The 57,671-nt window shown below is 43.0% G+C and carries 52 protein-coding genes, 19 tRNA genes, 1 pseudogene, 1 riboswitch and 1 other annotated feature (2 of these 74 running past the window's edge); of the genes and pseudogenes, 24 read left to right on the forward strand and 48 right to left on the reverse strand.

The window, feature by feature from the left end; genetic code table 11:
• Positions 1-4,315, reverse strand: the 5' portion of a protein-coding gene (gene gltB, locus ACIROD_RS23890; RefSeq protein WP_402945006.1) for a glutamate synthase large subunit. It extends 236 nt beyond the left edge of the window; only the first 4,315 of its 4,551 coding nucleotides appear in the window; it begins with the start codon at positions 4,313-4,315; its stop codon lies beyond the left edge, outside the window.
• A 133-nt stretch (positions 4,316-4,448) separates the two neighbouring features.
• Between gltB and gltC the strand changes: the two genes are divergently transcribed.
• From gltC to ACIROD_RS23905, 3 genes are all read left to right on the forward strand, one after another.
• Entirely contained in the window at positions 4,449-5,351 is a 903-nt protein-coding gene (gltC, locus tag ACIROD_RS23895) for a glutamate biosynthesis transcriptional regulator GltC (protein WP_076370054.1), read from the forward strand.
• Positions 5,352-5,485: 134 nt separating this feature from the next.
• Complete coding sequence (locus ACIROD_RS23900) at positions 5,486-5,980, forward strand: spore coat protein (protein ID WP_260359129.1); 495 nt, start codon at positions 5,486-5,488, stop codon at positions 5,978-5,980.
• A 129-nt stretch (positions 5,981-6,109) separates the two neighbouring features.
• Positions 6,110-6,709, forward strand: coding sequence for a hypothetical protein (locus ACIROD_RS23905; protein ID WP_402945010.1), 600 nt, complete (start codon positions 6,110-6,112; stop codon positions 6,707-6,709).
• Positions 6,710-7,256: 547 nt separating this feature from the next.
• On the opposite strand, the gene ACIROD_RS23910 is transcribed toward ACIROD_RS23905, so the two are convergent.
• The 7 genes from ACIROD_RS23910 to ACIROD_RS23940 all read right to left on the reverse strand — a co-directional run bounded on the left by ACIROD_RS23910 (position 7,257) and on the right by ACIROD_RS23940 (position 16,317).
• Positions 7,257-7,928, reverse strand: coding sequence for a hypothetical protein (locus ACIROD_RS23910; RefSeq protein WP_402945013.1), 672 nt, complete (start codon positions 7,926-7,928; stop codon positions 7,257-7,259).
• Positions 7,889-8,278: a DUF2705 family protein gene (locus ACIROD_RS23915; protein WP_402945017.1), complete on the reverse strand. Its 390-nt coding sequence runs from the start codon at positions 8,276-8,278 to the stop codon at positions 7,889-7,891. Before ACIROD_RS23915 ends, ACIROD_RS23910 begins: the two co-directional genes overlap by 40 nt.
• Positions 8,279-8,348: 70 nt before the next feature.
• Entirely contained in the window at positions 8,349-8,840 is a 492-nt protein-coding gene (locus ACIROD_RS23920; protein WP_402945020.1) for a DUF2712 domain-containing protein, read from the reverse strand.
• A 258-nt stretch (positions 8,841-9,098) separates the two neighbouring features.
• Positions 9,099-12,266 carry an Ig-like domain-containing protein gene (locus ACIROD_RS23925; RefSeq protein WP_402945023.1) on the reverse strand — a complete coding sequence of 1,056 codons (3,168 nt, stop codon included), beginning with the start codon at positions 12,264-12,266 and terminating at the stop codon, positions 9,099-9,101.
• 333 nt (positions 12,267-12,599) lie between these two features.
• Positions 12,600-15,014: a leucine--tRNA ligase gene (gene leuS / locus ACIROD_RS23930; RefSeq protein ID WP_101225555.1), complete on the reverse strand. Its 2,415-nt coding sequence runs from the start codon at positions 15,012-15,014 to the stop codon at positions 12,600-12,602.
• Positions 15,015-15,067: 53 nt separating this feature from the next.
• Positions 15,068-15,298 (reverse strand) — a binding site (T-box leader).
• A 153-nt stretch (positions 15,299-15,451) separates the two neighbouring features.
• Positions 15,452-15,715, reverse strand: coding sequence for a DUF2524 family protein (locus ACIROD_RS23935; protein WP_101225556.1), 264 nt, complete (start codon positions 15,713-15,715; stop codon positions 15,452-15,454).
• A gap of 95 nt (positions 15,716-15,810) precedes the next feature.
• The gene (locus tag ACIROD_RS23940; protein WP_170971542.1) at positions 15,811-16,317 is read right to left on the reverse strand and encodes an SMI1/KNR4 family protein; all 507 of its coding nucleotides are present in this window, start codon (positions 16,315-16,317) and stop codon (positions 15,811-15,813) included.
• A gap of 168 nt (positions 16,318-16,485) precedes the next feature.
• On the opposite strand from ACIROD_RS23940, the gene mnmL reads away from it, so the two are divergent.
• The 3 genes from mnmL to ACIROD_RS23955 all read left to right on the forward strand — a co-directional run bounded on the left by mnmL (position 16,486) and on the right by ACIROD_RS23955 (position 18,545).
• Complete coding sequence (gene mnmL / locus ACIROD_RS23945; protein WP_402945031.1) at positions 16,486-17,445, forward strand: tRNA modification radical SAM protein MnmL/YtqA; 960 nt, start codon at positions 16,486-16,488, stop codon at positions 17,443-17,445.
• Positions 17,442-18,014, forward strand: a complete 573-nt coding sequence (gene mnmM, locus ACIROD_RS23950) for a tRNA 5-(aminomethyl)-2-thiouridylate-methyltransferase MnmM (RefSeq protein ID WP_402945034.1) — start codon at positions 17,442-17,444, stop codon at positions 18,012-18,014. The genes mnmL and mnmM overlap by 4 nt, the downstream gene beginning before the upstream one ends.
• A 135-nt stretch (positions 18,015-18,149) precedes the next feature.
• Positions 18,150-18,545, forward strand: a complete 396-nt coding sequence (locus tag ACIROD_RS23955; RefSeq protein WP_101225560.1) for a hypothetical protein — start codon at positions 18,150-18,152, stop codon at positions 18,543-18,545.
• A 68-nt stretch (positions 18,546-18,613) separates the two neighbouring features.
• On the opposite strand, the gene ACIROD_RS23960 is transcribed toward ACIROD_RS23955, so the two are convergent.
• A complete protein-coding gene (locus ACIROD_RS23960; RefSeq protein ID WP_101225561.1) occupies positions 18,614-19,417 on the reverse strand; it encodes an alpha/beta hydrolase in 804 nt (267 codons plus the stop codon).
• Positions 19,418-19,627: 210 nt separating this feature from the next.
• Here ACIROD_RS23960 and ACIROD_RS23965 point away from each other — a divergent pair, with 210 nt between their 5' ends.
• Entirely contained in the window at positions 19,628-20,146 is a 519-nt protein-coding gene (locus ACIROD_RS23965; protein ID WP_063234974.1) for a gamma carbonic anhydrase, read from the forward strand.
• 510 nt (positions 20,147-20,656) lie between these two features.
• Here the strand turns inward: ACIROD_RS23965 and metK are convergent.
• Positions 20,657-21,850 (reverse strand): methionine adenosyltransferase, encoded by a 1,194-nt coding sequence (gene metK, locus ACIROD_RS23970; RefSeq protein ID WP_241594195.1) that lies wholly within the window; start codon positions 21,848-21,850, stop codon positions 20,657-20,659.
• Between the two features lie 163 nt (positions 21,851-22,013).
• A riboswitch (SAM riboswitch) is annotated at positions 22,014-22,175 on the reverse strand.
• 417 nt (positions 22,176-22,592) lie between these two features.
• On the opposite strand from metK, the gene pckA reads away from it, so the two are divergent.
• On the forward strand, positions 22,593-24,179 hold the full coding sequence (pckA, locus tag ACIROD_RS23975; RefSeq protein ID WP_101225563.1) for a phosphoenolpyruvate carboxykinase (ATP): 1,587 nt from the start codon (positions 22,593-22,595) through the stop codon (positions 24,177-24,179).
• Positions 24,180-25,423: 1,244 nt separating this feature from the next.
• Here pckA and ACIROD_RS23980 read toward each other — a convergent pair.
• Genes ACIROD_RS23980 through ACIROD_RS23990 form a run of 3 tightly spaced genes read right to left on the reverse strand, consistent with a single transcriptional unit; the run spans position 25,424 to position 29,312 of the window.
• Complete coding sequence (locus ACIROD_RS23980; RefSeq protein WP_101225564.1) at positions 25,424-26,725, reverse strand: nucleotide sugar dehydrogenase; 1,302 nt, start codon at positions 26,723-26,725, stop codon at positions 25,424-25,426.
• 41 nt (positions 26,726-26,766) lie between these two features.
• A complete protein-coding gene (locus ACIROD_RS23985; RefSeq protein ID WP_402945040.1) occupies positions 26,767-28,083 on the reverse strand; it encodes a glycosyltransferase in 1,317 nt (438 codons plus the stop codon).
• A 23-nt stretch (positions 28,084-28,106) separates the two neighbouring features.
• Positions 28,107-29,312 (reverse strand): glycosyltransferase family 4 protein, encoded by a 1,206-nt coding sequence (locus ACIROD_RS23990; RefSeq protein WP_363320614.1) that lies wholly within the window; start codon positions 29,310-29,312, stop codon positions 28,107-28,109.
• Between the two features lie 195 nt (positions 29,313-29,507).
• On the opposite strand from ACIROD_RS23990, the gene wecB reads away from it, so the two are divergent.
• The 3 genes and pseudogenes from wecB to ACIROD_RS24005 all read left to right on the forward strand — a co-directional run bounded on the left by wecB (position 29,508) and on the right by ACIROD_RS24005 (position 31,249).
• The gene (wecB, locus tag ACIROD_RS23995) at positions 29,508-30,644 is read left to right on the forward strand and encodes a non-hydrolyzing UDP-N-acetylglucosamine 2-epimerase (protein WP_232783029.1); all 1,137 of its coding nucleotides are present in this window, start codon (positions 29,508-29,510) and stop codon (positions 30,642-30,644) included.
• Between the two features lie 221 nt (positions 30,645-30,865).
• Positions 30,866-31,096: pseudogene (locus tag ACIROD_RS24000) on the forward strand (VOC family protein); the annotation flags it as partial.
• A gap of 63 nt (positions 31,097-31,159) precedes the next feature.
• Positions 31,160-31,249 (forward strand): VOC family protein, encoded by a 90-nt coding sequence (locus ACIROD_RS24005; RefSeq protein WP_402945045.1) that lies wholly within the window; start codon positions 31,160-31,162, stop codon positions 31,247-31,249.
• Positions 31,250-31,321: 72 nt separating this feature from the next.
• Here the strand turns inward: ACIROD_RS24005 and ACIROD_RS24010 are convergent, their stop codons facing one another.
• Complete coding sequence (locus ACIROD_RS24010; RefSeq protein WP_260359142.1) at positions 31,322-32,092, reverse strand: sulfite exporter TauE/SafE family protein; 771 nt, start codon at positions 32,090-32,092, stop codon at positions 31,322-31,324.
• A 39-nt stretch (positions 32,093-32,131) separates the two neighbouring features.
• Positions 32,132-32,587: a 2-thiouracil desulfurase family protein gene (locus tag ACIROD_RS24015; protein ID WP_402945101.1), complete on the reverse strand. Its 456-nt coding sequence runs from the start codon at positions 32,585-32,587 to the stop codon at positions 32,132-32,134.
• Positions 32,588-32,914: 327 nt separating this feature from the next.
• Here ACIROD_RS24015 and ACIROD_RS24020 point away from each other — a divergent pair, with 327 nt between their 5' ends.
• On the forward strand, positions 32,915-33,082 hold the full coding sequence (locus ACIROD_RS24020; protein ID WP_402945048.1) for a hypothetical protein: 168 nt from the start codon (positions 32,915-32,917) through the stop codon (positions 33,080-33,082).
• Between the two features lie 243 nt (positions 33,083-33,325).
• On the opposite strand, the gene ACIROD_RS24025 is transcribed toward ACIROD_RS24020, so the two are convergent.
• The gene (locus ACIROD_RS24025) at positions 33,326-33,568 is read right to left on the reverse strand and encodes a DUF2584 domain-containing protein (protein ID WP_101225571.1); all 243 of its coding nucleotides are present in this window, start codon (positions 33,566-33,568) and stop codon (positions 33,326-33,328) included.
• A 48-nt stretch (positions 33,569-33,616) separates the two neighbouring features.
• Positions 33,617-34,405 (reverse strand): alpha/beta hydrolase family protein, encoded by a 789-nt coding sequence (locus ACIROD_RS24030; protein ID WP_230178498.1) that lies wholly within the window; start codon positions 34,403-34,405, stop codon positions 33,617-33,619.
• A 180-nt stretch (positions 34,406-34,585) separates the two neighbouring features.
• On the opposite strand from ACIROD_RS24030, the gene ACIROD_RS24035 reads away from it, so the two are divergent.
• Genes ACIROD_RS24035 through ACIROD_RS24045 form a run of 3 tightly spaced genes read left to right on the forward strand, consistent with a single transcriptional unit; the run spans position 34,586 to position 37,121 of the window.
• Positions 34,586-35,542 (forward strand): ABC transporter substrate-binding protein, encoded by a 957-nt coding sequence (locus ACIROD_RS24035; protein WP_101225594.1) that lies wholly within the window; start codon positions 34,586-34,588, stop codon positions 35,540-35,542.
• A 27-nt stretch (positions 35,543-35,569) separates the two neighbouring features.
• Positions 35,570-36,340: an ABC transporter ATP-binding protein gene (locus tag ACIROD_RS24040; RefSeq protein ID WP_402945053.1), complete on the forward strand. Its 771-nt coding sequence runs from the start codon at positions 35,570-35,572 to the stop codon at positions 36,338-36,340.
• On the forward strand, positions 36,330-37,121 hold the full coding sequence (locus ACIROD_RS24045) for an ABC transporter permease (RefSeq protein WP_402945056.1): 792 nt from the start codon (positions 36,330-36,332) through the stop codon (positions 37,119-37,121). The genes ACIROD_RS24040 and ACIROD_RS24045 overlap by 11 nt, the downstream gene beginning before the upstream one ends.
• 140 nt (positions 37,122-37,261) lie before the next feature.
• On the opposite strand, the gene ytkD is transcribed toward ACIROD_RS24045, so the two are convergent.
• A complete protein-coding gene (ytkD, locus tag ACIROD_RS24050; protein ID WP_402945059.1) occupies positions 37,262-37,732 on the reverse strand; it encodes an RNA deprotection pyrophosphohydrolase in 471 nt (156 codons plus the stop codon).
• A 105-nt stretch (positions 37,733-37,837) separates the two neighbouring features.
• Positions 37,838-38,188: a hydrolase gene (locus ACIROD_RS24055; RefSeq protein ID WP_397315920.1), complete on the reverse strand. Its 351-nt coding sequence runs from the start codon at positions 38,186-38,188 to the stop codon at positions 37,838-37,840.
• Positions 38,189-38,414: 226 nt separating this feature from the next.
• Here ACIROD_RS24055 and ACIROD_RS24060 point away from each other — a divergent pair, with 226 nt between their 5' ends.
• Positions 38,415-38,681, forward strand: a complete 267-nt coding sequence (locus ACIROD_RS24060) for a DUF6154 family protein (RefSeq protein ID WP_370020242.1) — start codon at positions 38,415-38,417, stop codon at positions 38,679-38,681.
• 97 nt (positions 38,682-38,778) lie between these two features.
• Here ACIROD_RS24060 and ACIROD_RS24065 read toward each other — a convergent pair whose 3' ends face one another.
• On the reverse strand, positions 38,779-39,219 hold the full coding sequence (locus tag ACIROD_RS24065) for a Dps family protein (protein ID WP_048686502.1): 441 nt from the start codon (positions 39,217-39,219) through the stop codon (positions 38,779-38,781).
• Between the two features lie 124 nt (positions 39,220-39,343).
• Here ACIROD_RS24065 and ytzI point away from each other — a divergent pair, with 124 nt between their 5' ends.
• Complete coding sequence (gene ytzI / locus ACIROD_RS24070; protein ID WP_101225577.1) at positions 39,344-39,499, forward strand: YtzI protein; 156 nt, start codon at positions 39,344-39,346, stop codon at positions 39,497-39,499.
• Positions 39,500-39,535: 36 nt separating this feature from the next.
• Here the strand turns inward: ytzI and ACIROD_RS24075 are convergent, their stop codons facing one another.
• Positions 39,536-40,009 (reverse strand): S-ribosylhomocysteine lyase, encoded by a 474-nt coding sequence (locus ACIROD_RS24075; protein WP_034310515.1) that lies wholly within the window; start codon positions 40,007-40,009, stop codon positions 39,536-39,538.
• A gap of 191 nt (positions 40,010-40,200) precedes the next feature.
• On the opposite strand from ACIROD_RS24075, the gene yidD reads away from it, so the two are divergent.
• The 3 genes from yidD (at position 40,201) to ACIROD_RS24090 (ending at position 42,091) form a co-directional block, all read left to right on the forward strand.
• Positions 40,201-40,440 carry a membrane protein insertion efficiency factor YidD gene (gene yidD, locus ACIROD_RS24080; RefSeq protein ID WP_402945065.1) on the forward strand — a complete coding sequence of 80 codons (240 nt, stop codon included), beginning with the start codon at positions 40,201-40,203 and terminating at the stop codon, positions 40,438-40,440.
• Between the two features lie 121 nt (positions 40,441-40,561).
• A complete protein-coding gene (locus tag ACIROD_RS24085) occupies positions 40,562-41,500 on the forward strand; it encodes a metal ABC transporter solute-binding protein, Zn/Mn family (protein ID WP_402945068.1) in 939 nt (312 codons plus the stop codon).
• Between the two features lie 234 nt (positions 41,501-41,734).
• Entirely contained in the window at positions 41,735-42,091 is a 357-nt protein-coding gene (locus ACIROD_RS24090) for a hypothetical protein (protein WP_402945071.1), read from the forward strand.
• Positions 42,092-42,150: 59 nt separating this feature from the next.
• On the opposite strand, the gene ACIROD_RS24095 is transcribed toward ACIROD_RS24090, so the two are convergent.
• Entirely contained in the window at positions 42,151-43,215 is a 1,065-nt protein-coding gene (locus tag ACIROD_RS24095; RefSeq protein WP_101225580.1) for a DctP family TRAP transporter solute-binding subunit, read from the reverse strand.
• Positions 43,216-43,355: 140 nt separating this feature from the next.
• On the opposite strand from ACIROD_RS24095, the gene ACIROD_RS24100 reads away from it, so the two are divergent.
• Both ACIROD_RS24100 and ACIROD_RS24105 read left to right on the forward strand, forming a co-directional pair.
• Positions 43,356-44,966, forward strand: coding sequence for an ATP-binding protein (locus tag ACIROD_RS24100; protein WP_157831153.1), 1,611 nt, complete (start codon positions 43,356-43,358; stop codon positions 44,964-44,966).
• The gene (locus ACIROD_RS24105) at positions 44,959-45,654 is read left to right on the forward strand and encodes a response regulator (protein ID WP_101225581.1); all 696 of its coding nucleotides are present in this window, start codon (positions 44,959-44,961) and stop codon (positions 45,652-45,654) included. Before ACIROD_RS24100 ends, ACIROD_RS24105 begins: the two co-directional genes overlap by 8 nt.
• A gap of 48 nt (positions 45,655-45,702) precedes the next feature.
• Here ACIROD_RS24105 and ACIROD_RS24110 read toward each other — a convergent pair whose 3' ends face one another.
• The 7 genes from ACIROD_RS24110 to ACIROD_RS24140 form a co-directional block, all read right to left on the reverse strand.
• Positions 45,703-45,852 carry a hypothetical protein gene (locus tag ACIROD_RS24110; RefSeq protein WP_230178513.1) on the reverse strand — a complete coding sequence of 50 codons (150 nt, stop codon included), beginning with the start codon at positions 45,850-45,852 and terminating at the stop codon, positions 45,703-45,705.
• Positions 45,853-46,332: 480 nt separating this feature from the next.
• Positions 46,333-47,436 carry an o-succinylbenzoate synthase gene (gene menC, locus ACIROD_RS24115; RefSeq protein WP_402945076.1) on the reverse strand — a complete coding sequence of 368 codons (1,104 nt, stop codon included), beginning with the start codon at positions 47,434-47,436 and terminating at the stop codon, positions 46,333-46,335.
• Entirely contained in the window at positions 47,433-48,914 is a 1,482-nt protein-coding gene (locus ACIROD_RS24120) for an o-succinylbenzoate--CoA ligase (protein WP_402945079.1), read from the reverse strand. Before ACIROD_RS24120 ends, menC begins: the two co-directional genes overlap by 4 nt.
• An 86-nt stretch (positions 48,915-49,000) precedes the next feature.
• The gene (gene menB / locus ACIROD_RS24125) at positions 49,001-49,819 is read right to left on the reverse strand and encodes a 1,4-dihydroxy-2-naphthoyl-CoA synthase (protein ID WP_053347924.1); all 819 of its coding nucleotides are present in this window, start codon (positions 49,817-49,819) and stop codon (positions 49,001-49,003) included.
• 1 nt (position 49,820) lies between these two features.
• Positions 49,821-50,642 carry a 2-succinyl-6-hydroxy-2,4-cyclohexadiene-1-carboxylate synthase gene (menH, locus tag ACIROD_RS24130; RefSeq protein ID WP_402945084.1) on the reverse strand — a complete coding sequence of 274 codons (822 nt, stop codon included), beginning with the start codon at positions 50,640-50,642 and terminating at the stop codon, positions 49,821-49,823.
• A complete protein-coding gene (menD, locus tag ACIROD_RS24135; RefSeq protein ID WP_402945088.1) occupies positions 50,639-52,390 on the reverse strand; it encodes a 2-succinyl-5-enolpyruvyl-6-hydroxy-3-cyclohexene-1-carboxylic-acid synthase in 1,752 nt (583 codons plus the stop codon). Before menD ends, menH begins: the two co-directional genes overlap by 4 nt.
• Positions 52,383-53,792 (reverse strand): isochorismate synthase, encoded by a 1,410-nt coding sequence (locus ACIROD_RS24140; RefSeq protein WP_101225586.1) that lies wholly within the window; start codon positions 53,790-53,792, stop codon positions 52,383-52,385. The genes menD and ACIROD_RS24140 overlap by 8 nt, the downstream gene beginning before the upstream one ends.
• Positions 53,793-54,091: 299 nt before the next feature.
• Here ACIROD_RS24140 and ACIROD_RS24145 point away from each other — a divergent pair, with 299 nt between their 5' ends.
• On the forward strand, positions 54,092-55,012 hold the full coding sequence (locus ACIROD_RS24145) for a 1,4-dihydroxy-2-naphthoate polyprenyltransferase (RefSeq protein ID WP_101225587.1): 921 nt from the start codon (positions 54,092-54,094) through the stop codon (positions 55,010-55,012).
• 146 nt (positions 55,013-55,158) lie between these two features.
• Positions 55,159-55,908: a TraR/DksA C4-type zinc finger protein gene (locus ACIROD_RS24150; RefSeq protein WP_402945093.1), complete on the forward strand. Its 750-nt coding sequence runs from the start codon at positions 55,159-55,161 to the stop codon at positions 55,906-55,908.
• Positions 55,909-55,949: 41 nt separating this feature from the next.
• On the opposite strand, the gene ACIROD_RS24155 is transcribed toward ACIROD_RS24150, so the two are convergent.
• The 19 genes from ACIROD_RS24155 to ACIROD_RS24245 all read right to left on the reverse strand — a co-directional run.
• Positions 55,950-56,021 (reverse strand) — tRNA-Glu (locus ACIROD_RS24155).
• A gap of 3 nt (positions 56,022-56,024) precedes the next feature.
• Positions 56,025-56,115 (reverse strand) — tRNA-Ser (locus tag ACIROD_RS24160).
• A 1-nt stretch (position 56,116) separates the two neighbouring features.
• Positions 56,117-56,191, reverse strand: a tRNA-Asn gene (locus tag ACIROD_RS24165).
• A gap of 12 nt (positions 56,192-56,203) precedes the next feature.
• Positions 56,204-56,280: transfer RNA gene (locus ACIROD_RS24170), tRNA-Ile, on the reverse strand.
• 5 nt (positions 56,281-56,285) lie between these two features.
• A tRNA-Gly gene (locus ACIROD_RS24175) sits at positions 56,286-56,359 on the reverse strand.
• Between the two features lie 4 nt (positions 56,360-56,363).
• Positions 56,364-56,439 (reverse strand) — tRNA-His (locus ACIROD_RS24180).
• 16 nt (positions 56,440-56,455) lie between these two features.
• Positions 56,456-56,531 (reverse strand) — tRNA-Phe (locus tag ACIROD_RS24185).
• Positions 56,532-56,554: 23 nt separating this feature from the next.
• Positions 56,555-56,630: transfer RNA gene (locus tag ACIROD_RS24190), tRNA-Asp, on the reverse strand.
• Positions 56,631-56,636: 6 nt separating this feature from the next.
• A tRNA-Met gene (locus ACIROD_RS24195) sits at positions 56,637-56,710 on the reverse strand.
• 102 nt (positions 56,711-56,812) lie between these two features.
• A tRNA-Ser gene (locus ACIROD_RS24200) sits at positions 56,813-56,905 on the reverse strand.
• A 20-nt stretch (positions 56,906-56,925) separates the two neighbouring features.
• Positions 56,926-57,002, reverse strand: a tRNA-Ile gene (locus tag ACIROD_RS24205).
• Positions 57,003-57,012: 10 nt separating this feature from the next.
• Positions 57,013-57,089: transfer RNA gene (locus ACIROD_RS24210), tRNA-Met, on the reverse strand.
• 28 nt (positions 57,090-57,117) lie between these two features.
• Positions 57,118-57,193 (reverse strand) — tRNA-Ala (locus ACIROD_RS24215).
• Between the two features lie 17 nt (positions 57,194-57,210).
• Positions 57,211-57,287: transfer RNA gene (locus tag ACIROD_RS24220), tRNA-Pro, on the reverse strand.
• 9 nt (positions 57,288-57,296) lie between these two features.
• Positions 57,297-57,373, reverse strand: a tRNA-Arg gene (locus tag ACIROD_RS24225).
• 9 nt (positions 57,374-57,382) lie between these two features.
• Positions 57,383-57,471, reverse strand: a tRNA-Leu gene (locus ACIROD_RS24230).
• A 12-nt stretch (positions 57,472-57,483) separates the two neighbouring features.
• A tRNA-Gly gene (locus ACIROD_RS24235) sits at positions 57,484-57,558 on the reverse strand.
• Between the two features lie 8 nt (positions 57,559-57,566).
• Positions 57,567-57,648 (reverse strand) — tRNA-Leu (locus ACIROD_RS24240).
• Between the two features lie 8 nt (positions 57,649-57,656).
• Positions 57,657-57,671, reverse strand: a tRNA-Lys gene (locus tag ACIROD_RS24245) (it continues 61 nt past the right edge of the window).

Here is a 57,671-nt window from a genome sequence, read left to right on the forward strand (position 1 = left end):
TTTCTTTTACCTCGTTGGCATCATCCATATTATCAAGCGTCTCGAATTCTATCATTTCACCATTGCATAATGCCTTGAATTCTTCTGCATCATCAGCAAGTACATAAGCGATGCCGCCTGACATGCCTGCCGCAAAGTTTTTGCCGACGTCACCCAGGATGACCACGCGTCCGCCTGTCATATACTCACAGCCATGGTCTCCAATTCCTTCAACGACGACATTGACTCCACTGTTCCGTACGGCAAATCGTTCCCCTGCACGGCCATTAATGTAGGCCTCGCCGCTTGTTGCACCATATAAGGCGATATTTCCGGCAATTACATTGTCCCCGGCCTCGATCTGATTGCCAGAAGGTGCCGTGACAATGATCTTTCCGCCAGATAAGCCTTTTCCAACATAGTCATTGACATCACCTGTCAAATACATCGACATCCCTTTTGGAATGAACGCACCGAAGCTCTGGCCCGCCGATCCTGTAAAACGAAGTGTGATCGTATCTTCAGGCAACCCTTCCTCACCATAGCGTTTGGATACTTCACTGCCGACAATCGTTCCGACCACACGGTTCACGTTTGTAATCGGGAAGCTGACATCCACTTGGGTTTGATCAATTAAAGCAGGCTCCACAACAGGTAAAATCTCACGGATATCCAAGGATTCTTCTATTTTATGGTTTTGAGGAAGTTGATAAGTACGTATCCCCTCCGGTTGGAAAAGTAGTGTCGTCAAGTCCAGATGCTTCGCTTTCCAATGGTTTTGCGCCCGCTCGCTAACTTGTAAAACATCAGTGCGGCCGACCATTTCTTCCAATGTTCTAAAACCAAGCTCAGCCATCGTTTCCCGGACTTCCTCAGCGATGAAGCGCATGAAATTCACGACATGATCGGGATCTCCTGTGAATTTGCTGCGAAGCTCAGGGTTTTGAGTAGCTACCCCGACAGGACATGTATCCAAATGGCAAGCACGCATCATCACACAGCCAAGAACCACAAGCGGCGCTGTAGCAAAACCGAATTCTTCCGCTCCAAGGATAGCTGCCATGACCACATCGCGTCCCGTCATTAATTTTCCATCCGTTTCAAGGACTACACGGCTTCGCAGGCCATTCAGCATCAATGTTTGGTGTGCTTCGGCAAGGCCCAGCTCCCAAGGAAGACCAGTATGTTTGATACTCGTTTTTGGTGATGCGCCCGTACCGCCATCATACCCGCTGATAACGATGACATCTGCGGCTCCTTTGGCCACACCGGCTGCAATCGTGCCTACTCCTGCTTTTGACACAAGCTTGACGCTGATTCTGGCATCACGGTTCGCATTTTTCAAATCATGGATCAGTTGTGCCAGATCTTCAATTGAATAGATATCATGATGCGGAGGCGGTGAAATAAGGCCGACACCCGGTGTGGAACCACGGACCTCTGCGACCCAAGGGTATACTTTGTTTCCAGGCAGCTGGCCGCCTTCACCCGGCTTTGCACCTTGCGCCATTTTGATTTGAAGTTCATCGGCATTAACAAGGTAATGGCTTTTCACTCCAAAACGACCGGACGCAATTTGTTTAATTCCGCTGCGGCGGTCATCGCCGTTTTCATCCAGTTGGTAACGGCTAGGGTGCTCCCCGCCTTCACCGCTATTGCTTTTTCCGCCTAAACGGTTCATCGCAATCGCTAATGTTTCATGTGCTTCCTGACTCAATGAACCGAATGACATCGCGCCCGTTTTGAATCGGCTGACGATGGATTCCACGGATTCAACTTCATCTATAGAAATGCTTTGGCGTTTTTGGTCGAACGAGAATAAATTCCGTAAAAAACCGAGTCTCTCTTCATTTGCCAAGTTTGAATATTGCTTAAATAAATTATAATCGCCTTTCCGGCAGGCCCATTGCAGTGTATGGATCGTTTTCGGATTGAAAGCATGATGTTCCCCTGTTTTTCTCCATTGAAAATCACTTCCGCTTTCAAGTGTTTGGTCAAGGGAATCAGCTGCAGCTTTTCTATGACAAATCAACGCTTCATCTGCGATCGTTTCCAAATCGATCCCACTAAGCTGCGATGCAGTACCGCTGAAATAGCGTTCAATCACATCAGCACCGATTCCGACCGCTTCGAAAATTTGCGCTCCGCGATAACTTTGAATCGTTGAAATCCCCATTTTCGACATTACTTTTACGATGCCTTCCGTCAACGAGCGTACATATTTCCTCACCGTTTCTTCGTAGCTGATGGCCAAACTGCCTTCCAATACGGCCTGCTTATATGTTTCATAAGCAAGGTACGGGTAAATCGCATCCACTCCATACCCGATCAGGGACGCATAATGATGGACTTCCCTCGCTTCCCCGGATTCAACGATAATGCTCACTTTTGTACGGTTCCCATGACGGATCAGCTCCTGATGAAGGGCGCTCGCAGCCAGCAGGGAAGGTATCGCAGCCTTTTCCTTGCTCATATCCTTGTCAGATAAAATCAAAAGGCTTACTCCATCAGCGATTGCTTGTTCCGCTTCACGACAGATGCGATCAAGTTCACTCTCTAAATCTTCTGAAAATAAAGTGTGAATGACTTTGCTCCTGAATTCAGGATAGGCGTTTCCTTTCAACTGCTGCATTTGACCTGGCGTCAAAACAGGTGAATCCAATTGAATGCGGCGGCTGTTCGTTTCATCCGGTTTCAGCAAATCTCCTTCCGCACCGAGGAATGTCATCGTTGACGTGACGATCTGTTCACGAAGCGAATCGATTGGCGGGTTGGTTACCTGTGCAAAGGATTGCTTGAAATAGTTGAATAGCGATTGCGGGCGATCTGATAAGACCGCTAACGGAATGTCATTCCCCATGCTGCCCAGTGGATCTTTGCCTTCGTTAATGACCGGCAGTAAATATTTTTGGACATCTTCATACGTGTATCCAAACGCTTTTTGCCTGAATAACAAATCACTCAATGGCTCCCCTTCGAGCACAGGTTCTTCGTCACTTAATTGTACAAGCTGTTCGTCCAGCCATTGCTGGTATGGATTTTCCTGAGCCATTTCCGACTTGATCTCTTCATCGGAAACAATACGGCCTTCCTCTAAATCTATTAAAAGCATTCTGCCTGGGCTTAAACGATCTTTATATAATACATTCTCCGGCTCCACATCGATCACGCCGACTTCAGAGGAGAAAATGATGTAATCATCTTTTGTCACATAATACCTTGCAGGCCTTAAACCATTTCGATCCAGGATGGCACCGATTTGCTTGCCATTCGTAAAGGATATGGCCGTCGGCCCATCCCATGGCTCCATGAGCATGCTATGATATTCGTAAAATGCCTTCTTTTCCTTCGTCATATGCGGATTTTCCGTCCACGGTTCAGGGATCAGCATCATCGCCGCATGTGCCGGTTTACGCCCGGCAAGCACGAAGAATTCAAGTGCATTATCAAGAATCGAGGAATCACTGCCGTCTATATCAAGAATAGGCAGCACCTTTTGCAGGTCATCCCCGAATGCTTCCGAAACAAACTGCTGCTCACGAGCTTTCATCCAATTCACATTACCTCTAAGCGTATTGATTTCGCCATTATGGATCAGGTAACGGTTTGGATGTGCCCGTTCCCAACTAGGAAATGTATTCGTGCTGAAGCGGGAATGCACTAAAGCGAAAGCCGAAACGAAGGACTCCTGTTGAAGGTCAAGATAAAAAGCATCCACCTGCTCAGGCGTCAACAATCCTTTGTATACAATCGTAGCACTTGAAAGGCTGGCAAAATAAAAACGATTGCCGCGTTCACGAGCCCAGTTTTCAGCTTGTTTTCTGATAATGAACAATTTACGCTCAAAAGCTAAATCATCAGTCATCCCTTCGCTTGCCCCGATGAATACTTGGCGAATCGTCGGACATGTCTCCTTGCCGACCTCTCCGATTTTCGTTGCATCAACAGGAACCGTTCTCCAGCCTAATAGCGTTTGGCCTTCTTGTTCGATAAATGCATTCAAACGAGCTTCGATTTCATTCCGTTCATCATCATTGTTAGAGAAAAAGAGCATGCCTACACCATAGCGTCCTTTTGCCGGCAAATTCATTTCCGGGCATGCCAGCCTGAAATATTCATCAGGAATCTGTACCATTAATCCTGCGCCATCTCCTGTAAGCGGATCGCTGCCTTGTCCGCCGCGATGATCTAATTGGCACAGCATATTCAGTCCTTGTTTGACGATGTCATGTGTAGCAAGCCCTTTTAAATGAGCATATAAACCGATCCCACATGCATCATGTTCAAATTCAGGATGGTAGAGCCCTTGTGCTTTTGGTATTTGATTGTATGTCATATTAATCGCCCCCATCGTATTCTTACACCGTTATGTCACTTACATTTATTCTAGGTTTTCAAATCGATATAAACAATATATAATTCTAGTAGAATCCATCTCAATTTGAGATGAATGGCAGGAGGATGAATAAATGGAACTACGACAATTACGTTATTTTGTTGAAGTCGCCGAGAGAGAACACGTCTCAGAAGCCGCAGAGCACCTGCATATCGCACAATCTGCAATCAGCCGGCAAATATCCAGATTGGAAGATGAACTTGGCGTTCTGTTATTCGAGAAAATCGGCCGGAATATCCAATTGACTCCAATTGGTAAAATTTTCTTAATCCATGCCAAAACGGCGATACAGGCGATTGAATATGCTAAATATCAAATTGAGGAGTTTTTGGACCCTGAACACGGAAGCATTAAAATCGGGTTCCCGACCAGCCTTTCCACCCATTTACTGCCTACCGTCATTTCCGCTTTTAAAGATGAGCAGCCAAATATCGGCTTCCACTTAAGACAGGGATCTTATTCCTCTTTAAAGGAAGCTGTCAAAAATCGCGAAATCGGATTAGCCTTTCTTGGGCCGATTCCGACAAACGATCCAGATATTGAAGGTCATATCCTGTTCACGGAAAACATATCGGCTTTACTTCCCATCACTCACCCTTTGGCTGAAAGAAAGAGTCTACGCCTAAGTGATTTAAGAAATGATCCCTTCGTCTTGTTTCCCAAAGGATACATCTTTCACACTATTGCACTCGAGGCGTGCAAAGCAGCCGGTTTTGCACCGAATATCGCCTCGGAAGGTGAAGACATGGATTCCATAAAAGGGCTCGTTTCTGCCGGAATCGGAGTCAGTCTGCTCCCTGACAGTACTTTTTATGAAGTCATTCCAAGACTGACTGTCAAGATCCCGATCGATACACCCGAAGTCAAACGGACTGTCGGCATCATCACTCCTAAAAACAGGGACTTGGCTCCATCAGAAAAACTTTTTTACCAATTTGCCAAAAAGTTCTTCTCTGTTCTCGAGCAATATCAATAAAATATGGCCTTCTAAACGGTTAATGGTAATCGTAGATGGGACCAGTTCTTCCCATAAATATTTCAACTAGACAACTTGCCTATAGCCCACTGAACGAATAATGTATCAAGATTATTCGTTCAGGAGGAATTTAAATGCAACCCACCTATCCACATCTTGCTTGGCATGAAACACTCGAGCTTCATGAGTTGGTTGCCGCTCAGTCCAATGCCCTTATGAAATTTAAAAAAGCTTACCCAAAAATAAAAGACCCAATTCTAAAAACGATTTATAAGCAAACAATCGATACCCTTACCCAAAACATCATGGAGCTGCTGCAATTTTACCCGTTGACGCCTAAAACGGACAGGGATGACGATGTATCAAGGGATGACGCATCGGCCGCCGCTGCCGGGGAATTGCTGGGCTTTGCCAAATCATCTATCAAAAATTACGCAATGGCGATTACGGAAACAGCCACCCCTTCCCTTCGAAAGGTATTTAAGAAACATTTAAATGGAGCCATCGATACCCATGCCAAGATATTCAACTACCTTTATGAAAGAAACCTCTATCCTGCTTACGATTTGAACCAATTGCTTCAAAATGACGTCGATGTTGCCAATAAGGCTCTTTCCCAACCTTTCTAAATGCAAAAAAAGGCAAGCATACCGATCGCTCGCCTTTTTTGCCGCGTTCCGATTCCGTTTTTCAATATAATGTTATAATATATAAGAATTGGATTTAATTAGGTCCTCAGTATTCAAGAGGTGATAATCATGAAAAAGATCTATTTATCCATCATCCTATCCCTGCTCTCATTTTCTTTAGTTGCCTGTAAGGCCGATGAGCCAAAATCCGAGAATATCCTTTCAGTTCCTGAGCTGACAGCAAGGGAGAAAGCCATCCTGGAGAATTCAAGTGAACATTCCTTTCTTATCAATTTCAGTGTTGATGATACATACAAGGAGATGTCCGTCTGGGTCGAAAAATATGAATTTGGCAAACTTGTCGAACCTGAAATGGGACGCATGACAACGGGGATTGAAAAGAATGGGACAATCATCTTTACGACATCGAAAACGGATGATGATCAAAGACGATCGATGTTCAGCGTCAGCATCCAAAACGATGATGGTACGGATACGGTTACTTATCCTGAAACCATTGATGAAATGGATTCCAGCGTATGGGACAGTGCTGGCAAACTCAAAATAAACAGCATAAACAAGCTTGCATTGGCGAGTATATGTTACTCAAGCGGAAATGAAGGCATACGTTCACTTTCCACTGATTTTTATGGTGATATGGAAGGACATATGGACGAGTTGAAGGAATACGATGTTGTCTACCTCCTGAGAAGTGAATTCACTAAATGAGCTGACAAATGCAGGGGCAAGTTTGTTTTAGCACGATACTATTGCAAAAGTGGATCGTTAAACTCTATGACTTCGAGAAAATAAATGAGGCGTTTGAAGAATCAAAAAAGGGTTGTCATCTAATGGTTGATGATGAAAAAACCATTGGATGACTGATTTTGCTCATTTGAAAGATGAGTAAGTCCAAGTTATAGGATGGATGTAAATTTTTCTACATTTTAAAAAGGGGTTGAAGGAAGAGGTATTTGGGTGTAATCTTTAAAAATAATAAAACGGAAAGAAGATCATTAATTTGAAGAAAATCATCCTCCTCTTTGCAGCAGTAGTCATCGCGAGCTCTCTCGGACATCAAATAACCGGCGGATATAATGACCCTCGAAAATCCCGCCCTAGGTATATACATTTGAAATAAGGAATCCGCTTTTGAGCTTGATTCCTTATCATTTCGGTAGGCAATAAATATTAATATTTTAAGAAGCGATCATGGAATTTGAATCTAAGAAAACTTATCACTCAATTAAGCTGGTATTAAATCCCCTTAAATTACTCAGTCCTCATTATTTCTCACCAATATTAGATCACCTTCATTCGATATATAACCATCTTTTCCCGTTTTATCGATATATACGTTATAGCCCTTTTTCAGTTCGATCACGATTGGCTTTTTCACTTTTTCGTCGATATCCCATTGAATCGTTTGCAAGCTTTCGGTTTCCGTTTCATCTTTTATATCGACAAACACTCCAATTTTATCGCTTGTTCTTGATAGTACATAATTCCCCGCTGGGATCTCTGTACCGACCACATAATGACCAGGATCTTTCATGATGATTTTTTGATTTTTTTTCACGACTTTTTCAAATTCAGAAGGCTTGAATTCAATCTTCCCTTTAATCGAGAAATTTTCATTCATATATGAAGGCTCTGCATGCAGTACAGCATTTTTGTGCATTTTATTGCCAGCAACTACAGCTTCACTATCGAGAGCTTTAATATCATAATAACCCTGATCGATATCTCTCCCGACAATGATGTTTTGTGATTCCAACACCTTATAGGAAGCAGCATTATTTTCCGTATTTCTATTAGCGGCACTCATCGCTGATGGAACAATGTACACTTTATAGATAAGGAATCCGCTTATCAATACGAGTAAAGTTAACGCGGCTATGCTTTTATTTAGACAAAATATGCAATAATCATGTTTAATAGCAAGCAACCAACCACCACTAAAAAGGAAAATGACATATTTCCCAATAACATCGTTTTATAATAAGAGTATCGCCCTTTTTTGGTCGCTACGATATATCGGTAGCCTGTTTTATAGTCTTGAATATAGCTGTCGGCGCACATGATCAATAGAAAAATGGGCAAAAACCAGATTAGTAGTATTTGCATCATATGACCTAATGAACTTGCCGCTAAAAAAGTGGCTAGATGGGGCATGATCCATGACTCTAAAACATTGCCGATCAAAATAAAAATATCAATAATGACAATCGCCACAATACATAACACGATGAACTTTGCTTTTTTATTATTTGTTAATCGATAATAATAACTATTCATTTTGTCTCCCTTTATAAGGCCACCTTGAATCAACAATCATCCAAGGTGGCTTCACCATATTCATCATTTTTTATTTATTATATTCAGTGGTGTAATAAGTCTTATATTGTCCAGGTAGTATTCTCCCTGTCTCTTCATCCCAATATCCCTCTACAGTATAGGTACTAGAGCTATAATTATTATTCTCAGCCGTTAACCTAACATTAGCGGCATTGGCACCTGCATTGCCTTTAACATAATGGTTGCGCCCACTTTTTTCACCGCTGCTACCTGCTGTAACTTTCACTGCAGGAGATACGTTCGTGCCATCGCTTCTTTCCAACCAATATGTCGTATAAGTATTCGTACCTTCTTGTGAATGATACATTCTCACCTTCCATGTATTCCGTTCTGTAGTCGTTTGGCGATACTTTGTATGTGTATATTCGTTGCCTTGCTCTTTCTTAATCTTAAAGGAATATACCGAATTCTCATTCCCAGCTTCAACTGAAAGCGTTCCTAACCCGATTGAGCAAGCTAAAATAGTACCTAATGCTATTACTCTTTCCTTTCTTCTTTTCATCATATTTTCTCCTGAAATTTATTTTTGAACAGATTAATGATATATGAATGGCAAGTATGTGAAGTTTCATAATTAAAATGGGACATGCCACATCTGACATCATGAAATGAAAATGCAATGATAAATAATTTTCTAGCATCACGGCCCGGAAAAAGGCACGCTCATAGCAAAAACACCGCCGATGAGGAGCAGTATTTTGATTCGTTTTCACACAAAAAAAGGCCGTTTAACATGTAGTTAAACGGCCTTCCCCTGTTGCTATTTAGCTTTCTTTACGGTTACTTTTGCTGCTTTTCCTGTATTGCCCGCTTTGTCTTTTGCTGAGACGTATAATGCGGAGCCTGCTTTTTTCTTGCTGATTTTGATGGAGAAATTCCCCTTACTATCAGCTTTTGCCGTTCCGATGTTTTTATTGCTGTACTTCACGGTAACGGTTGAACCGATTTCCGCTTTACCAGTTACTTTTGTTGCCTTATCGTTTACTTCATTCACTTTCGGTGTACCTGGAGCGGTTTTATCTTTAACCGTTACTTTTGCTGCTTTTCCTGTATTGCCCGCTTTGTCTTTTGCTGAGACGTATAATGCGGAGCCTGCTTTTTTCTTGCTGATTTTAATGGAGAAGTTCCCCTTACTATCAGCTTTTGCCGTTCCGATGTTTTTATTGCTGTGCTTCACGGTAACGGTTGAACCGATTTCCGCTTTACCAGTTACTGAAGTAGCTTTATCGCTTACTTCATTCACTTTCGGTGCATCCGGGGCGGTTTTATCGAGAACCGTCACGGTTGCGGCCTTGCTTTCACGTTTTGCTAAGTCTGTAGCCGTGACTGAAAGTTTAGTGCCGGCCTTTTGCTTGCTGATTTTCACTTTGAAATTCCCTTTGCTGTCCGTGTTGCCTGAACCAATCACTTTTTTTGCACTATTTTTAATCGAGATTTTCATGTCCGCTTGCGCTTGACCCGTTACATACGTATCTTTGTCACTTAAAGCTTTGACAGTTGGCTTGTTAGGGGTTGCACCCTTATTCACGAATACTTTGATTGAAGATACTGCTAGTTTGGAAGAATCAGAGATATTCACAGTAAGCAGCTGTGCAGCTTTTTGGACTGGAATCGTAACGCTGAACGTTCCGTTGGCTGACGCCGTTCCTTTACCGAGCGTTTTGCTTCCGCTTTTCACTTCGATTATTGAACCTTTTTTAGCTGAACCAGTCAGTTTTGTTTGCGTATCCATCACAAGATTGACTTTAGCTTGTAAATCCACTGCACTAAGAGCACTGTAAGCATTCAGCCTTCCATATCCGGAGACTAAATCTTTCCCGACAGGAAGTTCTTCTTCCGGTATGATGATTTCTCCATCTTCTGGTTCATAGCCCTCATAAGGGTCTACATTATCTTCTTCTTCAAAAGCGACATATTCCGATGTCTCATGAAGGATTTCCCTTACTTCATTCACTTTCAACCCAGGGTTTCCGGATAATAATAAGGCCGTGGCTGCCGCAACATGGGGAGCTGCCATTGATGTACCATCCATGTAAGTAACATTCCCGTTAGGCACAAGGCTCGGAATGGCTGTTCCCGGAGCGACCATGTCCAACTTCGATCCATAATTGGAATAATCGGAAACTAAATCAAGGGCATTGGTTGCACCGACTGATATGGCATATTTTGATGATGCAGGATAAGAAAGACCTTCCATCCCATCATTACCGCTTGCTACGACAACCATTACATTCTTGGCAGCCGCATGTTTCAAGGCATATTCAATCGTCCTGCTATATTCTCCGCCCAAGCTAAGGTTTATGACCTTTGCACCATGATCCACGGCATATTTAATGCCTAGAGCAATTTTCTCATTGTCTCCATAACCTGAAGAGTCCAAGACCTTCACAGGCATGATTTTAGCTACTTGATTGATTCCTTGCATAGAATAACCGTTATCTGCTTTGGCAGCGATGATTCCGGATACATGTGTACCATGACCATTGTCATCGATTGCTTTTTCTTTCTTATCGATGAAATTCTTACCGGACTCCATTTCAACGACACTCTGTAGATCCGCCAGTGAATCATCGACACCTGTGTCGATAACCGCTACCAACGTATCTTTTAAATTACGTTTCTTAATAAGGTTCTGCAGTTTTTCGTTATCAATGTCCGCTCCCTTAATGCCTTCTTCCCCGCCGGCGTTATCTAAAGACCATTGATACGGAGATTGAATGTCGGCAGAAAGTGCTTTGTACGTTTTTACCGCTTCGATATATTCCACTTCTGGAAGTTTTTCGATACCGGATAGAGCTGCTGTGCTCATTTTAGCTTGGTTCTTTAACTCTACAACATACATATCATCATACAGAACCTCTTGTTGCTTAGGCGCCGATAATGTTCCATATCCTTTTCCGCTTATCTTGGATTGGACAGCGCTTAATGACTTCCCAGGTTTAAGTTTGACGATATATTTATTCTTTACATTTTTCGAAGCAGGAAGTTCGATTCCCGCTTTGCTTGCGATATCGACGATTCTCTCACCTGCAAGTTTATCAAGATTGATTTTCTTTGCAATGGCGTCCATATCCTTTTTCAATCCCGCCGGAGCGACGTCTGCCGATTTATTGAATAAGGCCTTAATCGCCTCTTGCTGCTTGTTGCTAATGACTGCCGTACTGCTTGCTCCATTTTCATTAAGATCCTCGATAAGGGGCTTAATCTCGACTAAGTGATTATAAACGGCTTCCCTTGCCGTTTTATTACCAGCCAGATGAAGGGCCAGGAATGGCGAAGCTTTATAGTATAAAGAGGAAAGGGTACGTCCCTCAGACGACTTCGTGAGAACTTCATCTCTAAACACGCGGAGTGTTTTCAACATGGATTCTCCAGTTTTCTTATCATTTACACTCACTTCAACCGGGCAAGATTCTAGCTCCTCTCCTTCGTCCCCGGCAGATGGCGGCAATGTCACTGAATGCGCATTGATGGAGTATTCAGCTACATTTTCCGCATCCGGAATGGGATTTCCCTCATCATCCGTATCGCCGAAATATTCAACTTTAACATAATATGTGCCTTCCCAAGCATATGGGAAATCGACTACAGCTTTTTCATCAGGATAAGAAGAGACAATATAATTGCTCTCATCTTTTTCTGCTTTTCCTTTATCTTGATATACGGAGATATTCAAGATTTTGTCCGAATTGACTTCGAACTCAATATGGGAGAACTTTTGTACTTCTTCTGTTGTGGGACTGATTTGGTACCATTGAACATCCGGTTTTTCAAACTTTCCGTCCAGAGTGTCCCCATTTTTAATGGCTTTTACATTTTCAATGGGTGTTGCAGCTGCTGCTTGAGAATTCAGCGGAACCATCAAGCTGAAAATCAGTGCAAAAATAAGTGCACACGCCGTAATTCGACTCACATTCTTAAATTTCACGGTTTTCCCTCCAATAATTGGTTAAAAAATAACAGTACTATACCAAACTATCACACTGTAAAATTTTATCAACCAATTTTTTCCCTTTTTTATGTCAAATGCTTAATTTATTTGGCCATAGAGCTGAAAAATGATTCGCATGAACCAATTAAGCAAGATATTTACGTTCCGATGTTCCTCTCATGACGATAGTAGCCTAATTGGTAGATTGATCGCTAATAGATTTAAATCGGTGAGTATCCTAACATGACCTAATTCCTATGGTCAGCCAATGCCACGAAAAAAAGCTGTCCCAGCAGAAAAATATGCGGGACAGCTTCCAATCATTTTTATTTAGTTTGCGACGATATTGACTAATTTGCCTGGTACGGCAATCACTTTACGAATGGTTTTCCCATCGATTTGTTCTTTGATGGAATCATCACCCATCGCGATTTCTTCCAGTTTTTCTCTCGTAGTGTCAGTCGGCACCATTAATTTCGCTTTAACTTTTCCGTTGATTTGGATGACGATTTCGACTTCGTTATCCACTAACTTAGCTTCATCGAACGCCGGCCATGTACCGTACGTGATGCTCTCGGAATGGCCCAGTTTAGACCAAAGCTCCTCGGCAATGTGAGGTGCAACTGGTGCAAGCAGCTTTACGAAGCCTTCGATATATACTTTAGGAAGCGAATCCGCTTTATAAGCATCATTAATGAATACCATCAATTGTGATATCGCCGTATTGAATTTCAATTCCTCATAGTTCTCGGTCACTTTTTTAACCGTTTGATGATAGACTTTTTCAAGCTTGCCCGTGTCATCCGTTTCGGTCATCTTATCTGTGATCGTACCGTCATCGTTGACTAATAAACGCCAGATACGGTCAAGGAATCGGCGGGAACCGTCCAATCCGTTTGTGGACCAGGCAATCGAAGCATCCAATGGCCCCATGAACATTTCGTACATGCGAAGTGTATCGGCACCATGGCTTTCAACGATATCATCCGGGTTCACAACATTCCCTTTTGATTTACTCATTTTTTCATTATTCTCGCCAAGGATCATTCCTTGGTTAAATAGGTTTTGGAATGGCTCCTTCGTTGGCACGACACCGATATCGTACAGGAATTTATGCCAGAAACGAGCGTAAAGCAAGTGAAGCACCGCATGCTCAGCGCCGCCAATATAAATGTCGACCGGCATCCATTCTTTTAATTTTTCAGGATCTGCAAGTGCTTCCTTGTTGTCCGGATCGATATAACGAAGGAAGTACCAGCTGCTGCCTGCCCACTGTGGCATCGTGTTTGTCTCACGGCGCCCTTTTCGTCCATTTTCATCCGTTACATTCACCCATTCCGATATGTTTGCAAGTGGTGATTCGCCTGTACCTGAAGGCTTGATGTCCGTAGCTTTCGGTAAAATCAATGGAAGATCTTCTTCCTTCACTGCAGACATCGTGCCGTCTTCCCAATGGATGATCGGAATTGGTTCACCCCAGTAACGCTGACGGCTGAATAACCAGTCGCGAAGACGGTATGTTATTTTCTTCGTACCGATTTCTTTTTCTTCCAGCCATTTGATCATCGTCGAAATGCCTTCTTCTTTATTCAATCCATCAAGGAATTCCGAATTCACATGAAGTCCATCGCCTGTATATGCTTCACTTGTCACATCTCCGCCAGCTACGACTTCCTTGATCGGCAAGTCGAACTTGACTGCAAATTCATAATCACGCTCATCATGGGCAGGAACCGCCATGATCGCACCCGTTCCATAGCTGATCAACACGTAATCGGCTATCCAGATCGGCATTTTTTCGCCGTTTACCGGGTTAATGGCATAAGCCCCCGTGAACACGCCTGATTTATCCTTGGCCAAGTCTGTTCTTTCTAAGTCGCTTTTATGTTTCACTTCATCTAAGTAAGCTTCAACTGCTGCCCTTTGGTCAGCCGTGGTAATTTTATCGACAAACGGATGTTCAGGTGCCAATACGGCATATGTTGCACCAAATAACGTATCCGGACGAGTCGTGAACACCGTGAATGTATCATCAAAGCCATCAATATTGAAAGTAACCTCCGCTCCCTCGGAACGGCCAATCCAGTTACGCTGCATATCCTTGATGTTTTCCGGCCAATCCACATCGTTCAGATCGTCAATCAAGCGGTCTGCATACGCAGTGATACGAAGCATCCACTGTTTCATCGGGCGACGCTCAACCGGATGGCCCCCACGCTCACTTTTCCCATCGATGACTTCTTCATTAGCCAATACCGTGCCAAGTGCCGGACACCAGTTAACTGCAACTTCATCAATATATGCAAGGCCCTTTTCATATAATTTCAAGAAAATCCATTGCGTCCATTTGTAATAGTCGGGATCTGTCGTGTTTATTTCGCGATCCCAGTCATAAGAAAAACCTAGGGCTTTGATTTGGCGGCGGAACGTGTTGATGTTGTGCTCCGTGAATTCGGCTGGATCATTTCCCGTATCGATCGCATATTGCTCTGCCGGAAGTCCAAAAGCGTCCCAGCCAATCGGATGCAATACATTATACCCCTGCGCCCGTTTCATCCGTGCCAGGATATCGCTTGCCGTATAACCTTCCGGGTGCCCCACATGAAGACCTGCCCCTGAAGGATATGGGAACATATCCAGCGCGTAGAATTTGCGTTTGCCGCTTTCTTCACCCGTTTTGAATGTCTTATTGCCTTCCCAATACTTTTGCCATTTCGTTTCTATGCTTCTATGGTCAAAACTCATATCATTTCCTCCTAATTTCCGTATAAAAAACAATAAAAAACCCCTCATCCCAAAATAGGGACGAGAGGATTATGTATATCTTCCCGCGGTACCACCCACATTGGCGATAGCTAAAATCCGCCCAGCTTAAAACATCCGTAACATGGATTAAAACGCCAGGCATTACTTATTAATTCACACCCGGGACTCCAAGGCGAGTTCGCGACCGTCCCAGGTTGACTTGCACCACCCGTCAACTCTCTTTACTGGTTTAAACCGCTACTATTCCTCATCATAGTCTTTATGAGAATATTGATTTTATTTCATTCTAGTCAATTTCACCGATAATTGCAATAGCCGTACATAAACATTATCGACAGGTTTTTCATTATATATGCGAATTCAGGAAAATTCGTGCAAAAAAGGGAGCTATTCATTCATAGCTCCCTTGCTTCCATTTAATGTCGCAGTAAAGTCATTTCATTCCTCAATTGATTCAACTGCTGCTTCATCCGCGAAAGCATTTCTCGTTGCTGGTCATTCGAACTGGCATACAATCGTTCCATGTCCGTCAAAGCCTCTTCGATATACCTTTGCGAATTTTGAAATTGTTCATCATCGTAATGCTCCTGCCGTGAAGCCTCGTTAAATTCAAACTCTGCAAAATGGAGAGCACCTTCACATTGCTCTAAAAAATGATCGACGGATTGTCTGGTTGCCATTTCAAACCCTCTCCTTCGCGTCTCATTTGGATGATTCGGAATCATCTTGTCTAGTTTGAGCAAATAACGGGTGGATTATCATTTTTTTTGAGCAATCAACCTTTATCCCAAAACTTCTCACCTTGATGGGAAATGAATTGCTCGATCCATTCGGCAAAACCCATGTGGAGTTTCTCGCCTTCTTCAAAATCATCGATATGGCCTTTTACCATTAAATAATCCTTATCGCCTTTAGCGACGGCTTCCCCATCAATGACGATATTATCTTGATAAATGCAGGCCACTTTATAGCATCCCTCATAGGAATTTTCATATGTGTAATTAATAATATCATCCAGGCTGTATAAATCATTTTCCCCGCCCGATTCCACATTATCGAACAGACGGCATCCATTGGTTATTTTTAAAAACTCCTTATAATCCTCGGGCAGAAGCAGTCCGGTTTTCTTTTCAAAGGAATGAATTTGTTCATCCGAAGCAGGTGAATTGAAGGTGCAAGTGGCTTTGTATATGAATCCATCTTCATTTACTTCGATCACCTGATTATTTTCGGCTAATTTCTTTTTCATTTGATTAATCGCTTCTTCAACTTGACCGGTCATGTCCATCAGCTCCCGATTGGATATAGTCATTCAAAGATATACTCGAAATAGCAGCAAAATGTTTAGCCCTCAAGTATACAGTATACGCTTATTTTTCAAAAAAAGACCTAGCTGCGAGAATGTTGTATAATATATGTTGCGATTTAATTTATTTAGGAGGTTGCTGATTTGAATCAGGCAAACCCGTTTATATATGCAACGGATAACAAACGATATCATACATGGAATTACCACCTGAGGGAACATTTTGGACATAAGGTTTTTAAAGTTGCCCTGGATGGCGGTTTTGACTGCCCGAACCGTGATGGCACCGTCGCGCATGGTGGCTGTACCTTCTGCAGTGCCTCTGGCTCTGGTGACTTTGCGGGCAGCAGGGTTGAACCCCTCGACGTTCAGTTTCAGAAGATCAGCGAACGGATGCATCATAAATGGAAAGATGGAAAATATATGGCCTATTTCCAAGCGTTCACGAATACGCATGCCCCAGTGGAAGAACTTCGCGATAAATATGAAAGTGTATTGACCCAGGAGGGTGTCGTCGGGCTCTCCATTGCGACACGTCCGGATTGCCTTCCAGATGATGTAGTCGAGTATTTAGCCGAATTGAACGAACGGACCTACCTTTGGGTGGAGTTGGGTCTCCAGACGGTCCATGAAAAGACCGCGACGATGATCAACCGTGCCCATGATTTCGATTGCTACAAAGAAGGCGTCGATAAACTGCGGAAACACGGCATCCGCATATGCTCCCATATCATCAATGGCCTTCCTCAGGAAGATTACGGCATGATGCTGGAAACAGCCCGGGAAGTTGCCAAACTCGATGTGCAGGGGATAAAGATCCATTTACTTCATTTATTAAAAGGGACACCGATGGTCAAACAATACGAAAAAGGCATGCTCGAGTTTCTTGACCGTGACGATTATGTCAACCTGGTATGCGACCAGCTGGAAATAATCCCTCCAGAAATGATCGTTCACCGCATTACGGGTGACGGTCCGATCGATTTGATGATCGGTCCAATGTGGAGCGTCAATAAATGGGATGTCTTGAATGCCATTGATGCCGAATTGAAACGCCGTAACAGCTGGCAGGGAAAAAATAATCATACGGAGGTACAATCATGAAGCTTGACCGAATTTTGCCATTCGCCAGGATTCTGCTGGAAAAAGCGGTCCATCCCGGGGATATAACCATTGATTGCACGATGGGCAACGGTTTTGATACGGTCTTTCTTGCAGGACTTACAGGTGAAAACGGGCATGTCTATAGTTTTGATATTCAAAAAGAAGCAATTCAAACCACAGCGGCGAAACTAATGGCCGAGAATTTACAAGAGTGCTGCACCCTCATTCACGATGGGCATCAACATTTGAGCAAATACATCAGGAAAGAGCATTCCGGAAAGGTCACGGGTGCCATATTCAACCTGGGTTACCTTCCTGGCGGTGACAAATCAATCATCACCCAAGCCGATACGACGATATCAGCCATTGAACAGCTATTTGAATTGCTGGCACCTGAAGGCATCATCATCCTCGTCATTTACCATGGTCATCCAGGGGGATCGGCAGAACGGGATGCATTGATGGATTATGTACAGAACTTCCCTCAACAGAAAGCCCATATCCTGAAATACGGGTTCATCAACCAATCAAACAATCCGCCATTCATTGTCGCGATTGAAAAAAGATGATGGCTTTTGACACCGTTCGAACGAACGGTGTTTTTTCAATCCCAACTCGCAGAAGCAGAATTACCAATCACAACATTTTGAATTTTGCGTCTATAATGATTATAATGATAGAAAATAGATAAGAGGGTGCAGAAAATGGAACATTTGCCTACTTCATTACTGACGGATATATTAACTGAAAAAATCAAAAGGGATTCAAGTGAACAATACGGGGAGTTTGTCAGCTCGCTTAACTCGTTGACAGAAAACCAAAAAACCATGGAGGACCTCAAACAATTCGATCACCATTTTGATAGGTTCCTGCCACAACTCGATTTAATGATTTCCACTCAAAACCATGAAGCGATCATGAATATGAAAGCGACGCTTTTGGACCTATTCGCCAATGACTTAACCTTCAAATCCATCTTTCTTCTATCCACCGCATTATCGAATAAAAAAGAACTTACACACTTGAACCAATTTATGTACCCGGTTACTTACTGGGCCCCGGTGATCAAGTCAAACGAATTGCTTAAAAACGCAGGCTGATTCAAATAAAAAAAACTGCCAAAGGTCTAACCTCGGCAGTTTTTTATTTATCCTGAAGTATGTACTGATCAAACGACATACCCTAATATTTTTAAACGGTTCTCAACAAAACTCAGCGCATATTGAAATACATCATCACGTTCTGGTTCATTGAAGATTTCATGATATAGCTTAGGCCATTCCTTATATTGCTTTTCACTGGCCAAGTTATAATTAAACCACTCACGAACCGCCTTCTTGTTCACGACTCGGTCATCTCCGCCCTGCATGACCAAAAGCGGCACATCCTGGAAATCAGGAATTTCTTCAAAAGCATCCTTCATAGCCTGTGCAAGCTCGCGATACCAGCGAACCGAAACCTTTGTGATATATAATGTATCGTTTCTATCGGATTCACGGATTTCCGCACTTCTCGTCGCCATTTCAGGTGTCAATCCAGATTCAACCCTGAACTTAGGCATCACGATATTCAAACCATGCGAGATGGTTGTCAGGAACTTCGGCGGCTTCGTCACGAGGCCCAAGCATGGAGAAGAAAGAATCACCCCTGCAATGTCCCATTCCTCTTCCTGAAGAAGGCGTATCGAAATCAAACCGCCCATGCTGTGTCCAAGTAAAAAGACCGGCAACGAATATTCGTAAGCCTCTTCTATCCAGCTTTTCACTTCGTCCAAATACTCATCAAAGGAATCGATATGTCCCCGGTAGGCGCGAGTTGTCATACCCTGCCCAGGAAGGTCGCCCATGACGACATGGTATCCAGCCGAAAGCCACATTTGTGTTACCCACTTATAACGTCCGTGATGTTCCATTGCCCCATGAATGATGACAATGACGCCCTTTGCGTCTCCTTCTGTCTCCCATTTCCACATTCGAAATCCCCCTTTCACTTTTAACTTGTTGTGTACGATCCATGATAGTTAAAATAATATATATAAATTATAACCATATTCGTGATTTTCGACAAAAAAGAAATCTAACAAGTTGTACATTGCTATTATAAATAGCCAAGTGTATTTGCATACGGTATATTAAAATAATACATAAAAACATTCACTTCGGAAAGGAAATGATTGAAAATGATTATTTATCCGTATAAAGGCAAAGAACCTGAAATCGCCGAAAGCGCTTATATTGCCGAGAATGCTGTCGTGACAGGTGATGTCAAAATTGGCGACGAAACATCAATTTGGTTCAATTCCGTCATTCGCGGTGATGTATCCCCAACCATCATCGGGAAAAAAGTCAGTATACAGGATAACAGCGTCCTGCACCAAAGCCCAAATAATCCATTGATCATCGAGGATGAAGTAACCATTGGCCATCAGGTCATTTTACATAGCTGTAAAATCCGTAAAGGAGCTCTGATCGGCATGGGATCGATTGTACTTGATGAAGCTGAAATCGGCGAAGGAGCCTTCATCGGTGCCGGTAGCCTCGTTCCACAAGGTAAAGTCATTCCACCGAACATGCTGGCATTCGGACGCCCAGCTAAAGTCATTCGCGAAATCAACGAAGAAGATCGCCAGGATATGGAACGCATCGTTCGCGAATATGCCGAAAAAGGACAATACTATAAAACCGCGGAACGCATAAAGTGAATTGACTGAAAGTTACGAGTATTGTACTCAAACTCACGAGTATTTGCTACAAATTCACGAGTATTTACTCCAAACTCACGAGTATTTACTCCAAACTCACGAGTATTTACTCCAAACTCACGAGTATTTGCTCCAAACTCACGAGTATATGCTTTAAACTCACGAGTATACGCTCTAAACTCTCGAGTATACGCTCTAAACTCTCGAGTATATGCTCTAAACTCTCGAGTATACGCTCTAAACTCTCGAGTATACGCTCTAAACTCTCGAGTATACGCTCTAAACTCTCGAGTATACGCTCTAAACTCTCGAGTACTTGCTACAAACTCTAGAGTAACGCTTCAACCTCACGATTTGATGACCCAAACAAACTTGTAAACGACTTTAACTCACGAGTTTTGCACGTATTTTATATTTCTTTGGGATTTCTTGAATTATTCCCGCTGACGGCAAAATTAATCCACAAAAAAAAGGTGTCCCGCAAATTGCGGGACACCTTTTTTATATGATTTACGCTTGTGCTTTTAATGTTTCTGCTTTGTCCGTGCGTTCCCATGGAAGATCGACATCTGTACGGCCAAAGTGTCCGTAAGCAGCTGTTTGTTTGTAGATCGGGCGACGAAGGTCAAGCATTTTGATGATGCCAGCTGGACGAAGGTCGAAGTTAGCACGAACTAGGTCAACAAGGACTTCTTCGCTAACTGTACCAGTTCCGAACGTATCAATTGAAATCGATACAGGCTCTGCCACACCGATTGCGTATGCCAATTGAACTTCCGCTTTGTCGGCAAGGCCGGCTGCCACGATGTTTTTCGCAACATAACGAGCAGCGTATGCAGCAGAACGGTCAACTTTAGTAGCATCCTTACCAGAGAATGCACCGCCGCCGTGACGAGCGTATCCGCCGTAAGTATCAACGATGATTTTACGTCCAGTAAGACCAGCATCCCCTTGAGGTCCGCCAATTACGAAACGGCCAGTCGGGTTGATGAAGTATTTAGTTTGAGCATCGATCAATTCAGCTGGAACGACCGCTTTGATCACATGTTCTTTTAGATCGGCTTGAATTTGTTCAAGCGTAATTTCAGCATCATGCTGTGTAGAGATAACGATCGTATCTACACGTACAGGACGGTTATTCTCATCATATTCCACAGTTACCTGTGTTTTACCATCAGGGCGTAAGTAAGCAAGAGTTTCATCTTTACGAACTTGAGCCAGGCGGAATGAAAGTTTATGCGCCAATGAAATCGGAAGCGGCATAAGCTCTTCTGTTTCATTACAAGCAAATCCGAACATAAGACCTTGGTCCCCTGCACCGATTGCATCGATTTCTTCCTCTGACATGTTTCCTTCACGAGCTTCCAATGCTTTATCGACTCCAGCTGCGATATCGGCAGACTGCTCATCAATGGAACTCAACACTGCACAAGTTTCAGCATCGAAACCGTATTTCGCACGTGTGTAGCCAATTCCTTTAATCGTATCACGAACGATACGCGGAATATCCACGTAAGCGGACGTTGTAATTTCACCAGCAACAAGTACAAGACCTGTTGTTACACTAGTTTCACACGCAACACGTGCATTTGCATCCTTAGCTAGGATAGCATCTAAAATGGAATCTGAAATCTGATCACAAATTTTGTCCGGATGGCCCTCTGTAACAGATTCAGAAGTAAATAGACGTTTCTTTGACATCATATTTCCTCCTTGGAAGTTAGTATGTTGTAGGCATAAGCCTGATTTTTACGGAACTCGTTTCCCTCATTAGTTTCAACTATAGACACAGAATTACTTATGAAAAACACAAAAACCTTCCCTGGCAAATGAGGAAAGGTTTAAAATTCTGTCTTCTATCCTTTCACTCTTATCGTTCAAGGGTTTTTACCTTGCTCAGGTTAGCACCATCACCACTATTCCTTGAAGATCTTCGCTTTATTTTCGGCGATCGATCTTGGAGTCAAGTTCAATATGGCAGGTTGCTGGGTTTCAAAGGGCCTGTCCCTCCACCAACTCGGGATAAGAGAATCCGTACAATTTAAGATATTATCGTATATGGTTGGAATTTGTCAATGCTTTTCTAAAAAGAACATTTCCGCCCAGTATGGCTTTCTTTTGAAAAAAGTGTTGATACAGCGTCTTAGAAGGGTTTACAATGCAAAATACGAATAGAAATGTTGGAAATTGCCATTAATAATAAGTATTAAGCATACGAAAAACCACTTCACCATTGGAAATATATTGCTTACTTACTTCCTATTAAAATAAAATTGACTTCATTAAAGTATATGTGATAATCCTGACTCGGTTCCTGCCGGAATAAAATGATTAACGCGGCCAGCTGAAAATAATCACAAATTAGAAGAAATAGTATAGACTATTTAAATGAATGTGTTATACTAATTGTAATCTAAAAACTTAAACAAAGGAAGGTACCTCATATATGAATTCTGTAGATGTTTCTAATGAGTTACACCAGTTATTAACAGGAAACAATGTGCAAACTCAACTTTCAGTTCCTCAATTGGTCGAAAAAGTATTAAGCAGAAATGAAGGCGTTTTAACATCAACCGGCGCAGTAAAAGCTGAAACTGGCAAATATACTGGTCGTTCACCTAAAGATAAATTTATCGTGGAAGAAGCATCTGTTAAAGATAAAATCGATTGGGGTTCAGTGAACCAGCCAATTTCCGAAGATGTGTTCAATAAACTATATAATAAAGTAGTTGACTACCTAAAAGCAAAAGAAGAGATTTTTGTTTTTAAAGGTTTCGCTGGTGCAGACGAATCATCTCGTCTCCCAATCCGTGTTGTTAATGAATATGCTTGGCATAACCTTTTCGCCCATACTTTGTTCATCCGTCCAAATGAAGAGGAACTAAGAGGTCACGAAGCTGAATTCACAATCCTTTCTGCACCTAACTTCAAAGCAGACCCAGAAGTGGACGGAACCACTTCCGAAACTTTCATCATCGTTTCATTTGAACGCCGTACCATCCTGATCGGCGGAACGGAATATGCAGGAGAAATGAAAAAATCGATCTTCTCGATCATGAACTACTTACTTCCAGAGGCTGGAATCCTTCCAATGCATTGCTCTGCTAACGTAGGACGTGAAGGGGACGTCGCTTTATTCTTCGGTCTGTCCGGTACAGGCAAAACAACTTTATCAGCAGACACTAGCCGTAAACTGATTGGCGATGACGAGCACGGCTGGTCTTCTAATGGCGTATTCAACATCGAAGGCGGCTGCTATGCGAAAACGATCAATCTTTCACGTGAAAAAGAACCACAAATTTTCGATGCAATCCGTTTCGGTGCCGTATTGGAAAATGTTGTTGTTGATCCGGATACACGTGAAGCGAACTATGATGACAGTTCATTGACTGAAAACACTCGTGCTGCTTACCAAATGCAAGCGATCGATAACATCGTGAATCCAAGTATTGCAGGACATCCAAATACAATCATTTTCTTAACAGCTGATGCTTCAGGCGTTCTGCCTCCAATCAGCAAGCTTTCCAAAGAACAGGCAATGTTCCACTTCCTAAGCGGATACACTAGTAAATTGGCTGGTACTGAAAGAGGCGTAACTTCACCGGAAGCTACATTCTCCACTTGCTTCGGATCTCCATTCTTACCTCTTCCAGCTCAACGCTATGCTGAAATGCTTGGTGATAAAATTGACGAGCACAATGCAAAGGTATACCTTGTCAACACTGGATGGACTGGCGGAGCATACGGAACTGGAAGCCGTATGAAACTTGCTTACACTCGTGCAATGGTACAAGCGGCACTTGAAGGTGAATTAGCGAACATCGAAACGATCAAAGATGATATCTTCGGCTTGGATATCCCGCTTCATGTTCCTGGTGTTCCTGATGAAGTGCTTCAGCCAATCAAGACTTGGGCAGATCCTGCCGCTTATAAAGAAGCAGCAACGGACCTTGCCGCACAATTCCGTGCTAACTTCAAGAAATTCGGCAGCGTTCCAAGTGAAATCGAAGAACTTGGCGGACCGACAGCTTAATAAATTGTACACAAAAGGACCAAGCTCTTGCTTGGTCCTTTCAGTTTGTCGACAAGAAATGTCTCATCCCGAACCATGATTTCAAAACATTTCTTCGCTATCCTTCATTCATTGTTTACTTTTTGAATGGAATCCTCAGAAATTTGCTACACTCCTGCCACTCGCTCTCCAAAACCCCGCTAGATACATCAGCGAGGAGTCTTGGCAGACAGTCGGCGGAAATGAAGCGGATATAATTCGTGGACCTAAAAAAATAAATGCTTCGGAGTCCGAATAGTTAGGTGTAGATCGAATAAATTCGTGGACGGTCGATTTTAGTGCCCTGTAGGTCGATTTTCTGCGATGAACGGTCGATTTTAGTGCCCTGTAGGTCGATTTTCTGCGACAACGGTCGAATATAGTACCCTGTAGGTCGATTTTCTGCGACAACGGTCGAATTTAGTGCCGTGTAGGCCGATTTTCTGCGACAACGGTCGAATAATGTGCACTGTAGGTCGATTTTCTGCGTAACGGTCAAATTTAGTGCCGTGTAGGTCGATTTTCTGCGACAACGGTCGAATAATGTGCCCTGTAGGTCGATTTTCTGCGACAACGGTCGAATAATGTGCACTGTAGGTCGATTTTTTGCGGTGAACGGTCGAATAATGTGCCGTGTAGGTCGATTTTCTGCGACAACGGTCGAATAATGTGCACTGTAGGTCGATTTTCTGCGACAACGGTCGAATACAATGCCGTGTAGGTCGATTTTCTGCGACAACGGTCGAATAATGTGCCGTGTAGGTCGATTTTCTGCGACAACGGTCGAATTTAGTGCCGTGTAGGTCGATTTTCTGCGGTGAACTGTCGAATAATGTGCCCTGTAGGTCGATTTACTGCGACAACGGTCGAATTTAGTGCCCTGTAGGTCGATTTTCTGCGATGAACTGTCGAATATAGTGCCCTGTACGTCCAATAACGGCGTCATAGGCCAATAAGTACGGTTTAGGCCGAATAATGGCGGCAACGGCCTAATATATGGCTAGCCAAGCCCCCTCCAGATTGTTTGGCGGGGGCTTGGCGGAAAGGGAGCGGATTTAAACTGAAACGTTTCCACAGTTTCTGAAAGGACCAAGCTCTCGCTTGGTCCTTTTCTTCATTGATTTTTTGTCCTCCGTTCTTCCTGCCAGATGATGCTATTCAAAAAGGGCACTGTCATAGTCAGCGCCCCTTAATCCTTATTACAATATCGATATTTGTCCAAGTTTTTAGATGATCGCTTTATTCCTGGCTTTTTTCATGGACATCGTTTTGTATTGATATATATTGCCCAGATTGGCCACCGGGACATCTGTTTTAGTTGCATCAATGCAATTGCGTGTATCCAAAATCAATTTATTTCTCATGAGATTTGATAAATTATCATAATCCATTTGTTTAAATTCATCATGGTCGGTCAGGACAAGTATCAAGTCGGCATCGTTTACAGCGTCTTCCACTGATACGACTGGCATCTTTCCAGATTGGACATGAGGGTCATGCAAGGATACATCCATGTTTTCCATCCCCATCAAGATATTGACGACATCAATGGCGGGACTTTCACGAATATCATCTACATTTCCTTTGTATGCAAGACCGAAAACAGCTACTTTTGGCTTCCGGATCCCCTCTAGCATCATCCTTACGGAATTAACGATATAATAAGGCATCGATACGTTGGTATCGCGGGCCAATTTAATGATTCTCGCTTGCTCTGGTGCCTTTGCAACGACGAAATACGGATCGACCGCTAAACAATGGCCGCCAACTCCTGGTCCTGGTTGGTGAATATTTACACGAGGGTGTTTGTTTGCCATCGATATGACATCCAAAACATTGATATCCAGCTCGAAACAGATTTTCGTCAGCTCATTCGCAAGGGCGATATTGACATCCCTGAAGGTGTTTTCCATTAGTTTGGACATTTCAGCCGTTTTCGCATCCGTCTGAATGATTTCTCCTTGAACGAAGGTTTTATAAACAAGACTTCCTTTATATGAGCATGTTTCCGTGATGCCCCCGACGATACGGTTATTATGAACCAACTCTTCAAGAATCCTTCCAGGTAAAACACGCTCCGGACAATGAACTAGGAAAATGTCTTTTCCGATTGTAAGGCCCGACCTCTCGATCATCGGTCTAATATGATCATCCATGCTTCTTGGCGCAATCGTCGATTCAATAATGATGACATTCCCTTTTTTGATAAAAGGAAGAATGTTTGAGGTTGCATCCATGACATGAGTTAAATCACATGATTGATGCATGTCCTTTTTATTTGGAGTAGGAACTGCGATAATGAAAACATCCGCTTGTTCCGGGCTTAACGCAGCTCGGAACTTATTGGAATTAAGCACTTCTTGCAATACCTCCTCCAATCCAGGTTCTTCGATATGAAGCCTGCCGCTATTCAAATTGGAAATAATCTCAGGATGGATATCCACGCCGACAACATCGACACCGTGTTTCGCAAACATTAAAGAAGTCGGAAGTCCTATATAACCAAGTCCTATTGTACAAAGTTTCATATAAACCACTCCTATCTATTTTTCTGCTACACTCAAATTTGTTAGGCTGTTTGATAGATTTCGATAAAGATTTCCTTCTCTTGTTTCCAATTGTATTTCTGCCGCGCCTTCAGGCAGTTATTGCTCATTTCCGCCCTTTTTTCAGGATGTTTCAATAAGTAATTGACGCCTTCGGCAATTGATTTTGGATCATGTGAATCGACACATACACCGATTTTTTCCGTATCGACAACCTTTTGTATTTCAGGAAAGCTGCAGGCAACCACAGGCACACCGCTCATCATGTATTCAAACAATTTATTTGAAGAAGCGGAGTAGTGATTAAAGCAGACATTATTTAATATCTGAAAACCTAAATACGCATTTTTTGTATAATGGAGCAGCTCGTCGACCGGAACCTTCGGTAAGAACTTCACACGATGCTCCAGATTCATGTCGCTTACTTTTTTCACTAAATCATCCTTGATTCTTCCATCTCCGATAAAAACTACCGTACCGCCATCAATCATCGGTACAGCATCAACCAATTGCTCTAACCCTCTTCCCATTTGAACGCCGCCTTGGTATAGCAAAATCGGTTCATTCTCTGGCAAATCGAGCAGCTCATGCAAATTCACGGCCGTACTTTCCTCCGGATTGGTTGGAATCGGGTAGTTATGGACCACCTTGGGATACAGACCATATAAGTCTTCGTTATACTTAGCTCTCGTATGGTTTTCGGCAATCATTTCATCCACGAACATTAATAGGAATTTCTCCATCATCCCGTAAATTCGGCTATTATATCCCGTTCTGCTCGTTTGTACTTCATGCGAGTCATAAATCAGCTTTTTCCTTCTCAACCATTTACTGCTGATCGCTCCCTGCATGAGCGTATTCAAGTCATTTGAATGATAAAAATCATATTTCCTTTTCCGGCCATGATAGATCATTTGACCAAAAATGTAGCTCCTCGTTAATAGTGTCGGCAGCTTCGTTTTAGTGATCATCAGGGTGCCCATCGCAAGGAGTGCAAATGAGCCGAACAGTATTGCCGATCCCAACCAGCCGTTGATCAAGTTCAAGTTCCACAACGTATTCCAGACCAATAAGGCCAATAGAACGATTTCAAACTTCTTTTTCTTCAATTTGCCTACGATCCTGAGAATCCTATGAAGCGCATCCCAGCGATTATTCACCCTAGTGACAGTGAAACCATTTTCGTGTTTCTCCTTTTTGGGCAAACCCTCGATTTTCCAGTTATGAATGGCAATTAAATCGACTTCATAACCCGCTTCAGTAAGTGCTGTGCATTCTCTTAGAACCCTCGCATCGTTTGTAAAGTGATTCCACACGAACATACATACATTCTTCGCCATGTTGTCCTCCACTTCCGAATTTTTCAGCCTGACGCTTCCATCACATTGATGAGACCTTTAATATTTTTAGACCATTGAAAATGTTGTTTAGCATACCGATGACCGTTTTCCCCCAGTTCTTCACGAAGGGCTGGATCTGAGGCCATGGTCAAGATATGCTGACAGATTTCATCAACATTTCTGCTCTCTGCCACCAACCCGCATTTCGCCTCTGATAGCATCTTCTTGGCTCTGCCGTCCACATCACCGACAATGGGTATTCCGACACACATATAATCGATGATTTTACCAGGCAGCACCTTATTGAAGACTTCTTTTTCAACCAAGCTCACATAGGCAATATGGGACGTTGAAACTTCATGAAGAGTCACTCTTCGATTCATCGCATTAATCATCTTAATATTTGTCAGCCCTCTAGAGCTTATCTCCTTCTCCACTTCGGATATCCGATATCCATATCCAATCATCGAGAACTCGATTTGTTTATGTTCCCTTAGCTTTTCAGCTACGGCTATCAGCTTTTTCAAGTCCTGGGCCAGTCCGATATTCCCCGCATAAACGACCTTGATTACCTTTTCCGATACAGGTGTAAGCAAGTTCTTTAACGTCAGCTCATCCGCAGTAAGCGAATTGGGGATGTATTGGATGGCCTCTTCCTTGACTCCCTTTGCAACGATATAATCCCTGAAACCAGGACTATTGATGATAATGAAATCTGAAAGCCGATATAGCTTCCTTTCCAGGAAGAAAGCGATTTTCAAAACCCACTTATTATTAAATACTCCCACTCCTATCAACGATTCCGGCCATAAATCCCTGACATCGGTAATGAGTTTCGCCTTCATCTTTTTCTTGGCGATCAACGCCGCCAGTGTCGGGAAGATTGGCGGAGTCGTGGCAAACACGTAATCATATTTTTTTTCGAGACGGATGATTGTATAAATGAAAAGCCACATCGCTTCAAGATAATGAAGCAACCGCTTCCCCATATTGCTTGTATACCTCTTCACTTTGTCCGGTTTAATCCTGATGACATCTTCTTCAATGCTTTCTTCATCCCAAAACTTTGTATCTTGATATAAACTTTGATTAGGATAACTCGGCTTCAATGTGATGACCGTTACCTCAAATCCGTTTCTTTTCAAATGGAGATATATATTTTTCATTCTATTTCCCGCACTTCCGATTTCCGGATAAAAGTTTTGCACGATCATCAGGACACTTTTCATATTCGCCTATCACCTCTATTCTGCTTTGCTTACTTCCTGCTTTATATTGTAAATGCCAGATATTAACTGGAGGTTAAAGAAATATAAAGTCCCTATTAATATTGTAAAAATTCTGTTAATTATTGTTTCATTTTTATATTTCCCATGAACTTCCCGTTATAATGGGGGAGACATTCAGAAGGGGAGGAAATGAGCATGCCTAAACAACGTATTAAGGTCATGACCGTATTTGGTACAAGACCAGAGGCTATCAAAATGGCACCAGTCGTTTTGGAACTGAAAAAGCATCCAGAAGAAATAGAAACCATCGTGGTGGTCACCGCCCAGCATAGGGAAATGCTCGACCAAGTCTTGCAATGTTTTAAAATAAAGCCAGATCACGATTTGGATATGATGAAGGATAGACAAACATTAGAAGAGATTACAACTCGAGGGCTTGAAAAATTAAGTTCTCTCATGAAAGATATAAAACCGGATATCGTCCTCGTACACGGCGATACAACAACAACTTTCATCGCAAGCTTGGCCGCTTTCTATAATAAGATACAAATTGGTCACGTTGAAGCTGGTCTCCGGACTGGTAATAAGTATTCTCCATATCCTGAAGAAATGAATAGGCAGCTGACAGGTGTCCTAGCTGATTTGCACTTTGCGCCAACAAATCAGGCGGCAGAGAATCTAATTTTGGAAAATAAAAAGAGTGATTGTATTCATATTACTGGAAATACGGCAATCGATGCGTTGAAAACAACAGTACGGAAAGATTATGAACATCCGATTCTATCAGGTTTGAATGGGGATCGCATGTTATTGATGACAGCGCACAGACGAGAAAATATCGGAAAACCAATGGAAGAAATATTCCGTTCCGTCAAACGGCTGCTTGAAGATCACAAGGATATCCAAGTTGTTTTCCCGCTTCATAAAAACCCAGTAGTCCGTGAAATTGCTTACCGGATTTTTGGTGAAACACAAAGACTTCACTTAATAGAGCCGCTTGAGGTGCTTGATTTTCATAATTTTGCGGCGCATGCCCATCTAATATTGACAGATTCCGGAGGTGTGCAAGAAGAAGCTCCCTCACTTGGTGTTCCTGTCCTTGTGTTACGCGATACAACAGAACGTCCGGAAGGAATCGATGCTGGTACCCTTTTATTGGCTGGAATTGAGGAAGAACGAATTTATGAATTAGCCACAAACTTACTTACAAATGAAGAAACCTATAAAAAAATGGCGACAGCCTCCAACCCATATGGAGATGGATTCGCTTCACAACGCATAGTTGAAATCCTATTGAAACATTGCGGAATGAAGTCCCCCCTTCCATTATGAAAGAAAAATATAGTAATGAAAAAATCCTGTCACGTAAGCGGCAGGATTTTTTCATTACAAGGTGGATTCGCTCCAGATTAAGGTGGGGAAATGAACATGACTCACAATCGAAAATGCAGCTAAGCCCCCTTGAATATAAAGGAGGATAAGATCTCCCTGTCGAATTGATAGTCATGACATGAAACAGGAGGATTAGTATGAAAAATTAAGTTACCCCCTATTTAATCTTCAATGGACAAGCAAAAGACGCATTAGCCTTTTATGCAGAAGTATTTCAAGCAGAGATTACCGATATGCAAACCTACGGTGAAGCTGATTTCCCAACACCTGAAGAAGCGAATGAACTTGTTCTGCATGCAAAAATCAAAAAAGGCGATATGTTGATCATGGTATCCGATACTTTTCCAGGCAATCCCTTTGATGCCGGGAATAATGTAGCATTGGTCCTCTAATGTGAAAGCGACTCGGAAATCCAGCATTTATATGAGGTTATGTGTGAACAAGGATTATCCTTAATGGAACTGCAAGATACCTTTTGGGGAGCTAAGTATGGTAAGGTCAAGGATAAATTCGGCATTCACTGGGACTTGAATTTCACAAAATGAATGTAAAAATGGCCGAAAATACGATTTGTATCCCCGGCCATTTTTAATAGAATCATTCACGGAAACGATGCATCAAAACACATGAAAATAATTAAGGACATTTTTTCCAATCAATAAAATCGTGACGCAAATAAATAATATACGTACATAGGAAGCACCTTTTTTAATTGCGAAGTTCGTTCCTACCAGTGCTCCTGCGACCATTGCAAGACCCATCGGAATTCCATAGGCAAAATTAACGGTCCCCATAGATAAGAAAATGATAAGTGCGGCAATATTGCTTCCAAAATTCAATATTCTTGCATTCCCGGCAGCCTGGACAAAATCAAACCCAATGATCAAAAGTGAAAATAATAAAAAGGAACCTGTGCCTGGTCCTAGAAAACCATCATAAAAACCAATCGCAAATATTATGACTATTAAAAGAATCATTTTCTTCCTTGTCAGCCCTTTATACTTTGCATCTTTACCCCAATCCTTTTTTACTAACGTATAAATCGCAACAACGATCAATAAAATCAAAATGAGGGGCTTCAGTATCTCTGCGGAAACGAAATGTACAACGTATGCTCCTAACGCCGCTCCAATCACAGTAATCGGAAACAGCTTGATAACGAATTTGAAATCCACTTTTCCAGCCCGAATGAATGAAATCGTACTCGTTAAAGATCCCATGGTACCCGCCAGCTTGTTAGTGGCAAGTGCCGCTGAAGGCGAAATCCCTGTGAACAATAAAGCCGGAATGGAAATTAAACCGCCCCCGCCCACGACGGAATCGATGAATGCGGCAATAAAACCCGCAAGTACTAAAAATAACAAAGTATAGAGATTGATATCCTCCATGTATTCCCCTTCTTTCAAAAAGCACTATCTAAAATGCCATTACTCTTTTTCATTTAACCCTTCCTCTGAAATGACAGTGAATCCATGCCGCCTAAGCAAAGCCGCGGTCACTCCATTCCCGACCTTCTTCTCCCCCTTGAATTCCCCATTATAAATCGTGGCACTCCCACAGGATGGACTATTTTCTTTTAAAACGACTAACGTTGCCCCTACCTCCTGGGCTTTCAATAACGTAAGATTCGCTCCCTTTATGTACAATTCCGTTACATCCCGGCCCGACTTTTCGATGATCTTCGCTTTTCCATCAAGGACATCGCCACCTTCACCGCCGACTATCTCAGCAGGCTCCCTCGGTGTCGAAAAACCGCCAAGCAACTCAGGACAAACCGCTATAGCCTTTTTCTCCATCATTAATTCCATAATTCCATCATCCAGGCTATGTGTACCATTGTATCTTACCTCATGCCCCGCCAAACAAGCACTCACCAATATCATCAAATCACCCCACCTCATGCGCTTTCCACCATTTTACCACGTAGGTTGGATTATTGGTGCAGAGGTCGAATTATGAGCGGTTACGGTCGAATCTATTGGTGCGTGGGTCGATTTATATGCGGTTACGGTCGATTTTGTTGGTGCGTGGGTCGATTTATGAGTGTGTACGGTCGAATCTATTGGTGCGTGGGTCGATTTATATGCGGTTACGGTCGAATCTATTGGTGCGTGGGTCGATTTATATGCGGTTACGGTCGAATCTATTGGTGCGTGGGTCGATTTATGGGCGTGCACGGGCGAATTGTTGGTGCGTGGGTCGATTTATGAGTGTATACGGTCGAATCTATTGGTGTGTGGGTCGAATTATATGCGGTTACGGTCGAATCTATTGGTGCGTGGGTCGATTTATTTGCGGTTACGGTCGAATCTATTGGTGCGTGGGTCGATTTATATGCGGTTACGGTCGAATCTATTGGTGCGTGGGTCGATTTATAAGCGTTTACGGTCGATTTTATTGGTGCGTGGGTCGATTTATATGCGGTTACGGTTGAATTGTTGGTGCGTGGGTCGATTTATGGGCGGTTACGGTTGAATTGTTGGTGCGTGAATGGAATTTTGTGCGTGTATGGTCGAATTGTTGGTGTGCAGCCTGAATTTTTCGCACATCTGGTCGAATTCTGCCACACAATCAAAAAAAGCGCTTGCAGCGAAGACGATTCCCGGCAAGCGCTTGTCTATTTAGTTAGTTGAGTTCAGTGATAGTAGTTGGTACGTAATGATGGTCTTTTCACTGGTCCATTCAATTTTTTGGATAACGGCTGTTCCGCTTGAGTCGGATTGAATGGTTTTACGGACATCGATTGGAATATCGATAGGGTATAACCTGTATCCAGCTTTCGACAGCCGAAAAATGTTTTCTTCTTCACGGGTTTCGTTCCCTTTTGTCACAATCATTGTATTTAGCTCCATAGGCATGCCCATGTGTATCTCCTCCTTGCCAATATACTTAGTATATACTTCATTCTATCATTATTCGGTTTTACTTTTCATCCAAGATGTTAAATCTTCGACTACTTTTCTGTTCACGGCCGGTGGGAAGTAATGTGTGAATTGAGGGAAATACCAGCTTTCGACCTCTTTGTCATGCATTTTCAATCTTTTTTCCAACCGGTACGCGTGTTCTATGGCGACATTGTCATCTTTTTCACCATGAATGATCAGTACGGGTACATTCAAATCTTCAATCACAAACAATGGCGTACGGTATTCATATTGATCGGGGCATTTTTTAGGTGTACCGCCGATGACCCGCTTCATCATCCGACGCATATCGACACGTTCGACATATGTTAAAAACATATCCGACACTCCACCCCATGTGACGATCGACGCTGCATTCCTACAGTATATCCCCGTCCAAAGCGCCATGATGCCCCCACGGGAAAATCCAAGGATATGAATGTGATCCTTATTCACTCGGGGATGCTGTTCAAGAAGATTGAATCCTGATATCGCATCGAATCGATCTTCGCCTCCAAAATCCTCATCTCCCTCTCCGCCTTGATTCCCACGGTAAAAAGGGGCAAAAACGATGAAACCTTCTACGGCATACTGCACGATCCTAGCGGGCCTCACCTTGCCGACATTTTTAATACCGCCGCGTAAATATAAGAAGGCATCATGTATTTCGCCATCAACAGGTTCAGCCAGCAACCCCTTTACCTTCAGGCCTTGTGATATGTACGTAACTGAATAAAGATGGATTCGTGGATGCGGTGATGGAAACCGCCGTTTTGAAATAATTGTTCCGTTCTCCAATTTCCACTCTCCTTTCTCATTAATCTTATTGTAAAACATCCGCTTGTTTTTATCCCCTGCGAGGCATTCACATTTTTTTCTTCAGTTCATACGATAATGTAGGCAAAATACCTATATATCAAGGAGGAAGGAATTTTGAAAAAATGGTGTAAAGCTGGTGTCGTATTTTTACTTCTGTGCATGCTGGTGGTCCCGCTTGGAGCATGCGGCAACAAGGAACAGGAAACAACGAAGGTCAGGGTTGCCGAAGTAACCCGCTCCCTTTTCTATACACCTCAATATGTAGCGATTGAAAAAGGATTTTTTAAAGATGAGGGTCTCAGCATTGATTTGAAAACGACGGCAGGCGGCGACAAGACGATGACCACGCTTCTGTCCGATGGGGCGGATATTGCTCTCGTTGGCTCTGAAACATCGATTTACGTTCAGGCACAAGGTTCGAACGACCCCGTCATCAATTTCGCTCAATTAACACAGACGGATGGAACGTTTCTTGTTTCACGTGAAAAAATTGACAACTTCAATTGGGATATGCTGAAAAACTCTACATTCCTAGGCCAGCGAAAAGGCGGGATGCCGCAAATGGCCGGCGAGTTCGTATTGAAAAAACATAACATAGACCCGAAAAAAGATTTGAACCTCATCCAGAACATTGATTTTGCGAACGTCGCAACTGCCTTCGCTTCAGGAACCGGCGATTTTGTTCAACTGTTCGAACCAACGGCCAGTGTTTTTGAAAAAGAAGGAAAAGGCTATATCGTCGCGTCTTTCGGCACAGAGTCCGGTCATCTTCCCTATACAGTTTATATGGCTAAGGAAAGCTATTTGAAAGAAGACAAAGAGACTGTCGAAAAATTCACGAGGGCATTGAAGAAAGCACAGGATTGGGTTCAGGAAAATGATGCTGCCGAAATTGCCGATGTCATTCAGCCGTATTTTGAAGATACCAATATCGAGACGATGGAAACAGTTATCAACCGCTACAAAGAACAAGGATCCTTTGCCACCGACCCCATTCTTGATGAAGAAGAATGGAACAATCTGCAAAACATCATGGATGAAGCAGGCGAGCTGCCTTCACGCATAAGCCATGAAGAGCTGGTCAATACAGATTTTGCTGAAGAAGTTACAAAATAGCATAGCTAAAGGTAAGGAGGATGTCAGATGAGCTTTTTAAAAATCCAAGACATTCACCATACTTATTTTTCAAATCAGACGGCAGCGACCGCACTAGCGGACATTTCCCTCGACATTGAAAAAGGTGAATTCGTCTCTTTTCTAGGTCCGAGCGGCTGCGGAAAAACCACCCTGCTTTCCATCATCGCCGGGCTATTTCCGCCCACTGCAGGAAAGATCCTGCTCGAAAACAAACCGCTGAAAGCCAACAGTGACCTTTCAATCGGCTATATGCTGCAGCAGGATTATCTCTTTCCATGGAAGACAATTGAAGAAAATATATTATTAGGATTGAAACTGATTAAAAAGGATGAAGGCATTGAGAGAATAAAAACGCTGAAACTTTTAAGTGACGTTGGATTGGGAGGCACCGGAAAATTATATCCGCGCGAACTCTCTGGAGGAATGAGGCAAAGGGCTGCACTGGCACGGACACTGGCGGTCGACCCAAAAATCCTTTTGCTTGATGAACCGTTTTCGGCTCTTGATTACCAAACGAAGTTGAAGCTGGAAGACCTTGTTTTTGAAACTCTTAAATCCTTCGGAAAGACAGCTGTGCTCGTCACCCATGATATCGGTGAAGCCATAGCAATGAGTGACCGCATCTATCTGTTTTCTGCGAACCCGGGAAGCGTGCACAAAACCTTCAAGGTGCCCGATGAACTGCGGGAACTCTCACCTTTCAATGCACGCAACCATCCACAGTATCCGACGCTATTCCAAACGATCTGGAAGGAGCTTGAGAGCCTTGAATATTGAACAGCTTCATAACCAATATAAAACCTCATTAAAAAAAGAAAACAGGCTCATTCGCTTTTATCAGACCCTGATTTTCATCGTTTTTTTCAGCAGTTGGGAACTTTTATCCAGAATGGAAGTGATCGACCCGCTAATCTTCAGCTCCCCAACTAAAGTGTGGCATCTTTTCATACAGAAATTGGGTGATGGAACACTTCTATCCCATTCCGGAGTGACCCTATTCGAGACAGTTCTCGGCTTTATCATAGGGACACTGCTTGGAACGATCCTGGCATCCCTGCTATGGTGGTCGCCAAGATTATCCAAAACTCTTGACCCCTATCTCGTCATTTTAAATGCCATGCCGAAAGTGGCACTCGGCCCCATCATCATCGTAGCATTCGGCCCTGGCTTTCCATCCATCATCTCGATGGGGGCAATCATCTCCATCATCATCACCACCATCGTCGTCTACACCGCATTTCGCGAAGTGGACCCGAACTACCTGAAGGTGCTCCAAACTTTTGGCGCCACAAGAACACAAGCTTTTCGGGAAGCCATATTACCCGCCTCCTTCCCAACGATCATCTCAACATTGAAAGTGAATGTCGGCCTCTCCTGGGTCGGCGTCATCGTAGGGGAATTCCTTGTTTCAGCCAAAGGACTCGGCTACCTAATCATTTATGGCTTTCAAGTCTTCAACTTCACCCTCGTAATGCTTTCCTTAATGATCATTGCCGTATTTGCCACAATCATGTATCAACTAGTAGAACTGCTCGAGAGAAAATTAATCAAAGACTAACCAAACTGCCGATAAACCTCGGCAGTTTTTCATTCATGCTTGAGGTGAAAAATGAATTTAGTTCAGTTTCGGATGTTTTACTCGTGAGTTTCGGCGATTTACTCGTGAATTCCTCTAGTTTACTCGTGAATTCCGGCGATTCAATCGTTTCTCAGCAAATTGCCTTCACCCAATCTTGATAGGCTCAACGGTACAATTTCATCTTTCATGATGAAGCTAAACTCCTCACCGAGTACATCCGGCAATGCTTCCAAAAAGACCGGGCCGTCCGTTTCGAGGTAATTTTGTTTCTTTTCTAACCCACGCAATACAGCATAGTATATCGATTTAACAAATGGCTTGACTGGATGATGTACCTTATATTGTCCCAAAAATTGCAGCTGGCCCACCAAGCCTCCTGTTTCTTCATACACTTCACGTATGGCTGTTTCTTCAATCGATTCCCCTGCTTCCCGTTTACCTCCAGGGAACTCCAATCCCCGTTCTCTGTGTTTGGTCAATACCCACCTGCCCTTATATCTGCTGAGTACAAAAACATGCCAAGATTCTCCAAAGACAGGATTCTCGGAGAATTCGACTTTATATCCGTTCATATCAAGAAAACGTTTCATTTTTCCCCTTCTCTCCGTATAAGAAATAATGCTATGCTCCTTCATTCATTATATGGGTAAAAAAAACTACTATCCAGCAAGAACCCATCAAAAAACGATGGCCCCTCAATATTCGAGGCCATCGTCTGTTGGTTTTGCCTGTAAAATCCCCATGCTTTCTATATGCCTTCTTCCTTCTTCAGTACCCAGGGCATAAATCATCTCATAAATTTTTTGGAGTGTTATATCCTGTTTATCATTTTCACGGTCAAAATGATATTGAAGGTATGGGACATGTGCCCGGTAAAAATTTTCTTCCCCTACTGAATAGTTATAATCAAATAATTCACGTAATTTTATGATTTCATTATCTGTCGCCTCGATCTCGAAATTCCATGGAGAACTTTCCTTATCTTGTGTTATCTGCCCATTTGGAAGCCAAATGTAATATTTTTTCCTGTTTTCAGACACATCCATCCACCCTTTCCATATATCCTACGCTTATTTTTCACGTATTTCCCCACTTCATACAATGGAAAATTTTGTTTACAGAAGAACAAAGATGTTAAATAATAGATTAAAGTATCTTTCAAAGGGTAAAACATATAATAAGCCCAAGCATCCCTTAAGATTTTTATATGCACCCAGAGTTTTTTTTGATAACCTACATATAAAGAGATAACGGATTTCTAATAAATGTGAGGTGAAAGTTTTGAAGTTAATTGAAGAATTATACAATATGTACCGTGATAAGATGACTGGTGATGAAGAAGATATTGATATGCTTACTTTTGCGGTTCTGGAACAGCTTGACCGCAAGGAAATTTTCGAATTGCTTCAAGAGATGGATGATCAAGAACTGACCAATTTGATGGGCCTTTACATTATTGAAACGTTAAAAGGGAAGTTCGCTCAAAATAGTATGAGCGACACGAAACCTACACATTTTCCGCCTAGGAATATTCATTAAATACATACCATGTCAGGTGTCCCTCTTTTGATGGATGCCTTTTTTATTGTTTTAACCAAAAAAAAAAGACCTACCGAAGCAGGGCTTTTCCTAAATCTTAATGTCCTAAATACGCACGCAGCATCCAAGCATGTTTGTTTAAGCTTTTCTTCATGCCTGTCAGCATATCAGCCGTAACCGGATCTTCTTGTTCAGCAACTTCGATGATTTCCAGGAACTCTTCGGAGAGCTTCTCAAAATCACTGATGACGCTTTGAACCATATCTTCTGTATTTTCATTTCCTGTCGCTTCTTCGATCGTCGTTAATTCCATGTACTCTTTAAGGGTAGCAACCGGCTTTTCACCAATGGCCAATAGTCTTTCGGCCAATTCGTCATAGTTGGATGTCACTTCTTTGTATAATTCTTCCAGTTTTTGGTGAAGTTCAAAGAAGTGCGGTCCATTCACGAACCAGTGGTAATTATGAATTTTCGTATAAAGAACACTGAAGTTTGCAATTTCCTTATTCACTAAAGTTCCTAATTTTTTCTGAGCCATAAATATCTACCTCCGTAAGTTGGTTATACCTATATAATTCCCTCTATTCTAAAATTGAAACATTATCTGACTCGGTTCTTATGCTAAAATGAATCTAAATTGTGAACGTTAGGAGCTGTAAAGTATGATTACGGTTTTAGTTATCTCCATTATTGTGATTCTGATTGTATTGGCATTATCGGTCTTAACAATCGGAAAAGGTTATAGCTACAAGCATACAGTGGATCCGGTCGAACCTTTGCCAGAGGATGAGGGAAAAAAAGAAGAACCCGAAAAATGAAAAAAGTTCCTGTCACAAAGGACAGGAACTTTTTTATTAACCGAAAACTTTATGAAGATCTTCTTTATCTTGTGCAAGCCAGAAATTCATTAATTTCTTAGCTCCTTCAAGATCATGCAATTTTGCTTGGCCGCATTGTTTTTCGTTTGCAGCAGGAATTTCAGTAATTGTAACAGCATCCTTGAAAGTATCTTCAAGAACATCGATGATTTCCGTCACTGTCGGCTCGCCGCTGACCACAAGGTAATATCCTGTTTGACATCCCATTGGCGAAATGTCGATGATATCAAAGTGATCGAAGCGCTCGGAATGCTTACGGATATTGAATGCAAGCAAGTGTTCCAGAGTATGGATCGTATCCGGCTTCATCGCTTGTTTATTTGGCTGACAAAAACGGATATCAAATTTATTAACAACACCGTCTGTTCCTACCTTATGGACACCGCAATGTCTAACATATGGGGCTTTAACAGCGTTATGATCTAATTCAAAGCTTTCAACTGAAGGCATTTAATTCACTCCTTAATTGTATGTCATCTCTATTTTACCTTGAATAACAATATATTTCATCCTTTAAAATTAATTCTCATTATATCAATCGGATTACCAATATGCTTATTCCTTTTTTACCCTTATTGGAAATTTAGAAAATATGCTATAATTGAGGGTAGTCAATTTACTCGAAAAGAGATGAAAGCATCGTGTTGAAAAAAATATTAATGGGAATCATCCGTTTTTACCAAGTTGCTCTTTCTCCATTAAAACCGCCCACCTGTCGTTTTTATCCAACTTGTTCCCATTATGGTTTGGAAGCGATCAATCGTTTCGGACCTATAAAAGGAAGCTGGTTATCATTCATCCGGATTCTTAAATGTCATCCGTTTCATCCAGGCGGCATTGACCTTGTTCCCGAAAAAAAAGAAAAAAGTGAGGACCAATAGAAAAAACCCTTGCTTTCTTTTGCAATCTTTTGTATCATACAGAAGTCAAATCGTAATCATTTCGTTTTTACCACATAAAATTCAAATCGTAATCAATACGAATTATAAAGGAGCATTTCATATGAAAATTCGAGCATTGCTCTCGCTTTTCCTTGTTACTGCGGTATTTCTGTCAGCCTGCGGCAACTCGAAGGGAGAATCGAGTAAAGAAGAAACCAAGGATGCCTTGGATATTTATACGACGGTTTACCCTTTACAATACTTCACTGAGGCCATTGGCGGGGAGTACGTAAACGTCGAAACGGTTTATCCTCCCGGAACGGATGAACATTCATTCGAACCCTCTCAAAAGGATATTGTGAAAATGGCTGAATCAGACCTGTTTTTCTATATTGGCTATAATCTTGAAGGCTTTGTAACCAAGGCTGAACCTATTCTAAGCAAAGAAGGCGTCAGCACAATTGCGGTGGGGGAAACGGTTCACCTTGATGAAGATGAAGACGAACATGCTCATGAAGAAGACGGTCATGACCATGGGGGCGTTAATCCGCATTTGTGGTTAGATCCCATCTATTCCATTGACATGGCTAAAACCATCAAGGACGAATTAACGAAAAAAATGCCGGAACAGGAAGAATATTTCAACAGCCAATTCAATGAGCTTTCCGAAAAGCTTGAAGCACTTGATGAAAAATTCTCGACGACGATCGAGTCAGGCCGTACCAATAAGATCATCGTTTCCCATTCTGCATATGGTTATTGGGAGGAACGCTACGGATTAGAACAAATTGGCGTGACAGGACTTACGTCTTCAAACGAACCTTCTCAAAAGGAACTGGGAAAAATCGTAACCATGGCTGAAGAAGAAGACTTGAACTACGTCATTTTTGAGCAGAATATCAGTTCTAAACTAACCGAAATCATCCAAAAGGAAATGGGAGCGAAATCACTTGAGCTCCATAATCTTTCAGTGTTGACGGATAAAGATATTGAAGCCGGCGAAGATTACTTTAGTTTAATGGAAAAGAACATCAAGACACTGCAAACTGCATTGCAATAGACGAGAAAGAAGCGGATTCCATTGGATCCGCTTCTTTTTGTACATCGGTACTATAAAGAGTTCTTTTCTCTTTGTCAGCTTTCGGCAAAAACACCTGCCCTTATTTGAGTTGGAGTTTCGGTTCTTGACAAAGTAAATTGATTGCTGATAGCCTCCTGTTCTTAAGCAACCTATGATAAGCTTTAATTATTACAATTTATGAAACAATCAAATTTAAGCTTAGAGAGGGAGAATATGAAAAAGATCATAATTGGAAGTTTAATGTTTCTACTCCTATCGATGCTAGTTGCTTGCACAGATGAAAAAGATGATTTCGCTAGAATTCATCCAAATCTTTTGCCTAGTGAGGGTCATAAGTATTCGCTCCAAGCCGTTGGAAAAGAAATTACATTTGATTTACTAGAAGAGAGTAATATAACCAATGTGGGCCCAATTACGAATGAAGTATCTTACAAGTCATTGAATGAGCAATATCCAAAACTTGAATTAAAGAAAGAACCTGCATTCATCGTGTTTGATGAAAATGGTTTGGTTTTAAAAACATATGATTATGAAGAGATGATGGATTTTTTACAAAATCAAGACGAGTAATTCTATCGGGAACTATAAAGAAGAAGGGAACCCCTTTCTATGGGATTCCCTTACGTTAGTTATTCCTTTAAATGCTTCTCACGGATCTTTTCCATTTTCGTCATCAATTCGGTTCCAATCGTTGATTCGAAATCCGGATAAATGACAGTCATCTCATTCATCCATTCTTTCTTTTCTTCATCTGACAGTGTATAGATGTCTATATTCGATTTTTGCTGGATTTCCCGAAGCTGTTCCTGATTCAATTCATTTGATTTGATCCATAGCCATTTCGTTGTATCATCCATCGCCCTTTGGATTTGCTGCTGAATATCCAAAGGGAGCTTGTTCCAAAACGGCTTGTTTATCATGACGACATACCCTAAATAACCGTGGTCACTGATCGTTAAATAATTTTGCACCTCATATATTTTCTTGGAATAAATATTCGAAATCGTATTTTCCTGGCTGTCCGTTTCTTTAATTTCAAGGCTTTTATATGTTTCATTAAACTGCAGCTCAGCAGTTGTAGCCCCAAAATGCTTGAATTGAGTTTCCAGGACTGCACTTGGCATGATTCTAAAATTCTTTCCTGCAAAATCACTTGGATGCCGTATCGGTTTACTGCTTGTGATCTGTTTATAGTTATTCGACCAAAATGCGAGCCCCTCGATATCGATGGTATTCAGCTGCTTTAGCAGCTCTTCCCCCACTTCCCCATTCAACGCTTCCTGCAAGGCAGCGTCCGTTGGAAAAACGTAAGGGAGGTCCAATAGCATCCACTTCTTTGATATGCTCGTAATTTTAGATGTAGTCGGTGCAATCATCTGCACCTTGTTTTCTTGTAATGCTTCGATTTCTTCATGATCACTATATAATGATTGATTAGGATAAACTTCAATTTTGACACGATGATCGGTATATTCATCGACAAGTTGGGCAAATCGGTTCGCAGCAAGACCTTTAGGTGTATTTTCGGCAACGACATGACTGAACTTGATCACGATTTGATCCTTCATCCCGACCTGCTCCTCATCCTTCGGCAAATTGAAACCGAAGCTTGTAAAGAACGATTGAAACGATATATACACGGCTATCAACAGCCCCAAGCCAATTAATAAGAAGTACCCCCATAACGCACGCATTCCGACAACTCCTCACCGCTCACTTCACATTATCACTATTCTATCACAGCTTTTTGCTGTCGTAATACAATGCGCGAAAAATAGCGAAAAGTGATAGAAATTCTGTTACTATAAAGTATAGAAGTAATGGAGGAAAAACAATGGATAAATCCTTTCATATGCCCATTCAAATTAAAATCACCCTGCTATCATTCGTAATCGTCGCTTTTTCGATACTAATAGGCGGGATTTTTATATTCGGAAATATCGTTTCGGTCAGGGAAGATGAAATTGGCAAACGATCCATGATAACTGCCCATACCATTGCCGAACTCCCTGAAGTACAAAAATTGGTCCGAGAGCCCAAAGGATGGACACAGCTCAATCCGATTATTGAAAACTTAAGGAAAATCCATCAAGCAGATTATATAGTTGTGCTCAACAATCAGCATATACGTTATTCCCATCCGGTGTACAGCCAATTGGGGACCCCTTCGGAAAGCAGTGATGAAAGTGCTGCGTTCGCTGAGCACGAGTATCTTTCAAAGGCGGCTGGCGAACTTGGCATTTCCGTCCGCGCCTTTGTGCCGATCCTTGATAAAGATAGAGAACAAATCGGCGTCGTACTGGTTGGGAATATCTTGCCTACCATACCGGAATTAATCAAGGACTTGAAAGGCGAAATCGCGATTATCCTGGTCCTTACACTTCTATTCGGGGTATGCGGCTCATGGCTCATGGCAAAAAGGATAAAAAAAGAGACCTTCCAACTTGAACCCCATGAAATTTCACGGATGTTGGTTGAAAGGACAGCTGCTTTTAATGCCATGCATGAAGGGGTCATCGCCATAGATAATAATCAGACCATCACGATTTTCAATGAAAAGGCTAAGCAAATTTTCAATATCAATGGTGCGGTCATAGGCAAGAATATCAATGATATTATACACGATACCCGTCTCCCGGAAGTGCTTGACCGGACATCTCCCATCTTTAATCAGGAGATCTCCGTTCAAAACAGGAATATTGTAAGCAACCGGGTACCGATAAAGATTGCGGAAAAAACGATTGGTGCCGTGGCCATTTTCCAGGATCGCACCGATGTGACGAAGCTAGCTGAAGAGTTGACTAGTGTCAAAGCATTCGTTGAGGCTCTGCGCGTTCAAAACCATGAACATATGAACAAACTTCATACGATAGCAGGATTGATCCAGCTAGGCAATCTTGACGAAGCGTTGCATTACATTTTTCAGATTACGGAAGAACAAGAGGAATTGACCAGGTTTTTAACGAAGCACATTCACGATGATAATTTAGTGGGGCTGATATTAAGTAAGATCTCCTTGGGTAGGGAACTCGGAATCAAGCTCATCATGGACCAGCACACGAAATTGGACCGCTTCCCCGCTGATTTGGATCATCACGATTTTGTTTTGATAATCGGAAACCTGATCGAAAACTCATTCGCAGCGTTAAAGCATTGTTCAGAGGAAACAAAACAGGTTTATCTATCCATCTACCAGGATGAACTTCATTGTCAAATCGTGCTTGAGGATAACGGACCCGGCATTCCCAAGGACATTCATAAAGATATATTCGAGTATGGTTTTACAACAAAAGGTGCGGAAGGATCAGGAATTGGTCTTTATCTAATAGACCAAATTGTAAAAAAAGCGAACGGCGAAATGAAATTCACGACACGCCCTGACGAAGGAACAAGCTTTTTTCTTTCTTTTCCGATGCACGATATAGAGGAGAACCAAAATGACTAACAAAATTCGTGTACTTTTAATTGAAGATGACCCAATGGTCCAAGAGGTCAACAAACAGTTCATCGAGCGCCTGCCTGCCTTTAAAGTCGTTGATACAGCTTCAAATGGGCTTGAAGGTCTGGAAAAAATCAGGCAGTCTAAACCCGACCTTGTCATTTTGGACATCTTCATGCCATCTTTAAACGGGGTTGATACACTTTATCAAATCAGAAAAGAGCAAATGGATGTGGATGTCATCATCATTTCAGCGGCAAATGATCAGAAAACAATCAGAAAAATGATACAGAACGGGGCATTTGACTATTTAATCAAGCCATTTAAATTTGATAGGCTAAAACATACGCTGGAGCAATATTTTGCTTTTCGGATGGAGGTTGAACCTGACCATCAAATTTCTCAAAATCAACTCGACCGAATCCTCTTTCAAAATAAAAAACATTCTGTAGCGAGTCCGAAATATGATGTTCCCAAAGGATTGAATGGAGCGACTCTTGAGCAAGTGACGAAGTTCATTAAGACCCAGCCTGGGTCACTATCTGCAGAAGAAGTGGCTGATGGGATTGGAATCGCCAGAGTTACAGCAAGGCGCTATCTTGAATACTTGCATGGCGAAGAAGTCCTTCAGCTTGACGTACAATATGGCAGCATAGGCCGTCCAGTCAATAGATACCGGCTTCAAAAACCTTAAAAACGCATGGGGACCGGCTTGAAATGGTTCCTTTTTTACTTTTATTCTTTACGCACCTGTCTTCCGGTCATATAGGCCCCATTTTCTCTTCAAAAGAAACAGTTCGCACTCTTCCAAAGATGTCACTTCTTTTATGACATAGTCAGGCATGCCCCTTCTTAGTAGAATCTCCGCAATAAGGTACGGTTTTTTCTTCATACACTCTCCCCTCCCTTTCCCTTGGTTGCTATTCTTTTAATTTCATTATACAAAATAATCCAGTAAAGAAAAAATAGACAAAGCCCCATTTTCCAAAAAAATATGATCTATCCGGCCAATTTATCTGATTTTTCTAAAATCTGGACAATAAAAAAAGTTCCTGGTTGATTTCAGTCATTCGTTCCCTTTCCGCAGACTGACTGTCTGCCAAGCCTCATCGAATCAAGCATCCAGCGTGATCTTGGCTAGCCAGTTATTCGACAGAAGTGTCGCAAATTTCTTCAATTTAGTAAGAGTTTTAACAGGAAAAGCAATGAATTGATTTGTTAGTATCCTATTAAAATCATTTCCCAAAAGGGTGGGGTTTCCGTCCAAGGAAATTTTAATTGGGTGAGTTATATAGACAGGGGGAGTGAGAGGAGTTAAAGGATTATCAATATTTGGTCAAAAGAGGTGGGCAATGCACCTCCTTTGATGTTTTCACTTGTACAACTTACTATATGTAGTCAATTCCTTTAGCCGCTTTTCATTGATGGCAAAACCGATTCCAGCTTTATCGGGAACTTGGATCATGCCATTTTCGACAAGTACTTCAGGATATATTATATCTTCATCCCAATAACGGGATGAAGATGATATATCCCCGGGAATCGTGAATCCTTTTAATGTGGCAAGTGCAATATTATGTGCACGTGAAATGCCAAATTCAATCATACCGCCGCACCAAACTGGCACATCATTTCCCAGGCATAAATCATGGATTCTTACAGCTTCCATCCAGCCGCCGACTTTAGCCATCTTAATGTTGATCACTCCACAGCTCTGGAGCGTCAGCGCACTTTTGGCATCATGAAATGAATTTATGCTTTCATCAAGGCAAATGGGTGTCTGCAGCTGTTTCTGCAAAAATGAATGTTCGACAATGTCGTCATGTCCCAGCGGCTGTTCAATCATCATCAGCTTAAACGCATCAAGCTTCTGAAGGTGTGTGATGTCATCAAGAGTGTACGCTGAATTGGCATCTGCCATGAGCGGGATATGAGGATAGGCCCGACGGATTTCCGCTAAAAACTCCAGATCATTTTGAGGATTGATTTTTATTTTATAACGCTGGTAACCAGATCCGGAAAAATCCTCGATCTGGCGCATCGCATCTTCAATATCATTGGATGCAACGACTACACCAGCGGCCACTTCACTTCGTTCGCCGCCAAACAGCCGTCCGAGGTAGACTCCTTTCTGCTTCGCATATAAATCGAGGATTGCCTGCTCTAAAGCTGACTTCGCCATCGCATTCCGCCGGATTCCGCTCCATAAGTTCGGCAGCTCATCAGGATGCTTGATCTGACTGGCCAATGTCAACGGAATTAAGAAGCCATCCAATATATGAAAGCATGTTTTGATCGTTTCCTCGGTATACCAAGGACTTGTAAAAGGGACAGCTTCACCGTATCCAATCAACCCATCCTTATCCATGGCTTCTACAATTATCACTTCCCGATCGCTTACCGTTTCGAGATGCGTCTTGAATGGCCGTTTTAAAGGGGCCTTAATGAGCTTTAGGGAAATGGAGGATAACTTCATTTCCCTTCCCCCATTTCCTTCTTCAGTTCCCGTCTCAGAAGCTTGCTTGCGCCATTACGGGGAAGCTCCTTACAAAGAATCACGTTCCTGGGAATCTTATAGGATGCTAAATATCCCCTGCAATATTCCAGCAGTTCGCTCTCATCAAGCTCTGCACCTTTATGCAAGACGACAAAAGCAAGCGGGACCTGCCCCCACTTTTCATCGTCAGTCCCTGTCACTCCCGCTTCGAAAACATTAGGATGCATACTGAGGACGTTTTCAATCTCGGCCGGATAGACATTTTCACCGCCGGAGATGATTAAATCCGAACGTCGGTCAAGCACATATAAAAAGCCTTCCTCATCAAGATAACCAAGATCCCCGGTATAAAGCCATCCATCGGTAATCGCCTGCTGTGTAGCGTCCATTCGATTAAAATAACCTTTCGTGACATTCGGACCTGAAACCACGATTTCACCCACTACACCCGGTTCACACATAGTGCCGTCTTTCTCTATCCGTAACTGCGAAGGAAACAAAGGCTTCCCAGCTGATCCGATTTTTGACATGCTGTACTCCGGTGCCAGCGTCACAATCTGTGAAGACGTTTCGGTCATCCCATATGATTGATAGACGGGAATCCCTTTCTCCTTACAGGCTTCAAGTAAATGGACGGGTGCAGGGCCGCCGCCCAACAGGAAACAACGAAAGGTTTTTGGATAGCTTGTTCCATTCAATTCCTGAACCATCCTATTCAGCATCGCCGTCACGACCGATACGATCGTCACGCCATTTTCCTGAATGCTCCGGTTCGCCTCCCGTTCATTGAATCGTTCCGCCAAAACGACTTTCATGCCATAAATCACATTTTTCATCAGAATGGATAAACCGCTAATATGAAAGATCGGAACCGCACAATACCAAGAATCCTCCTCATGCAATCCAAGGTTCAGAACCGACCCTACTGCACTCCACCAATGGTTACCGAATGTTTGGATCACACCCTTTGGATTTCCTGTAGTACCTGATGTATACATGATTGTAGCGGTATCCTCAAGGTAAAACTCTTGAAGTATTTCCGCCGTGCCTTCATTCGGCAATTCCTCCATTAAATGAAGGTTCAATTCCGGGAGAACCTCACTAATATCAGAAAGTTTGTCGGAGAAGGCACCCTCTGAAACCAAATAGGCAGTCCCACTATCCTCGATCTGCCAGGACAGCTCTTTTGCCGTTAACTTATTATTCAGCATCACAATCTTCACACCGAGATAAAATAGTGCATGTATAACGACAACACCATCAATATGGTTACGGAGCAAAACCGCGCATGAATCACCGGAGCCCAGACCAATGCTTGCCAGCTTACCAGCCATCTTCTCCGATAATGTATGCAGTTCAAGAAAGCTATACGTATGACCTTCAAACTCAATTGCCGGGCGCCCAGGTGAAAGATGCGCCCGATTTTTCAGCCAGTTCGGCAACTTTTCTTCTGCCATTGCTGCTTACCCTCTTCCATTTTGATATAGAAAACAGCCCGGCGATTTTCCGCCAAGCTGTCAGTCTCATCGATTCACGCGTTTCATTAAGGGAAACGAGGGAATTGTCCAAAGTCCGGATTGCGTTTTTCTTTGAATGCATCGCGGCCTTCTTTTGCTTCTTCTGTTGTATAGTATAAAAGTGTAGCGTCACCAGCCAATTGTTGAAGACCTGCAAGGCCATCAGTATCAGCGTTCATTGCCGCTTTCAAGAAACGAAGTGCCGTTGGGCTCTTCTCAAGCATTTCCTCACACCATTTAACCGTTTCCGCTTCTAATTGGTCTAAAGGTACGACCGTGTTGACCAATCCCATATCCAATGCTTCCTGTGCATTGTATTGACGGCATAGGTACCAGATTTCACGTGCCTTTTTATGACCGACGATACGTGCAAGGTAGCCAGAACCATAACCAGCATCAAAGCTTCCAACATTCGGTCCAGTTTGTCCGAAGACTGCATTGTCAGCAGCAATCGTTAAGTCACAAACCACATTCAAGACATTACCGCCGCCAATTGCATAACCTGCGACCATGGCTACGACTGGTTTTGGAATAACACGGATCAAGCGTTGTAAATCAAGAACGTTTAGACGTGGAATATTATCTTCACCAACATATCCGCCATTCCCACGTACTTTTTGGTCTCCGCCTGAACAGAATGCTTTGCCGCCTACACCCGTCAAAATAATGACACCGATGCTGGAATCATCACGCGCCCTTGCGAATGCATCAATCATTTCAGCAGTCGTTTTTGGTGTGAATGCATTATGTACATGTGGTCGATTGATGGACACTTTCGCAATCCCGTTATATTTTTCATACAAAATCTCATCATACTCACGTATCGTTTCCCATTGAATCGTCATCTTAATTCCTCCTTTTATTTCGCTTTAAAAACTCACTTATTATTTTACCAAACTTTTCTCCAACTTCCACATGAATCGCATGTCCCGCATCATTTATTATTTTCCATTCGGCGCGCTTCAGCTTTTTTTTCATCGAGTCCGCTACTCGACAAAACTTATGGTCGAGTTCACCGGTTATAAGGAGCACCGGGAAATCAAGGGTTTGCAGTTGTTCCCAGTATGAAGCCTGATTGCCGGTCCCCATACCAAGAAGGCTATTGGAAAGGCCGGCAGGGTCATTTGCCAACCGCTGCTCCCGAATGGCTGACCTGGTTTTGGCCGACAACCGTTTTTGACTTTCAAACAGAGGGATGTTTTCCCATTGATTCACAAACGCTTCCATGCCATTTTCAAGAATCCTTTCGGCAAGCTTCCGATCATTTTCCCTTCGGATTTCACGTTCCCCTTCTGTTAAAAGGCCCGGTGAAGCGCTCTCCAATATCAATGTATCAACATACTCAGGAAACAAACAGGCAAAACCCAACCCGAGCCTTCCGCCCATCGAGTAACCAAGGATATGGGCTTTCGGGAAATGCAATACATCCAAAATATACTTAATATCCTCAGCGACACGCTCCATTTCATACCTTCGATGATCGGCTGGTGACGCAGACATACCATGTCCGATGATATCGACCATGATTAACGTATACCTGTCACTCAGTAGCGGAATGAGGAATTTCCATGTATCCCGATTTCCTGTAAATCCATGTAAAAGTACAAGAGGATCTCCATTTCCCGTTATTTCAACAGCATAATTGACATCCTTGCTGACAATATTCATGATATTTCCCCGTCTAACACCATTTTTATTTCCTGGGAAACAAAGCTCCACAAATTTCGATGCTTTTGTAGATTGGACTCTCTTTCTGTCGGAACTTCAATGATTTTGAGTCCTTGGATTTCGAATGACTCTGTAAATACATTCTCTAGCTCATCCCAATTTTGGACCTTGTTGTATTTACCGCCATAAAGCTCGGCAGTATGGGAAAAATCAAGCCCATGAGGCGTACCGAATAGCGTTTCGAAATGTTCCCTCTCATTCGCCTGCGGCAAGAAGGAGAAAATGCCGCCGCCATCATTATTAACCAGCAATATCGTGATATTTTGTTTTTGAAGTTTTGCCGCAAGCAAGCCATTCATATCATGGAAAAAGCTTAAATCCCCGATTGCCAGCACTGTATTTTTTGATACCGTGCTTACGCCAAGCGCAGTGGAAACGACACCATCGATACCATTCGCCCCACGATTTGCAATGGTTTTGATTCCTTTACCATTATTCAAAAAGAAAGTATCCAAATCGCGTATGGGCATACTATTCCCGACAAATAACGTCGATTCCAACGGCATCATATCAGCAAGCAGGGCGAAAAGCTTGCCTTCGCTTAACTCCGCTTCATCTCTGACGGAGGCTAAGGCCTCCTTCGTCGCTCCGTTGACGGTTTGCCATAACCGAAGCCATTCATCATCAGGAGAGGGAGTAATGCTTTCAGCAATTCGCAAACAAAAATCTTTCTCTTCGCTGTAAATCATATTCGTTGCCAATCCGGCTGGTTCGCGCCAGCCTGATCCGCCATCGACGACCAAAGTGATTGCCTGTTTTTGTTTTTTCATGAATAACAATAACGGTTTAGAAACAGGCATTGCCCCGAATCGCAAGATCACTTCCGGCCTGAAAGCCGCTTTTGCCGTTTCATCGCGTAGAAACGTATCATAAGAATCAATAATTACGGCTTTGTCATGACTTCCGCTCCTTAACTGTGAAAGGGGATCAGCCAGTACCGGAAAAGCAAGTTTTTCCGCTAATGCGACGATGGCTTCCTTCATCTCTGGATGAGGTAATTCGCCACATACAATCATACCTTGCTTAGCTTGTGACAATGTAGTTGCAACAGCTTCTATTTGTGATGATGACAGTGACAGTTCTCCACTTTCAATCAACACTGCAGGCGTCATTTTATTTTGCCTGCACTCCTTTGCTTGCTCCAAATCAGGAATCAGTGGTTCGCGAAGTGGGAAATTCAAATGCACAGGCCCTGCAGGTTCAGCTGCAGCTGTTGCCACTGCCCTTGCACCGACAGTTCTGGCATACCGCATCATTCCATCCGTGCTTTCAGGAAGTGCCATTTCGACAAACCATTTTACATGTCTCCCGTAAAGGTGTATCTGATCGATCGCCTGCGGGGCTCCGACATCACGCAATTCATGCGGGCGGTCAGCGGTAAGTACAATAAGCGGCACTCTTGAATAGAAAGCCTCAATGACGGCTGGGTAATAGTTTGCAGCGGCTGTACCTGACGTACAAAGAAGTCCGACTGGTTCTTTTAGGGCCTTAGCCAAACCAAGGGCAAAAAAAGCAGCCGAACGCTCATCCACATTAATATGAATTTCAATATCAGGATGTTCCACCAGCAACAAAGCCAGGGGTGTGGATCGTGAACCAGGGCTCACCACCACATGCTTCACCTTATTTTGTGCCAGCTCATCGACGAATGAAGCAGCATAAGCTGTCAATGCATCTCGGTCATTCATTAAGATTTCCTCCTAAAGCACTTAACATCGGATTGAATTTAATCCCCGTTTCCCGGTATTCACTTTCGGGAGTCGAATCTTCCACTACTCCGCAACCGGCAAAGAGCGATGCCTCATTATTCTGTATTAGTGCAGAACGTATCCCAACAGCGAATTCCCCGTTTCCATACGTATCCACCCAACCTAAGGGACCCGCATAAAAGCCACGTTCCAGACCTTCCATTTCCCGAATTCGGACAACGGCCTTTTCTTTGGGAAGTCCGCCCATAGCAGGTGTTGGGTGGAGATTCTCGACAAATTCAAAAATCGTGACACCTTCCTTTGATATACCCCGGACCGGTGTGTACAAATGCTGGATATGACGGTTTTTCATAAGTGTCGGTCGGGCCGGGACCACCACCTTTTCGCATACTGAATCAAAGGCATTGGATATCATCGAAACGACATATTGATGTTCTTGTAAATTCTTTTCATCATGAAGCAATTCTTCACCAAGACAAACATCTTCCTGCTCATCTTTCCCTCGTCCCATCGATCCAGCAAGACAGGTAGAAAAAACTTCATTTCCCTGTTTCTTAATCAAACGTTCAGGGGTGGCACCCACAAAACAGTCACCACCAGCCTCCAAACTGAAAATATAACTCAATGGCTGCTCAGCAATCAATTGTTCAAGCACTTTCCCTGAATCGATGGAACGTTCAAAACCAAGTCGAAGCTCCCTTGCCAAAACGATTTTGTCGAGATCTGTCGTCTTGATTTCCTGAACAGCCTCTGCGACAGTTCGCTTCCATTCCTCAGGTTCGACTTCCCTCTGCATAACCAGGGAATTTGCACCCAATCCATTGCCATCCAAGCTTTCGAAAAGGAAAGCTTCCCGTTCATTTATCATATCTATGAAGAGTTTTTCTGAATCATCAGGCGAACAAAGTAAGTTTGTCGTTAAGTAAGCTTGTTTCCCCACTATTGACAGCATGAAGGCAGGTATATAAAAAAGGTTGTCCCCGAACTGATTCCAAAGGAGCGTACTGTCAGTTTCATAATCAAAAGAAAAGCCCCCAAACAGTAAAGGACCTGTCGCTTCTACATCGGTCACTCCTGTTTTGACAGCATTATTCTGCAGTTTGATCCAGCTCTTTTCGACTTCTCTATAACGTTCGGCATTCGATGCCGCTTTGAGTTTCTTAACATTGCCTAAACCGGTGATGGTTATTTCCTTTGCAGGGTCCTCCCAGAAAAAGCGTTCACCCGCGTACCGTTCTCTTCCAGCTTGATAAAATGAAAGGGGGTTGTTGCATTTAATCTTCTTAATATGACTGAATAGAACTTGATCATTCAAGTCCTTCGCCTTTTGTATAGCTGAAGCCAGTCCCTGAAACTGTTCAGTTTCCTCTGAGATAGCCAAAAAAATCCCCCCAAATGTACATTTTAAAAGCTTTTTAACCTATTTAAAGATACACCTCACTTGAACCCCATGTCAATAAAACGCCCCTTTACCGAACGATTCTTTCCTGCTTTTTTCCTTATTATATGAATCTTAGCGAATGTAGAGAAATACCCTGGATTTTGGAAATGGATCATCCAGGAATTCCAGTTATCGCCCTTACCCACTTTTCCTGCATTTATTAGGATAACCTTTTGTGCAACATTTCAATATTTGTTATAATTTCGAGAGAACCAATAATGATTTTGAGGAGAGAAATAATGCAAACAGAATACGATGGACTTCCCCTTAAACGGACCTGGAAGATTTGGTGGGAGTTAATACGTCCACATACACTAACCGCAGCTTTTGTCCCAGTCTTACTTGGAACTGTGATTGCACTTTTGGAAGATGGAGTGAATTGGTTACTATTCGCTGCCATGATGATTGCCAGTATCCTGATTCAAGCTGCAACCAATTTATTCAATGAATACTACGATTTCAAGAGAGGCTTGGATACGGAGGAATCCGTAGGCATCGGCGGCGGGATCGTCCGTCATGGGATGACCCCCAAACTAATCATGAGCTTGGCCCTATGCATGTATGCCATCGCCTTGATAATTGGAATCTATATCTGTGCCGCATCATCTTGGTGGCTTGCTGCAGTAGGACTGGTTTGCATGCTTGTCGGCTATCTTTATACAGGCGGTCCCCTGCCCATTTCATATACACCATTCGGGGAACTTTTTTCTGGATTGTTCATGGGCTTTTTGATAATCTTGATCGCCTATTTCATTCAAACCGGTGATGTTTCTTCAACAGCCATCTTAATTGCCATTCCAAGTGGGATTTTGGTTGGGCTGATCAACTTATCCAATAACCTACGTGACCATGATGGAGATAAGGCTCATGGGCGCAAAACGATGCCTGTAGTGATGGGCAGGAAAAACGCCCTGACATTCATGGCAATCATGTTCGCCTTCTCTTATCTATGGCTTGTTGGGCTAGTCCTTACCGGAAGCGTAACGGCGTGGATTCTCCTTGCCTTCCTTAGCATACCGAAGGCCATGGCCGCAATCAAAGGCTTCGTAGGCAAAACGCAGCCGATCACGATGGTCCCGGCAATGAAAGCCACGGCCCAAACGAACACCTTCTTTGGCTTACTCATGGCCATTGGATTATTCATCAGCTATCTTATATAATCTCCGAGGACTGAGCTCATCCGCTCAGTCCTTTTTTCTATCTTCCGTTGCATATTGTTTTCCTATACTCCAATTCGGGTAATAGATAATACAACCATCTTACCAATATAAAATGAGATTTGGACTTTAGAAGGAGTGAATCGGATATGGCAACGAAACAACAAACGCAAAAATTAAAAAATGAACTGCTTCAAGAAAAAAATGAGTTAAGTAGAAGAATTCAAAATGATGAACAATCCGTTCTGGATAAAAGCCAGACGGAATCCGTAGGGGAATTATCATCTTATGATAATCATCCTGCTGACCTAGGAACCGAATTATTCGAGATGGAACGGAATCAAGCACTCGATGAGCATGCACAATCAGAAATGGAGAAAATCGAGGAAGCATTAAAAGCATTGGAAGAAGGCTCGTATGGCCAGTGTAAAACCTGCAATAGGGAAATCCCCATCGAGAGGCTTGAAGCGATCCCAAGCACCCTCTACTGTGTCGAGCATGCCCCGGAAGTTCCTAATACACAAGAGCGACCAGTGGAAGAGGATATATTGATTCCATCCAAGGGTGATCATTTTGAAAACCGTCATGGAAATGAAGTAGTGGATAAAGAGGATAGCTTTGGTGAAGTCGCCAAATTCGGTACATCCGAAACGCCATCTGATTACACCGGCGATCATGACAATTATAATGACCTTTATAAAACCGAGGATGAAACGGATGGATTTCCAGAAGACTATGAAGGATTTGCAGCAAATGACATCGAAGGAAAAAACAGGGTGGATATACCGAACAAGAAGCAAAAGGAATATGAAGATACATTAGAAGAAGAAAATATCGATTCCCAGCTTGGGGACATCCCTTATAAACAAAAAGATAGTTATATCAATGAAAAGAAATGAAAAAAAGAAGCATACATGAATGTATGCTTCCTTTTTTGTTATGACCCGTACGGGATTCGAACCCGTGTTACCGCCGTGAAAGGGCGGTGTCTTAACCGCTTGACCAACGGGCCAAATGGCGGAGAAGGAGGGATTTGAACCCTCGCGCCGCTCGCGCGACCTACACCCTTAGCAGGGGCGCCTCTTCAGCCTCTTGAGTACTTCCCCATGGCTCCGCAGGTAGGACTCGAACCTACGACCGTTCGGTTAACAGCCGAATGCTCTACCACTGAGCTACTGCGGAACAATATGAATATGGTGGGCCTAAATGGACTCGAACCATCGACCTCACGCTTATCAGGCGTGCGCTCTAACCAGCTGAGCTATAGGCCCATATTTGGAGCGGGTGAAGGGAATCGAACCCTCATCATCAGCTTGGAAGGCTGAGGTTTTACCACTAAACTACACCCGCGAAATGGGGCGACTGATGGGAATCGAACCCACGAATGCCTGAACCACAATCAGGTGCGTTAACCACTTCGCCACAACCGCCGTAATATGAAAGATATGGTGGCTCAGGACGGAATCGAACCGCCGACACAAGGATTTTCAGTCCTTTGCTCTACCGACTGAGCTACTGAGCCACATTTGTATTAAATTTAAAAAATGGCGGTCCCGACGGGAATCGAACCCGCGATCTCCTGCGTGACAGGCAGGCATGTTAACCGCTACACCACGGGACCTAATAATTGCGGGGACAGGATTTGAACCTGCGACCTTCGGGTTATGAGCCCGACGAGCTACCGGACTGCTCCACCCCGCGACGGTAATAATGAAACTATTTGCATCAAGTTTTCGTGTATATAGTTTTTTCGCTTCCTCTATGTAAGGTTGTTTAAAAACAACTTGCTGCTTTTTAAAAAAATGGAGGAGGTAGAGGGATTCGAACCCCCGCGGGATTTGACTCCCCTGTCGGTTTTCAAGACCGATCCCTTCAGCCGAACTTGGGTATACCTCCACGGCATTAAAAAGTGAATATGGTGGACCTTGTAGGACTCGAACCTACGACCGGACGGTTATGAGCCGTCTGCTCTAACCAGCTGAGCTAAAGGTCCTTATATTTATTGGTAGCGGCGGAGGGGATCGAACCCCCGACCTCACGGGTATGAACCGTACGCTCTAGCCAGCTGAGCTACACCGCCAATATAATATAAGTATCTGATTGAAAAATGGTGGAGCCTAGCGGGATCGAACCGCTGACCTCCTGCGTGCAAGGCAGGCGCTCTCCCAGCTGAGCTAAGGCCCCATTCATTAAAAATCACGTGGTCGGGAAGACAGGATTCGAACCTGCGACCCCTTGGTCCCAAACCAAGTGCTCTACCAAGCTGAGCTACTTCCCGCAATAAACATGGTGCGCCCGGCGGGAGTCGAACCTACAACCTTCTGATTCGTAGTCAGATGCTCTATCCAATTGAGCTACGGGCGCATATTAAGATGGTGCCGAGGACCGGAATCGAACCGGTACGGTAGTCACCTACCGCAGGATTTTAAGTCCTGTGCGTCTGCCAGTTCCGCCACCCCGGCACATACGAAAAGTGGAGCGGAAGACGGGATTCGAACCCGCGACCCCAACCTTGGCAAGGTTGTATTCTACCACTGAACTACTTCCGCATGTAAGATGCGGGTGAAGGGACTTGAACCCCCACGCCTTGCGGCGCCAGATCCTAAGTCTGGTGCGTCTGCCAATTCCGCCACACCCGCATATAAAATGGTGAGCCATGAAG

This window comes from Peribacillus sp. NPDC101481, from assembly GCF_044767165.1.
In the GTDB taxonomy this organism is placed as follows: domain Bacteria; phylum Bacillota; class Bacilli; order Bacillales; family DSM-1321; genus Peribacillus.

Bases quoted from the DNA above. Each gene is read 5' to 3' on its own strand.
- gltC (WP_076370054.1), top strand. From the start codon at position 4,449: ATGGAACTACGACAATTACGTTATTTTGTTGAAGTCGCCGAGAGAGAA.
- ACIROD_RS23900 (WP_260359129.1), top strand. From the start codon at position 5,486: ATGCAACCCACCTATCCACATCTTGCTTGGCATGAAACACTCGAGCTT.
- ACIROD_RS23905 (WP_402945010.1), top strand. From the start codon at position 6,110: ATGAAAAAGATCTATTTATCCATCATCCTATCCCTGCTCTCATTTTCT.
- ACIROD_RS23915 (WP_402945017.1), bottom strand. From the start codon at position 8,278: ATGAATAGTTATTATTATCGATTAACAAATAATAAAAAAGCAAAGTTC.
- ACIROD_RS23920 (WP_402945020.1), bottom strand. From the start codon at position 8,840: ATGAAAAGAAGAAAGGAAAGAGTAATAGCATTAGGTACTATTTTAGCT.
- leuS (WP_101225555.1), bottom strand. From the start codon at position 15,014: ATGAGTTTTGACCATAGAAGCATAGAAACGAAATGGCAAAAGTATTGG.
- ACIROD_RS23935 (WP_101225556.1), bottom strand. From the start codon at position 15,715: ATGGCAACCAGACAATCCGTCGATCATTTTTTAGAGCAATGTGAAGGT.
- ACIROD_RS23940 (WP_170971542.1), bottom strand. From the start codon at position 16,317: ATGACCGGTCAAGTTGAAGAAGCGATTAATCAAATGAAAAAGAAATTA.
- mnmM (WP_402945034.1), top strand. From the start codon at position 17,442: ATGAAGCTTGACCGAATTTTGCCATTCGCCAGGATTCTGCTGGAAAAA.
- ACIROD_RS23955 (WP_101225560.1), top strand. From the start codon at position 18,150: ATGGAACATTTGCCTACTTCATTACTGACGGATATATTAACTGAAAAA.
- ACIROD_RS23960 (WP_101225561.1), bottom strand. From the start codon at position 19,417: ATGTGGAAATGGGAGACAGAAGGAGACGCAAAGGGCGTCATTGTCATC.
- metK (WP_241594195.1), bottom strand. From the start codon at position 21,850: ATGATGTCAAAGAAACGTCTATTTACTTCTGAATCTGTTACAGAGGGC.
- pckA (WP_101225563.1), top strand. From the start codon at position 22,593: ATGAATTCTGTAGATGTTTCTAATGAGTTACACCAGTTATTAACAGGA.
- ACIROD_RS23980 (WP_101225564.1), bottom strand. From the start codon at position 26,725: ATGAAACTTTGTACAATAGGACTTGGTTATATAGGACTTCCGACTTCT.
- ACIROD_RS23985 (WP_402945040.1), bottom strand. From the start codon at position 28,083: ATGGCGAAGAATGTATGTATGTTCGTGTGGAATCACTTTACAAACGAT.
- ACIROD_RS23990 (WP_363320614.1), bottom strand. From the start codon at position 29,312: ATGAAAAGTGTCCTGATGATCGTGCAAAACTTTTATCCGGAAATCGGA.
- wecB (WP_232783029.1), top strand. From the start codon at position 29,508: ATGCCTAAACAACGTATTAAGGTCATGACCGTATTTGGTACAAGACCA.
- ACIROD_RS24005 (WP_402945045.1), top strand. From the start codon at position 31,160: ATGGAACTGCAAGATACCTTTTGGGGAGCTAAGTATGGTAAGGTCAAG.
- ACIROD_RS24010 (WP_260359142.1), bottom strand. From the start codon at position 32,092: ATGGAGGATATCAATCTCTATACTTTGTTATTTTTAGTACTTGCGGGT.
- ACIROD_RS24015 (WP_402945101.1), bottom strand. From the start codon at position 32,587: ATGATATTGGTGAGTGCTTGTTTGGCGGGGCATGAGGTAAGATACAAT.
- ACIROD_RS24025 (WP_101225571.1), bottom strand. From the start codon at position 33,568: ATGGGCATGCCTATGGAGCTAAATACAATGATTGTGACAAAAGGGAAC.
- ACIROD_RS24035 (WP_101225594.1), top strand. From the start codon at position 34,586: ATGCTGGTGGTCCCGCTTGGAGCATGCGGCAACAAGGAACAGGAAACA.
- ACIROD_RS24040 (WP_402945053.1), top strand. From the start codon at position 35,570: ATGAGCTTTTTAAAAATCCAAGACATTCACCATACTTATTTTTCAAAT.
- ytkD (WP_402945059.1), bottom strand. From the start codon at position 37,732: ATGAAACGTTTTCTTGATATGAACGGATATAAAGTCGAATTCTCCGAG.
- ACIROD_RS24055 (WP_397315920.1), bottom strand. From the start codon at position 38,188: ATGGATGTGTCTGAAAACAGGAAAAAATATTACATTTGGCTTCCAAAT.
- ACIROD_RS24065 (WP_048686502.1), bottom strand. From the start codon at position 39,219: ATGGCTCAGAAAAAATTAGGAACTTTAGTGAATAAGGAAATTGCAAAC.
- ytzI (WP_101225577.1), top strand. From the start codon at position 39,344: ATGATTACGGTTTTAGTTATCTCCATTATTGTGATTCTGATTGTATTG.
- ACIROD_RS24075 (WP_034310515.1), bottom strand. From the start codon at position 40,009: ATGCCTTCAGTTGAAAGCTTTGAATTAGATCATAACGCTGTTAAAGCC.
- ACIROD_RS24085 (WP_402945068.1), top strand. From the start codon at position 40,562: ATGAAAATTCGAGCATTGCTCTCGCTTTTCCTTGTTACTGCGGTATTT.
- ACIROD_RS24090 (WP_402945071.1), top strand. From the start codon at position 41,735: ATGAAAAAGATCATAATTGGAAGTTTAATGTTTCTACTCCTATCGATG.
- ACIROD_RS24095 (WP_101225580.1), bottom strand. From the start codon at position 43,215: ATGCGTGCGTTATGGGGGTACTTCTTATTAATTGGCTTGGGGCTGTTG.
- ACIROD_RS24100 (WP_157831153.1), top strand. From the start codon at position 43,356: ATGGATAAATCCTTTCATATGCCCATTCAAATTAAAATCACCCTGCTA.
- ACIROD_RS24105 (WP_101225581.1), top strand. From the start codon at position 44,959: ATGACTAACAAAATTCGTGTACTTTTAATTGAAGATGACCCAATGGTC.
- ACIROD_RS24110 (WP_230178513.1), bottom strand. From the start codon at position 45,852: ATGAAGAAAAAACCGTACCTTATTGCGGAGATTCTACTAAGAAGGGGC.
- menC (WP_402945076.1), bottom strand. From the start codon at position 47,436: ATGAAGTTATCCTCCATTTCCCTAAAGCTCATTAAGGCCCCTTTAAAA.
- ACIROD_RS24120 (WP_402945079.1), bottom strand. From the start codon at position 48,914: ATGGCAGAAGAAAAGTTGCCGAACTGGCTGAAAAATCGGGCGCATCTT.
- menB (WP_053347924.1), bottom strand. From the start codon at position 49,819: ATGACGATTCAATGGGAAACGATACGTGAGTATGATGAGATTTTGTAT.
- menH (WP_402945084.1), bottom strand. From the start codon at position 50,642: ATGAATATTGTCAGCAAGGATGTCAATTATGCTGTTGAAATAACGGGA.
- menD (WP_402945088.1), bottom strand. From the start codon at position 52,390: ATGAATGACCGAGATGCATTGACAGCTTATGCTGCTTCATTCGTCGAT.
- ACIROD_RS24145 (WP_101225587.1), top strand. From the start codon at position 54,092: ATGCAAACAGAATACGATGGACTTCCCCTTAAACGGACCTGGAAGATT.
- ACIROD_RS24150 (WP_402945093.1), top strand. From the start codon at position 55,159: ATGGCAACGAAACAACAAACGCAAAAATTAAAAAATGAACTGCTTCAA.